The sequence below is a fragment of the Streptomyces seoulensis genome (assembly GCF_022846655.1).
GTDB lineage: Bacteria > Actinomycetota > Actinomycetes > Streptomycetales > Streptomycetaceae > Streptomyces.
In genome coordinates this window covers 1,757,984-1,815,515 of the sequence record NZ_AP025667.1, presented here as the reverse complement: position 1 = coordinate 1,815,515, position 57,532 = coordinate 1,757,984, and the positions used below count along the sequence as shown (strand labels likewise).

Sequence of the window (57,532 nt, the reverse complement as noted above, 5' to 3'; positions counted from 1 at the left end):
ACGTGTTCATCAGCGACCGGCTTCCGCTGGAGAACTACCCCCAGGCGCTGGAGCAGTTCGCGGCGGGCGTCGGCCGCAAGATCGTGGTGGTGCCCTGACCTGTGCCTTTCCCGGCGCCGTGATCCGAACGGGGGTCACGGCGCCAGGTAAGGGAACGGCAAAGTGGTGTCGTTCGTTCACCCGGCATGACCGCTATGACCCCTGGCTCAAACGTCCCGCTCCCGGCCGCCCGTGTGACGGTGGACGTGGCCGCTCCGGTGCGGCTCGACGTGTCGGGCCTGCTGCTCACCGCCGACGGCAAGGTGCGCTCCGACGACGACTTCATCTTCTACAACCAGCCGGCCGGCCCCGGCGTGACCTACCGCTCGGGCGGCGGTTCCGCGCCGGACGCGATCACGGTCGACACCGCCGCGGTGCCGCCGGACATCGAGAAGATCGTCGTCACCGCGAGCCCGGACGCGGCGGGCCAGACCTTCCAGGGCATCGAGCCGACGGCCACGATCCGGGACGCGGACGGCGGTGCGGTCGTCGCCTCCTTCACCCCGCCCGGCCTCGGCGCCGAGACGGCCCTCGTGGTCGTGGAGATCTACCGGCGCAACGGCCAGTGGAAGGCCCGCGCGGTGGGCCAGGGGTACGCGAACGGCCTGGCGGGCATCGCCACGGACTTCGGAGTGACGGTGGAGGAGCCGGCCCAGCCGGTCTCCGCCTCTCCGGTCCCCCAGACGCCCCCCGCTCCCCAGGCACCTCAGACGCCCCCGGCTCCCTCGGCACCCCAGACACCTCAGGCACCCCCGGTCCCCCAGGCTCCCCCGGCCCCCGTGCCGGGCGCGGGCAAGATCAACCTGGACAAGGGCCGGGTGAACCTCCAGAAGAACCAGACCGTCTCCCTGGTCAAGGGCGGCGCCCCCCTCCTCTCCCGCGTCCAGATGGGCCTCGGCTGGGAGCCCGCGTACCGGGGCAAGGACATCGACCTGGACGCCTCGGTCATCGCCTACGGCCCCCAGCGCAACGCCGTCGACAGTTGCTACTTCGGCAAGCTGTCCATCCTGGGCGGCGCGATCAAGCACTCCGGTGACAACCTCACGGGCGAGGGCGGCGGGGACGACGAGGTCATCACGGTCGACCTCGGCCGCATCCCCCCGGAGGTCACGGGCCTGGTCTTCACGGTGAACTCCTTCTCCGGCCAGAAGTTCACCGAGGTGGCCAAGGCGTACTGCCGCCTCATCGACCCCACCTCCGGCGAGGAACTGGCCCGCTTCGACCTGACCTCCGCCGAACCCCAGACGGGCGTCCTGATGGCCAAGCTGATCCGCCAGTACTCCGGCGAGTGGGACATGACCGCCCTGGGCGACTTCGTGAAGGCCAGGACGGTCCGCAACATGGTGAAGCCGGGCGCCCAGGCGCTGTGACAGGGATTCAGGGCCGGGTGCTCTGAGCGGAGGATGGCCGACCGGCGAGCCAACCGGTCGGCCATTTTCAAAGCTCAGGCCATCGGACGGTCTACCGAAGCCCTGTCGGTGAGCGGGTGAGCTGCCTAAAGGCAGTCACCAGATCCACCGTCGTCTCCTCGTCCGCCGCCAGCAGCGGTGCCCGTACCGGCCCCGCTGGGAGGTTCAGGGTGTTGAGGAGGGCCTTCGTCGTCACCGTGCCCGGTAGGTCGGAGGCCATCATCGCTTCGATCAACGGGGTGACGCGGGACTGGAGTTCGGCGGCTCTCGCCGTGTCCCCCGCGTCGAAGGCCGCCAGGATGGCCGCCACCTCTCCCGGCACCGCGTTGGCGATCGTGCTGACGCAGCCCGCCGCGCCGATGGCGTACAGCGGGAGGATGTGTTCGTCGCAGCCCGCGTAGTAGGCCAGGTCCGTCGCCGCCAGGACCTTCTGGGTGCCGAGGAAGTCGTAGGAGCAGTCCTTGACGGCGACGATACGGGGGTGGGCGGCGAGGCGGATCATCGTGGACGGGGCGATGCGCGTGCCCGTGCGGCCGGGGATGTCGTAGAGCATCAGGGGGAGGCCCGAGGCGTCCGCGACCTGGAGGAAGTGGGCTTCGACCGCCGCCTGTTGGGGGCGGCTGTAGTACGGCGTGACGACCAGCGCCGCGTCGGCGCCCGCCTTCTCCGCCGCGAGGGTCAGTTCGACGGTGTGCCGGGTGTCCGCCGTGCCGACGCCCGCCACCAGCGGGACGGAGTCGCCCAACGCCGAGCGGACCGCCGCGATCAGCTCCCGCTTCTCCGTGTCCGTGGTGGTGGGCGACTCGCCCGTGGTGCCGTTCAGGACCAGCCCGTCGCAGCCCTCGGCCACGAGACGGGCCGCCAGGCGGGCCGCCCCGTCCAGGTCGAGCGTGCCGGCCGACGTGAACGGGGTGACCATCGCGCAGAGCGTGCGCCCGAAGGGTGCGTTCCGATGCCTCATGGCCGTAGTCTCGACACCACGACCGTGAAGCTCCACTTAAATCTGCTACGAGATGTACGTAAGCAGACCTGAAGGGTCAGGGGCGGAAACGCAGCACCTGCGGGTCGTGGTCGCTGATCTGGTCGTGGAACTCCGAGTTGATGTGCACGCTGTCGTAGGCGAAGGAACCGCGACGGATCTCCCGGCTGATCAGGATCTGGTCGAGCACCTGCGCGTTGCCCTGGTAGTCGTAGGTGTAACGCTCCTTGCGGGGCAGCGACTTGATGGCCGACCAGAGCTGCCCGTCGCCCTCCAGGATCTTCGCGGTGTCGGAGAACTCGAAGTCGTTCATGTCCCCGAGCGCGATGACGTCCGCGTCCTTCTGGATGCGCAGCAGGTCCTTGACGAAGGTGTTCACCTCCGTCGCCTGCGCGTGCCGCTGCGTCTCGGAGCTGCGCACCGGCGGCTGGTACTGCCCGGTCAGCGGCTGGTCGCCGCCCTTGGAGTTGAGGTGGTTGGCGACCACGAAGACCGTCCGGCCACGGAAGACGAACTCACCGACCAGCGGCTTGCGGCTGTTGGCCCACGCCGTGTTCGCCGGGTCGATCCGGCCGGGCGAGACCGTCAGCCGGGCCTTGCCCCGGTCCTTGGCGACCCCGACCGCCGTGGTGGAGTCGCCGCCGGCGCGGTCGGTGAAGGACACCCGCTCGGGGTTGAACAGGAACACCTGCCGGATGTTGCCGCCGGGCTCGCCGCCGTCCTGCTTGTCGACGGGGTCGATGGAGCGCCAGTCGTAGCGCGGACCGCCCGCCGCGACGATGGCGTCGATCAGCTTGCCGACCGTCGCGCCCGCGCTCACCGTGCCGTCGTCCTTGGCGCCGTTGTCGTCCTGGATCTCCTCCAGGGACACGATGTCGGGCGAGCGCAGGTTGTTCACGATCGCGGACGCGTGGGCGTCGAAGGTGGCGTCGGACGGGTCGAGGTTCTCGACGTTGTACGTCGCCACCGCCAGCTCGCCGCGCGCCTGCGCGCGCGTCGTCTCCCGCTCCAGCCCGCCGCTCTTCAACGTGCCCAGGCTGCTCGCCACCAGGGTGTAGCCGCCGAACTGGTTGAAGTCCAGGGGGCCGGTGGTGGCGCCGGCGAGGGTGTCGCCGACGTTCGCCTTCGGGAAGTCCTCGGTCGCACCGAGCGACTGCACCTGGAGGCGGCCGGTGTTCTGCGAGTCGTAGGAGCCGTAGACGGTGCCGCCCCGGCTCGTGCGGTGCTCGTTCGGCTTCACCGTGACCCACAGCTCGCTGTACGGGTCGGTGCCGGTGACCACGCGCGCGTCGCCGACCCGGACGTTCATGCCCTCCAGCGACTCGTAGTAGTCGAGGGCGTAGGCCGCGGGCGCGAGGGGGAGGGCGTTGACCGAGTTGTTCGCGGCCGCGTCGCCGGCCGGGGCGTATCGTTCCGGCACCGAGCGCTTGCCGATCACGACCGGGGCCGGGACCGCGTTGCCGTTGGACACGGTGGCGACGGCCGGCTTGGTGATCTCGGTGACCGACTGGTTGCCCGAGGCGGTGCCGCCCGGCACGTACTCCGAGACGGTGCCGCCCACGGTGACCGCGTCGCCCACCGCGACCTTCGGCGCTGAGCTGGTGAAGACGAAGACGCCCTCGCTGGTGGCGGGGTCGGCGTCCGGGGCCGGGTCCTGGAGCCAGAAGCCCTTGGACGAGCCGTAGGTGCGTACGGCGGTGACCACGCCGGGCACGTCGGCGACCTGCTTGCCCGCGTACGGCGAGAGGCGGGTGGTGCCCTGGATGTCGTGGACGCGCACCGAGTCGGCGTGCGCGGGCGAGGTGGCGACGACGGCGGACGCGGCGCCGCACACGGCGGCGACGGTGAGCGCGGCGAGACGCGCGGAAGTCCTGCTCGGCAAGGGGATTCCTCCGGGGAACATGACGGAACGCCGGGACGGGAGTGCACGACAGCGTGTGGGGCTCGTCGCCCTCTGTGACACGCATAGAGCCGAGTGAACAGTTGTCCCCCCACCTCTACGCGCGTCAATCTCCTGCCTGGCAACTGGAGTTGTCAAGGTTTCGGCCACGTACGAGGGGTGGCGGGGGCCGGAACCGGGCTGCTTGCGGCCAAACCCGTCTACGCTGAGGGGTTGAGTGCTTTCCCGGTCCGAGGAGAACCAGCCGATGTCAGACAGCTCCCCCCTGCCGCCCGTACGGCTGCGTCCCGAAGCGGAGCTGGCGCGTGCCGCGCTGTCCACCCCGCTGCTCTCCCGCGCCGCCCGTCTCGCCCGCTGGGCGGGCCCTGAGACCCGCGTCGACGACGGCGGCAGCCTGGTCGAGGAGCAGTTGCCCGCGGCCGCCGAACTACTCGCGCTGACCGGGGACGACGCCGCCGCGTACGCCGCCGAGGCGTGGCGGATCGCGGTGGACACCGGCCTGGTCGAGATCACCGACGAGGAGGCCGGCACCGTGGCCCCCGGCGCGGACCTGGCCCTGCTGACCGGCGCCCCGCACGACGTGCTGACGCTCTGGCTCGCCGCGCTGGAGACGGTCGTCGCGGACGCCGGGGTGCCCGATCTGGACGACCTGGCCGCCGCGCTGGAGGAGGGCGGCGAGATCGATTTCTCGTCACTCGACTGGGACCCCGAGGGCGAGGCGGAGCTGCTCGACGGCGTCCTCGGCAACCTATACCTGCTGACCGTCGGTGAGGACGGCCCCGGCGAGAACCCGGTGCCGCTGCCCGCGCTGGCCGCGTCCACCATCGTCCCCGACGAGTTGGACGAGCCCAGCAACGACGTCCTGGAGCGGGTCTCCGACATCATGATGAAGCTGGACGACCAGTTCCGGATGCTGGAGCCGATCGGTCTGGTGGAGTACCGGCCGGTGGACGAGGCGCTGATGGCCGGAGCCGAGGAGGAGCCGGCCGAGCCGGCCGACGAGGAGGACATCGCCCGCTACGGCATGGTCCGGCTGACCCCCCTCGGCCTGTACGGGCTGCGCGCACGACTGCTGGAGGCCGGGTTCGAGGCTCCGGCGGTGGGCGAGCTGGCCGACAAGGGCGCGGACGCGCTCCTCGACGGCACCGCGTCCTACGGCGAGTTCGCGGCCCGCGCCGAGACCGAGCTGTGGCTCGGCACCCGCGACCCCCTGGCCGCCGCGCGGGAGCTGCTGGCGGCCGCACGGGGTGCGGACAGCGGGGCGCCGCTGCGGCGGCTCCGCTGCCAGCAGGCGCTGTCGCTGGTCGGGGCGGCGGCCGAGCCCGCGCTGCGGGAGGTGCTGGACGATCCGGAGCTGGGCGGTCTCGCCCGGGTCTGGCTGAGCGAGCGGGGCGCGCCGGACGTGCCCGCGCCCTCGCAGGACCTGGTCTTCTGGCTGACCGTCGACACGATCGCGGCGCAGCTCCAGGCGGAGGGCAACTCCGAGGAGCTGCAGGCGCTGGTCGAGGGGCTGGCCGAGCAGCACAGCGGGTTCTTCGCGGCGGCCTGGCGGGTGGAGCACCCGGCGACGGCGGACGTGCTGGAGGCGATGGGGCGGCTGCACCCGGACAAGCGGGTGGCCAAGGAGGCGCGGAAGGCGGCGTTCAAGGCGCGGTCGCAGCAGGGGAACTGACGGGACGGACTGCTGCCTCCAGGGGTGTACGGCAGCGGTGTCCTGGGCGCGGTGCGGTGTTCAACTCCCGTTCAGCGACGGGCGGGAGTGTGTCGGCCGAACGAGGCCCCGCCACCGTCGCCCTCTGCTACGGGCATCCCGACCGTCACAGGAGAGACCATGTCACTCACCCGCAGGGACTTCGCCAGATCGACCGCGGTCACCGGTGCCGGGGTGGTGCTCGCGGGCAGCGTCGGTGCCCTCGCCACCGCCCCGCAGGCCCTGGCCGCGACGGACCTCGACGGCGCGGAGGACGCGCACGGCCACCCCGGCATCGGGTACGGCCCGCTCGTCCCCGACCCGGACGGCGTCCTCGCGCTCCCGGCGGGCTTCTCGTACCGGGTGGTGACGTACAGCGGCCGGACCCGGCTGGAGTCGGGCGAGTCCACCCCGTCGAACCACGACGGCACGGCCGCCTTCGCCGGTCCGCGCGGCGCGGTGCTGCTGGTGAACAACCATGAGCTGAAGGGCCCGCGCGCCGACTGGGAGCACCCGGTGCCGCTCACCGAGGGCCTGGTGTACGACCCGGCGGCCGCGGGTGGCTGCACGGTGGTGGAGGTCAGGCGCGACCAGGTCGCCGAGTGGGTGGGCATCGCCGGTACGTCCACCAACTGCGCGGGCGGCAGCACCCCGTGGGGCACCTGGCTGACCTGCGAGGAGACCGAGGACCGGGCCGGGCAGAACGGCATGACCAAGGACCACGGCTACGTCTTCGAGGTCGACCCCGCCGACCGCCGGGCCAACCGGGCTCCCAAGCCGCTGAAGGCGCTGGGCCGTTACGCCCACGAGGCCGTGGTGGTCGACCCGAAGCGGGGCCACCTCTTCCTCACGGAGGACGCGTCCGGCCCCAACGGCCTGTTCTACCGCTGGAGCCCGCCGGAGGGCTTCCACCACGGCCGGGGCCGGCTGCGCACCCTCGCCGACGACGCCGGTGTCCTCCAGGCGTTCCGCTGCTTCGACTCCGGCGGCCGTTTCGTGGACGACCTCTCACGCGCGACGCGGACCGGCACGGTGTACGGCGTGGACTGGGTCGACGTCCCCGACCGGGACGCGCGTACGGTGCCGGTGCGCAAGCAGTTCGCGGACGGCCAGGTCACGCGGGCCCGCAAGCTGGAGGGCATGTGGTGGGGCGACGGCGGGGTCTACGTCGTCTCCTCCTACGCCCGCGAGGAGAGCCCCGTACAGCACGACGGCCAGGTGTGGTTCTACGACCCCCGGCGCCGGACGCTGACCCTGAAGGTGCTGCTCGGCACCGGGGGCACCCTCGACGGCCCCGACAACATCACCGTCTCCCCCTACGGCGGCCTGGTCATCGCCGAGGACGGCGAGGGCGCGCAGCACCTGTTCGGCGCGACCGACAGCGGCCGTACGTACCCGATCGCGCGCAACGAGCTGAACATCGGCACCGAAGCCGCCCCCGAGTACAGCGAGTTCACCGGTGTGACCTTCTCCCCCGACGGCCGCACCCTCTTCGCCAACATCCAGCAGCCGGGCATCATGCTGGCGATCACGGGGCCGTGGAAGCGGCAGCGGCGGGGCTAGACTCCGGGGGCCAGCCCCCTCCCGCCCGACAGGAAGCACCCGCATGCCCCACCCCAGGCCCATGCGGGCGGACGCCCGGCGCAACCGTGAACGCCTGCTGACCGCGGCGGCGTCGGCGTTCGCCGAACACGGTGAGAACGCCTCCCTGGACGACATCGCCAGACGCGCGGGCGTCGGCTCCGGCACGCTCTACCGCCACTTCCCCACCCGTCGGGCCCTCTTGGAGGCGGCGTACTCGGCCCGCGTCGACGCCCTGGGCGAGCGCGGCGAGGAGTTGTCCCGCGCCCTGCCCCCGGGTGAGGCGCTGACGGAGTGGCTCCACGAGGTCTGCGTGGCGACGATCCAGGTCCGGGGCCTGAAGTCCCTCCTGGGCTCGGCTGTGACCGACGCCGACGCACCCATGACGGCCTGCGGCACGGTGGTGAACGGCACGGCGGCCCGCCTGGTCCGGTCCGCCCAGGAGGAGGGCACCCTCCGCCCCGACATCACCCCGGCCGAACTCCTCCGCCTCGCCCACGGCATCGCGTCGGCGGCGGAACTGGGCGGCGGGGAGGCGCGGGAGATCGGGCGGTATCTGGGCTGGCTGCTGGACGGCGTTCGACGGCGGCCCCCACACGTCGTGCCACCCGAACGGCCCAACAGGACGGGTCACCCACCGGAACATTAAGCTGATTACGTCCCAACCGAGGCAATCCGTGAAAGGCGAACCACATGCGCATTCGACGAATCATCGCTGCCCTTTTCGCCACGGCAGCCCTCGCCGGCCTCGGCCTCACCAGCGCCGCGACCGCCACCGCAGCCAGCCTCACCCCGGGTGAGTGCGAGCAGGGCGGCGGAACGGTCGACTGGGCGACCAACACCTGCAAGGGCGGTTCGTTCGCCGGGCAGATGGTCGACTGACCCTCACCACGCGCCCCGCAGCCACGCGTCGCGGGGCGCTCCCGCGAGCGGCAGCCGGGAGAGGCACACGCACGAGCGCCCTCCCCGGCCGTCCCACGGCCTCGGAAGGGCGCTCGCCGCAAGCCACAGCCTGAGCAGGTCAGTTGTGGCTGTGCAGGATGTCGTTCAGCCCGCCCCACACCGCGTTGTTCGGCCGGGCCTCGACCGCGCCGGTGACCGAGTTGCGGCGGAAGAGGATGTTGGAGGCGCCGTTCAGGTCGCGGGCCTTGACGATCTGGCCGTCGGGCATCGTCACGCGGGTGCCCGCCGTGACGTACAGGCCGGCCTCGACCACGCACTCGTCGCCCAGCGCGATGCCGACTCCCGCCTCGGCGCCGACGAGGCAGCGCTCGCCGATGGCGATGATGACGTTGCCGCCGCCGGAGAGGGTGCCCATGGTGGAGGCGCCGCCGCCGATGTCGGAGCCGTCGCCGACGACGACACCCGCGGAGATGCGGCCCTCGACCATGGAGGTGCCCAGCGTGCCGGCGTTGAAGTTGACGAAGCCCTCGTGCATGACCGTGGTGCCCTCGGCGAGGTGCGCGCCGAGGCGGACGCGGTCGGCGTCGGCGATGCGCACGCCCTTGGGGGCGACGTAGTCCGTCATGCGGGGGAACTTGTCGATCGAGGTGACCTGGAGGTGCAGGCCGGCGGCGCGGGCGTTCAGCCGCACCTGCTCGACGTCGTCCACGGCGACCGGGCCGAGCGAGGTCCAGGCGACGTTGGCGAGGTGGCCGAAGATGCCGTCCAGGCTCTGGCCGTGCGGCTTGACCAGGCGGTGGGAGAGCAGGTGCAGGCGCAGGTAGACATCGTGCGCGTCGATCGGCTTCTCGTCCAGCGAGGCGATGACCGTACGGACCGCGACCACCTCGACGCCACGCCGGGCGTCCGGGCCGAGCGCGGAGACCGCGTTGTCGCCCAGCAGTTCGGCGGCCCGGTCGGCGGACAGCCGCTCGCTGCCGGAGGGACCGGGCTCGGCGACGAGCTCGGGAGCCGGGAACCAGGTGTCGAGAACGGTGCCGTCGGCGGCGATCGTGGCGAGACCGGCGGCGACGGCGCCGGTGGTACGGGAAGCAGTGTCGGTCATGCGGAAAACCTAACGTGGGGGTGGGGTGGCGGCCTAACCGAGGCGGCACGCGCCGGGAACGCGAAGGCGGCGGTGCCCGAAGGCACCGCCGCCCCACTCGACAGGGGAGAGCCCCGCCGTCGACGAGAAAGCCTCAGACGTTGAAGCCCAGCGCCCGCAACTGCTCGCGGCCGTCGTCGGTGATCTTGTCCGGGCCCCACGGCGGCATCCAGACCCAGTTGATGCGCAGCTCGCTGACCAGGCCGTCGGTGACGGACTTGGCCTGGTCCTCGATGACGTCCGTCAGCGGGCAGGCCGCGGAGGTCAGCGTCATGTCGAGCGTGCAGACGTTGGAGTCGTCGATGTGGATGCCGTAGATCAGGCCGAGGTTGACGACGTCGATGCCCAGCTCGGGGTCGACGACGTCCATCAGGGCCTCGCGGAGTTCCTCCTCCGAGGCCGGCTTCATCTCAGCGGTGTCGGTCATGCCGTCTTCCTTTCGACGTCGGCGTCACCCAGTGCCTGGGCCGTCGCGTCCTTCCACGCCATCCAGCTCAGGAGGGCGCACTTGACCCGCGCGGGGTACTTGGAGACGCCGGCGAACGCGACCGCGTCCTCCAGCACCTCCTCCATCGCGTCGTCGGGCTCGATCCGGCCCTTGGACTGCATCAGCTCCAGGAAGGTCTCCTGGATCTTCTGTGCCTCGGGCAGGTCCTTGCCCACCAGCAGTTCGTTCAGCACGGACGCCGAGGCCTGGCTGATGGAACAGCCCTGGCCCTCGTACGAGACGTCCGCGACCTTCGTGCCGTCGTACCTCACCCGGAGGGTGATCTCGTCGCCGCACGTCGGGTTCACGTGGTGCACCTCGGCGTCGCCGTCCCTCAGACCACGCCCGTGCGGGTTCTTGTAGTGGTCCAGGATGACTTCCTGGTACATCGAATCCAGCTTCACGGTGTCAGACCACGCCTCTCAGCCGAAGAAGTTCCGTACGTGCTCCAGCCCCTCGACCAGTGCGTCGACCTCGGCGGGCGTGGAGTACAGATAGAACGACGCCCGGGTGGTCGCCGGAATTCCGTACCGCAGGCAGACGGGCCGCGCGCAGTGGTGGCCGACGCGGACCGCGATGCCCTGCTCGTCGAGGACCTGGCCCACGTCGTGCGGGTGGATGTCGCCGAGGGTGAAGGAGATCGCCGCGCCGCGGTCCTCGGCCGTGGAGGGGCCGATGATGCGCAGGTCGGGGACCTCGCCCAGCCGCTTCACCGCGTACTCGGTGAGCGCGTGCTCGTGGGCGAGGATCTTGTCCATGCCGATCGAGTTCAGGTAGTCGATGGCGGCACCGAGACCGACCGCCTGGGCGATCGGGGGCGTGCCCGCCTCGAACTTGTGCGGCGCGGGCGCGTAGGTCGAGGAGTGCATCGACACCGTCTCGATCATCTCGCCGCCGCCGAGGAACGGAGGCAGGTCCTCCAGGAGCTCCTGGCGGCCCCAGAGCACACCGATGCCGGTCGGACCGCACATCTTGTGGCCGGTGAAGGCCACGAAGTCGGCGCCGAGCGCCTGCACGTCCAGCGGCATGTGCGGCGCGGCCTGGGAGGCGTCGATGCAGACGAGCGCGCCGACCTCCTGGGCGCGGCGCACGATCGCCTCGACCGGGTTGACCGTGCCCAGGATGTTGGAGACCAGCACGAAGGAGACGATCTTCGTCTTCTCGGTGATGATCTCGTCGATGTTGGACAGGTCGAGACGGCCGTCGTCGGTGAGACCGAACCACTTCAGCTTCGCGCCGGTGCGCTGCGCGAGGAGCTGCCACGGCACGATGTTGGAGTGGTGCTCCATCTCCGTGATGACGATCTCGGTCTCGTGGTCCACGCGGTAGGGCTCGTCGGCCCAGCCCAGCATGTTGGCCACGAGGTTGAGCGACTCGGAGGCGTTCTTGGTGAAGATCACCTCGTCGCGGCTGGGCGCGTTGATGAAGTCGGCGACCTTGTCACGCGCGCCCTCGTACAGCGCCGTGGCCTCCTCGGCGAGGACGTGCACGCCGCGGTGGACATTGGCGTTGTAGCGCTCGTAGTACTCGCTCAAGGCGTCCAGCACCTGGCGCGGCTTCTGCGAGGTCGCCGCGTTGTCCAGGTATACGAGCTTGCGCCCGTCGTGGACCTGGCGGTCCAGGATCGGGAAGTCCTTGCGCAGCGCCTCGGTGTCGAGGAGGCCCGGCAGCTGTGTCACGCGGATACGCCACCCTTCGTGTAAGCCTCGTAGCCCTCGTTCTCCAGCTTGTCGGCCAGCTCGGGACCGCCGGACTCGACGATGCGGCCACCGGAGAAGACGTGCACGAAGTCCGGCTTGATGTAGCGCAGGATGCGCGTGTAGTGCGTGATCAGCAGGGTGCCGGTCTCGCCGGTCTCGCGGACGCGGTTGACGCCCTCGGAGACGATGCGCAGGGCGTCGACGTCGAGGCCGGAGTCGGTCTCGTCCAGGATCGCGACCTGCGGCTTGAGCAGCTCGAGCTGGAGGATCTCGTGGCGCTTCTTCTCACCGCCGGAGAAGCCCTCGTTGACGTTGCGCTCGGCGAAGGAGGGGTCCATGTGGAGACGCTCCATGGCCTCCTTGACCTCCTTCACCCAGGTGCGCAGCTTGGGGGCCTCGCCGCGCGTGGCGGTGGCGGAGGTGCGCAGGAAGTTGGAGACCGAGACGCCGGGGACCTCGACCGGGTACTGCATGGCGAGGAACAGGCCGGCGCGGGCGCGCTCGTCGACCGACATGGCGAGGACGTCCTCGCCGTCGAGGGTGACGGTGCCGCCGGTGATCGTGTACTTCGGGTGACCCGCGAGCGAGTAGGCGAGGGTCGACTTGCCCGAGCCGTTGGGGCCCATGATGGCGTGCGTCTCGCCCTGCTTCACGGTGAGGTCGACGCCCTTGAGGATCTCCTTCGTGGCGTTGTCGGCCTCGACGGTGACGTGCAGGTCTCGGATTTCAAGCGTTGCCATGGGTGCCTCAGGACTCCTGGGTGAGGGAGACGAGCACGTCGTCCCCTTCGATCTTTACGGGGTATACGGGGACGGGGCGCGTCGCGGGCGGGCCGGACGGCTTGCCGGAACGGAGGTCGAAGCAGGAGCCGTGCAGCCAGCACTCGATCTGCCCGTCCTCCACTTCGCCCTCGGAGAGGGAGACGTTCGCGTGCGAGCAGATGTCGTAGATCGCGTACACCTCCCCTTCGGTCTTCACGACCGAGACCGGCGTGCCGTCGAGTTCCACCCGCTTGGGGGTGTCCTCCGACAGCTCGCTCAGTCCGCAGGCGCGCTGGAAGGTCGTCGTCATGCGACCGCGGCCTCCAGCTCCTCCTCGATCTTGGTGAGCAGGCGCTCCTCGATGTCCGGGACACCGATCTGCTGGACCAGCTCGGCGAAGAAGCCGCGGACCACCAGACGGCGGGCCTCGTGCTCCGGGATGCCGCGGGCCATCAGGTAGAAGAGCTGCTCGTCGTCGAAGCGGCCGGTGGTGGAGGCGTGGCCGGCGCCGACGATCTCGCCGGTCTCGATCTCCAGGTTGGGGACCGAGTCGACGCGGGAGCCGTCGGTGAGGACGAGGTTGCGGTTCATCTCGTAGGTGTCGGTGCCCTCGGCCTTGGCCTCGATGAGCACGTCACCGATCCAGACCGCGTGCGCGCCCTCGCCCTGGAGCGCGCCCTTGTAGACGACGTGGGACCGGCAGTGCGGGGTGTTGTGGTCGACCAGGAGGCGGTGCTCCTGGTGCTGGCCGGCGTCCGTGAAGTACAGGCCGAACAGCTCGGCCTCGCCGCCGGGGCCCGCGTAGCTGACGCGCGGGTGCAGGCGGACGACGTCGCCGCCGAAGGTGACGACCACGGACTTGAAGGAGGCGTCGCGGCCGACGAGGGCGTTGTGCTGGGCCACGTGCACGGCCTTGTCGTCCCAGTCCTGGACGGAGACGACGGTCAGCTTGGCGCCGTCGCCGAGCACGTAGTCGACGTTGGCGGCGAGCACGGCGTCACCGCTGTGGTCGATGACGACGAGGGCCTCGGCGAAGGCGCCGAGCTCGATCACCTGGTGGCCGAAGGCGGTGCCGCCCTCGCCGTGCACCGCGATGCGGATCGGCTCGGTGAGGACGGTGTCCTTGGGGACGGTGACGACCGACGCCTGCTCGAAGGCGGAGTACGCCTGGGCGGCGACGCGGTCCACCGGGGTGCCGGCCTTGCCGAGCCGGGCGTCGTCACGGCCGACGTTCTCGACGGTGACGCCCTCGGGGGCCTCGACGACGACCTTCAGGCCCTCGCTGGCGACCGCGGTGCCGTCGTGCAGGCCGCGCAGGCGCTCCAGCGGGGTGAACCGCCACTCCTCCTCACGGCCGTGCGGGACGGGGAAGTCCGCGACGTCGAAGGAGGGGGGCGCGCTCATGCGCGTGGCGACGGTCGACTCGGCGGCGACCGCGATCGAGCCCGCGGTGGTCGACCCCACGGGGATGTTCTGAGCCTCAGCCATGGCTGTCGTAGTGCTCGCTTTCCTGTGCGTATGTGGCTTGACGAGGTGCGGGACGGCGGGTCAGCCGACCGCGCCCTCCATCTGCAGCTCGATCAGCCGGTTGAGCTCCAGCGCGTACTCCATGGGCAGCTCCTTGGCGATGGGCTCGACGAAGCCGCGCACGATCATCGCCATCGCCTCGTCCTCGGAGAGGCCGCGGCTCATCAGGTAGAAGAGCTGGTCCTCGGAGACCTTGGAGACGGTCGCCTCGTGGCCCATGGAGACGTCGTCCTCGCGGACGTCGACGTAGGGGTAGGTGTCCGAGCGGGAGATCGTGTCGACGAGCAGCGCGTCGCACAGCACGTTGGACTTCGATCCGGCCGCGCCCTCGCCGATCTCGATGAGACCGCGGTAGGAGGTACGGCCGCCGCCGCGCGCCACCGACTTGGAGACGATGTTGGACGACGTGTTCGGAGCCATGTGGACCATCTTGGCGCCGGCGTCCTGGTGCTGACCCTCGCCCGCGAAGGCGATGGAGAGGGTCTCGCCCTTGGCGTGCTCGCCCATCAGGTAGACGGCCGGGTACTTCATGGTCACCTTGGAGCCGATGTTGCCGTCGACCCACTCCATGGTCGCGCCCTCGTAGGCGACGGCGCGCTTGGTGACCAGGTTGTAGACGTTGTTCGACCAGTTCTGGATGGTCGTGTAACGGCAGCGGGCGCCCTTCTTGACGATGATCTCGACGACCGCGGAGTGCAGCGAGTCCGACTTGTAGATCGGCGCGGTGCAGCCCTCGACGTAGTGGACGTAGGCGTCCTCGTCGACGATGATCAGCGTCCGCTCGAACTGGCCCATGTTCTCGGTGTTGATCCGGAAGTAGGCCTGGAGCGGGATCTCCACGTGCACGCCCTTCGGCACGTAGATGAAGGAGCCGCCGGACCACACGGCCGTGTTCAGCGACGCGAACTTGTTGTCGCCGACCGGGATGACCGTGCCGAAGTACTCCTTGAAGAGCTCGGGGTGCTCCTTCAGGGCGGTGTCGGTGTCCAGGAAGATGACGCCCTGCTCCTCCAGGTCCTCGCGGATCTGGTGGTAGACGACCTCCGACTCGTACTGGGCGGCGACACCGGCGACGAGGCGCTGCTTCTCGGCCTCGGGGATGCCCAGCTTGTCGTAGGTGTTCTTGATGTCCTCGGGCAGGTCCTCCCAGGACTCCGCCTGCTTCTCCGTGGAGCGCACGAAGTACTTGATGTTGTCGAAGTCGATGCCCGAGAGGTCGGAGCCCCAGTTGGGCATGGGCTTCTTCTCGAACAGCTTCAGGCCCTTGAGGCGGAGCTTGGTCATCCACTCCGGCTCGGACTTCTTGTCCGAGATGTCGCGGACGACGGCCTCGCTCAGACCGCGCTTGGCCGAGGCGCCGGCTACGTCGGAGTCGGCCCAGCCGTATTCGTACTTACCCAGACCCTCGAGTTCGGGGTGGGCAGTCTCCGTGGGGAGCGTCATGCGGGGTTCCTCCCGGCCGTGCTTGCGTGGTGGCTCTGATCGGACTTGGAAATCTTGGGGATGAACGTCGTGCAGACGCCGTCGCCGTGGGCGATGGTCGCCAGTCGCTGGACGTGGGTTCCCAGCAGCTCGGCGAAGAACTCGGTCTCCGCCTCGCAGAGCTGGGGGAACTGCTCGGCGACGTGTGCGACCGGACAGTGGTGCTGGCAGAGCTGCTCACCCTGTTGCGGGAGGGGGGCACTGCGTGCCGTAGCAGCGTACCCGTCCGCGGTCAAGGCCCTGGCGAGGGCTTCGGCGCGGCGGTCGGGTTCGACTCCCTCGACGGCCGCGCGGTAGGCGTCGGCCTGGGCGGCGATACGGGCGCGGGCGAAGGCCGCGACGGCCTCTCCCCCGCCCTCGCGCTCGGCGATCCAGCGCAGGGCGTCGGCGGCGAGCTGGTCGTAGGACTGGTCGAAGGCGTCCCGGCCGCAGGCGGTCAGGGCGAAGACCTTGGCGGGGCGGCCGCGGGTGCGGGCGCCGTACACCCGCTGCTCGCGGGCCTGCACGATGTCGTCGGCGGCCAGCGCGTCCAGATGCCGTCGTACGGCGGCCTGGGTGAGGCCGAGCCGGCCGGCCAGTTCGGCGACGGTCGACGGGCCGTGGTCCAGGATGGACCGCGCGACCCGGTTGCGCGTCGAATGCTCACCGGTCGCTAGCTCTTCCTGGGGCCCCGTGGGGGTCTCCCGAGCCTCGCCGACGTTTTTCACAACGCTATTGTTGCGTAATTCCTCGGGGCCTGACAAGCCGGACCGGGACCGAACGACGGTGCCCTGCGTCACTTAGGTGCACCTAACCTGACCTGCGGAAACGATCTCCCGGGCGATCAGCACGGCGCCTCTCACCAGGCAAAACCGCTGGCGCCACCGATCCCCGCCGGGCAGACTCCGCGCCATGCCGACCCCCGTCCCGAACGGCCCCCTGATCACCCGCGACACCCTCGCCCAGCAGCTACGTCACCTCGGTGTCAAGCCCGGCGACATCCTCCTCGCGCACTCCTCGCTGAGTTCCCTCGGCTGGGTGAACGGCGGTGCCGTCGCCGCCGTCCAGGGACTGCTCGACGCCCTCGGCCCGGACGGCACCCTGGTGGTCCCCACCCAGTCCGCCGACCTCTCCGACCCCGAGCTGTGGCAGGCGCCCCCGGTACCCCCGGCGTGGTGGGAGACGGTCCGGGCCACCATGCCCGCCTACGACCCGCGCACCACCCCCTCGCGCGGCGTGGGGGTGATCCCGGAGACCGTGCGCACCTGGCCCGGCGCCCTGCGCAGCGCCCACCCGCAGACCTCCTTCGCCGCGCTCGGCCCCCGCGCGGCCGAGATCACCGAGAGGCACGCCCCGGACTGCCGCCTCGGCGAGAACAGCCCGCTGGCCCGGCTGGAGCGCCTCGGCGCCCGGGTGCTGCTGCTCGGCGCGGGCTACGACGCCTGCACCAGCTTCCACCTGGCCGAATACCGGATACCCGCGCCGCTGGTGGCGGTCGGCCGGCCCGGCCCCGGCGGCTGGGAGACGGTGACCGAGGTGTCCATCACCTCCCACCGCTTCGGTGAGCTGGGCCACGACTTCGAGCGGGACCGCCCGGTCGTGCGCGGGCGGGTCGGAGCGGCCGAGGCCCGGCTGTTCCCGGTCGCGGACGCGGTGGCCTACGCCGAGCGCTGGCTGCCGCTGCACCGGCCCCGCGAGGCCGATTTCGAGCACCCCCGCGCCTGAGCGCCGCCGCGCCTCCCTAGACTCTGTCCCCATGCGAAGTGACCCCGTGGTCCAGGTCCAGGCCCTGGTGAAGCGGTACGGCCAGAAGACCGCGGTGGACGGCCTCGACCTGGAGGCCCGGCAGGGCGTGACCGCCGTGCTCGGCCCCAACGGCGCCGGCAAGACGACCACGGTCGAGACCTGCGAGGGGTACCGGAAGCCGGACTCCGGCACGGTGCGCGTCCTCGGCCTCGACCCGCTGCGGGACTCGGCCGCGCTGCGCCCCCGCGTCGGCGTGATGCTCCAGTCCGGCGGCGTCTACTCCGGCGCCCGCGCCGACGAGATGCTGCGCCATGTCGCCAAGCTGCACGCGCACCCGCTGGACGTGGACGCCCTGATCGAGCGCCTCGGGCTCGGCTCCTGCGGCCGGACCTCCTACCGGCGGCTGTCCGGCGGCCAGCAGCAGCGACTCGCGCTGGCCATGGCCGTCGTGGGCCGCCCCGAGCTGGTCTTCCTGGACGAACCGACCGCCGGGCTCGACCCGCAGGCCCGCCGCGCCACCTGGGACCTCGTCCGGGACCTGCGCACCGACGGGGTCTCGGTGATCCTCACCACGCACCACATGGACGAGGCCGAGCAGCTCGCCGACGACGTCGCGATCATCGACGGCGGCCGGGTCATCGCCCAGGGCTCGCCCGAGGAGCTGTGCCGGGACGGCGCCGAGAACACCCTGCGCTTCGGCGGACGCCCCGGCCTGGACGTCGCCTCGCTGCTCAAGGCGCTCCCGGCGGACTGCACGGCCGACGAGCTGACGCCAGGCGGCTACCGGGTGACCGGCAAGATAGACCCGCAACTGCTCGCCACCGTGACCTCCTGGTGCGCGCAGCACGGGGTGATGCCGGACCGGATCTCGGTGGAGCGGCACACCCTCGAAGACGTCTTCCTCGAACTGACCGGCAAGGAGCTGCGCTCATGACGACCGCGCCGGGCACGTACGCCCCGAGGCCCGGAGCGGCGCCGCTCCCCCGCATGATCGCCGCGCAGGCCGCGCTGGAGACGCGGATGCTGCTGCGCAACGGCGAGCAGTTGCTGCTCACCGTGGTCATCCCGACCCTGCTGCTGGTGCTCTTCAGCTCGGTGGACATCGTGGACACCGGGTCCGGCGAGGCGGTCGACTTCCTCGCCCCCGGCATCCTGGCGCTCGCCGTGATGTCGACCGCGTTCACCGGGCAGGCCATCGCCACCGGGTTCGAGCGGCGCTACGGCGTGCTGAAGCGGCTGGCCTCCTCGCCGCTGCCGCGCTGGGGGCTGATGGCCGCGAAGACGGTCGCGGTGCTGGTCACCGAGGTGCTCCAGGTGATCCTGCTGACAGTCATCGCCTTCGCGCTCGGCTGGTCCCCGCACGGCAACCCGGCCGCCGTCCTGCTCCTGCTGGTGCTGGGCACGGCCGCCTTCTCCGGGCTCGGGCTGCTGATGGCGGGCACCCTGAAGGCGGAGGCGACGCTGGCCGCGGCCAACCTGGTCTTCCTGCTGCTGCTGGTGGGCGGCGGGGTGATCGTGCCGCTGGAGAAGTTCGGCTCGGCCGGGCAGCACGTCCTCGGGCTGCTGCCGATCTCCGCGCTCTCCGACGGCCTGCGGGACGTGCTCCAGCACGGCGCCGGGATGCCCTGGGGCGACCTGGCGATCCTCGCGGTGTGGGCGGTCGTGGGGCTGGCCGCGGCGGGGAAGTTCTTCCGCTGGGAGTAGGTGCCCGGCGGCTTCCGGCGGCCCCCTCGTGAAAGCGTGCACAAGCTGGCGCCTACGATGGTGCGCGTGCCAAAGCTGACCCCCGCCGACGCTGCAGCGGCCCTCCGCAACCCGCTCGCCTTCATCGCCGACCACTGGACCCCGGACCCCCGGACCGTCCGCCGGGCCGCGCTCGCCGCACTCGTGATGTCGGTGGTCATCGTGGTCACCGGCGGCGCGGTGCGCCTGACCGGCTCCGGGCTCGGCTGCCCGACCTGGCCCACCTGCACCGACGACTCGCTGACCACCACCCGCGCCATGGGCGTGCACGGTGTCATCGAGTTCGGCAACCGCATGCTGACGTACGTGCTGTGCGCGGCCGTCGGCTGGGCGATCATCGCCGCCCGCTCGCAGAAGCCGTGGCGGCGGAGCCTGACCCGGCTGGGCTGGGCGCAGTTCTGGGTGGTCATGGGCAACGCGGTGCTCGGCGGCATCGTCGTGCTCGTCGGCCTGAACCCCTACACCGTGGCGGCGCACTTCCTGCTGTCCACGGCGCTGATCACCGTGGCCACCGTGATGTGGCAGCGCACCCGTGAGGGTGACGCGGAGCCGCGTCCGCTGGTCGGCGGGGCGGTACGACAGCTCGTGTGGTTCCTGGTGGGCGCTGCCGTGCTGCTGATCGCGGTCGGCACCGTGGTGACCGGCGCCGGTCCGCACGCGGGCGACTCCTCCGAGGTGGCGCGCATCCCGCTGGACTGGGAGATGATCGCCAAGCTGCACGCGGTGCTGGCGTGGATCGTGGTGACGCTGACCTTCGCCCTGTGGTTCGTCCTCAAGGCGGTGGACGCCCCGAAGGGCCCCCTGTCCCGCACCCGCGACCTGTTCCTGATCCTGCTGGGCCAGGGCGTCATCGGCTACGTCCAGTACTTCACCCACCTCCCCGAGGCCCTGGTGGCCCTCCACATGTTCGGCTCCTGCCTCATGTGGATCGCCACACTGCGCGTTCTTCTCGCGCTCCGCGAGCGCCCCGAGACCGTGGCATCCGTGCCCGGCCCGGCGGCCGAGGTCTCCGTGGGTACGCCCGCCTGACTCAGCGGTGCCCGGCGACCAGGGCGTCGATGGCCGGGCCGAGGTAGGCGCGGGTCAGCCGGGCCCGGCGGTCCGGGGCGGGGCCGGGCCCCTGCTCCCCGTATCGCCGGCGTGTGATGTCCTCGACGACCTCGGCCGGCGCGCCCAGCACGGGCAGCTCGGCGAGCGCCTGCCGCTTGGAGATCAGGGTCCCCTCGCGCAAGGTGACGGTGGCGCGGGCGAAGGTCAGCAGGCCGAGGTCGACCCAGATGTCCTGCTTCCAGAGCCGCTCCTTGTCCACCGCCGGGCGCCAGTTGTCCCGCTGGTCGGCCACCACGAAGTCGCGCAGCTCCCGGTCCGGCACCGGCGGCAGATACGCGGCGGGCGGCGCCCCGTGCAGCACCCGGCCGAACTCGTGCAGCTCGCTCCGGGTCACCGGCGTGACCGGGCGGCGCTTGATCCGGTCGTGTGCCCAGGTCAGATGCGACCTCGCCGGATCGGCCGCGGTGGGCGGGGTCAGGTAGGAGCAGTGCAGCTTGACGGCGAGCGGCTCGGCGCGCAGATGCCGGTGCAGCACGATCAGCCGGCGCACGGCGGCCGGGCTCAGCGGGCCGGGCAGGACCGCGATCAGGTCCAGGTCGCTGCGGCCCTCCTGGTAGTCCCCGCCGCCCAGTGAGCCGTGGGCCCAGACGGCGAGCGGGCGGAAGGGGGCGAGGTCGTCCAGGAAGCGGGCGAGGAGCGCTTCGGTCGGCATGGGTCGAGTGTCGGGGAGACGTGACCGCCCGTACAGGGCTCAGCGCAGCCCGTACACCCGGTGGGCGTTGTCCGCCGCGATGAGGTGGGCCACTCTCCGGGCGTCCGCCGGGGACCAGGCGCCCTCGGCGACCCAGGCGCCCAGCACCCGGTCGAGAGCCTCGCGGAAGAGGTGGGCGCCGACGACGTGCAGCTCGGGGAGGGACTGGGCGCCGGTGGAGAAGAGGATCTTGCCGAAGGGGGCGAGTTCCAGGATGTCCGCGAGGACCGCCGCCGCGCGGGCGCCGGTGCGGGCGAGGGCGGCGCCGGAGTCGGCGTAGACATGCGGGTGGGCGGCGGCCAGCCGGGCGGCGTGGCGGTGGTGGAAGTGGCCGGGCAGCAGGACCAGGTCGGTGCCCAGGCCCGCGGTGGCCCGTACGAAGCCGGTGAGCGGGGCGGGGTCGGTGCGGACGCCGGGCTCCTCGGGGCCGGCGTGCAACTGGAGCGGGCGGCCCGTGGCGACCGCGGTCCACACCAGGTGGCCCAGCAGTACGGGGTCGGTCAGCTCCTCCCCCACGCGCCGCCGGGCCAGCCAGCGGGCGGCGGCGCCCTGTACCGCGCCGGGCCCCGGCGGTTCGGGGGCGAGGGCCGGGCCGCCGTCGGCCGGGGAGGGCGCGGCGGCGAAGGCGACGGCGTGTGCGGCGGCCCCGTGCACCGACTCGGCCAGATTGGCGAGGAACGAGGCGACCGTCCCGGAGGTGTCGGCGACCTGCTGGGCCAGCGGCTCCAGCCGGACCACCTCGCGGGCCTCGGCGTCCCCGGCGACCGCCATCTCCTCGGGCCCGGTCAGATCGTCGGGGAGCCCGCTGGAGACCAGGTAGGTGGTGATCCCGGAGCCGCGCAGCAGCCTGCGCCCCGCCTCCAGCACCCCCAGCTCGCGGCGCCGGGCCAGATAGCGCGCGGGCGGGCAGTGCGGTTCGAGACCGAGCAGCGGCGGACACCAGCGCCGCACCGCGAACCCCGTCTGCGTGTCGAAGAGCGTGGTCCCCGGCGCGGGCGCCCCCTCCCCCCGTGCCAGCCGGGCCTCGAAGGTCGCGAGCCCCAGCTCGGTCCGGAGCACCCCATGGCAGTACTGATCCACGAGCGAAGGCGTGTCGATCATTCCGGCTCCCCATGAGGACGGTGTTTCCACACGTCCTAACGGCGGGAACCGTGTTCAGGTGGCGCGAGCCGACCTGCGGGGGTGCGGGGCCCGCACCCGGACGTCAGATCTGGATGCCGGCCATCCGCTTCCACTCGTACGCGCTCGTACGGATCTTCGCCGCGAACTCCCCGTCGAAGCTCTCCTGGAGCGCGACCCCGGCCTTCTCCACCGCCCGCCGGGCGATCTCGACACTGGGTGCCACCAGGTTCCCCCACTCCCCGTCCTCGCCCACCAGGGCGATACGGGCCCCGCGCTCCCCCATGTACGCCACGTTCCCCTCGGCGCCGCCGTGCGCCTTGGCGAACGTACCGATCTGATGGGCGAGCCGCTTCACCGTGCGCTCGCTCTTCGCGTCGACCTGCTCCGCCTCAACCTGCTCCGTGTCAGCCATGACCAGGATGCTACCGACGAGTAGAGAAAACGGCGAAGGGAGGGCGCGTGGTCTTGACCACGCGCCCTCCCTGTCGGAAGAACCGGCTATCGCAGGAAGGGGTCCACCGCGACGGCGACGAAGAGGATCGACACATAGGTGATCGACCAGTGGAACAGCCGCATCTCCTTGAGCTTGCCCCCCGTCACCTCGGCCTTGGCCCGGTTCTGCAGCCCGTGCGCCTCCCAGAGCCAGAAGCCGCCGGCCGCGAGGGCGACCGCGGTGTAGAACCAGCCGGTGTAGCCGAGCGGCTGGAGCAGCAGGGAGACGACGACCATCACCCAGCTGTAGAGGACGATCTGGCGGGCGACCACCTTGTTGGAGGCGATGACCGGGAGCATCGGGACGCCGACGCGCGCGTAGTCCTCCTTGACCTTCATGGACAGCGGCCAGTAGTGCGGCGGCGTCCAGAAGAACATGACGAGGAAGAGGATGACCGGCGCCCACGACATGGAGTTCGTGACGGACGACCAGCCGATCAGCACCGGCAGGCAGCCCGCGATGCCGCCCCACACGATGTTCTGCGACGTACGCCGCTTGAGGATCATCGTGTAGACGACGACGTAGAAGAGGAGCGCACCGAGTGACAGCCAGGCGGACAGCCAGTTGACGGTCAACCCGAACAGCAGCGTCGAGACGACCGCGAGGGTGATGCCGAAGGCGAGGCACTCGCGCGGGCTGACCATGCCGGTCACCAGCGGCCGCTGCGAGGTGCGGTCCATCAGGGCGTCGATGTCCCGGTCGATGTACATGTTGAGCGCGTTGGCGCCGCCCGCGGAGAGGTAGCCGCCGACGCAGGTGAGCAGGACGAGGCCCAGGTCGGGCACCCCCTGCTGGGCCAGGAACATCACCGGGACGGTGGTGATGAGCAGCAGCTCGATGATCCGCGGCTTGGTCAGCGCCACGAAGCCTTTGACGCGGGCCCCGAACGGCCGGTCAGCCGGGTTCCGGCTCGCACCGGGCCCACCCTCCCCCTGCGCCTTAAGGGCCTGGGAAGTGCCCCCAGGACGGGATTCGACGGCCGTCACGCACACCCCTGACAGAGACATCAAGCGAGCGTTCCCGTGTGAAAGCGGGGTAAAGGCTCGCGCGTACCACGCCACTTTAGACGTTGCCCATATCCGGTTTTTCGCCGGGGTCGGCTCGTGTTGGCGACCCCCTCGGCACCCTGCCCGTCCGAGGTCTCCCCGGGCTCGGTTGAGCACTCGGACGAGCGGCTCCGTATTCATGTGCCAAGCGGCCTCCGGGCCGGTCGGGAGGCGGATCGGGATGAGTCCCGGCAGTCTGGAATGACTCGAAAAAACGCACGTCCCCTCGGGGGTAGGCTCGACAACGGCCGGTGGACACCAGTGCACCGGCGGCCGGCGGGCGCCACGCGCCGCGAACCGGCGAACGACATGTGGAGAGGAGCCCTGACCCAGGGTGAGCACCAAGCCGACCACCACAGACCTTGAGTGGACCGAGCTGGACCAGCGGGCCGTGGACACCGCCCGTGTCCTGGCCGCCGACGCCGTACAGAAGGTCGGCAACGGCCATCCCGGCACGGCGATGAGCCTGGCCCCGGCCGCCTACACCCTCTTCCAGAAGGTGATGCGGCACGACCCGGCCGACCCGCAGTGGGTGGGCCGCGACCGCTTCGTGCTGTCCGCCGGTCACTCGTCCCTGACCCTCTACACGCAGCTCTACCTGGCCGGCTTCGGCCTGGAGCTGGACGACCTGAAGTCCTTCCGCACCTGGGGCTCGAAGACCCCGGGCCACCCGGAGTACGGACACACCAAGGGCGTCGAGACCACCACCGGCCCGCTGGGCCAGGGTGTGGCCAACGCGGTGGGCATGGCGATGGCTTCCCGCTTCGAGCGCGGCCTGTTCGACCCCGACGCGCCCGAGGGCACGTCCCCCTTCGACCACTACATCTACTGCATCGCCGGTGACGGCTGCCTGCAGGAGGGCATCTCCTCCGAGGCGTCCTCCCTCGCGGGCCACCAGCAGCTCGGCAACCTGATCCTGCTGTGGGACGACAACCACATCTCGATCGAGGGCGACACGGAGACGGCCGTCTCCGAGGACACCATGAAGCGGTACGAGGCCTACGGCTGGCACGTCCAGCGCGTGGAGCCCAAGGCCGACGGCGACCTCGACCCGGCGGCGATCTACGCGGCGATCGAGAAGGCCAAGGCGGTCACCGACCGCCCGTCCTTCATCGCGATGCGCTCGATCATCGCCTGGCCCGCTCCGAACGCCCAGGACACCGAGGCCGCGCACGGCTCGGCGCTCGGCGACGACGAGGTCGCGGCCACCAAGCGCGTCCTCGGCTTCGACGAGGCCCAGAGCTTCGCCGTCGCCGACGAGGTCCTGAAGCACACCCGCGGCGCTCTCGAGCGCGGCCGCCAGGCCAAGGCGGAGTGGGAGAAGGGCTTCCAGGTCTGGCGCGAGAACAACACGGACCGCGCCGCCGAGTTCGACCGCATCAGCGAGGGCGCCCTGCCCACCGGCTGGGAGCTGAAGATCCCCGTCTTCGAGACCGGCAAGAGCGTGGCCACCCGTGCCGCCTCCGGCAAGGTCCTCCAGGCGCTCGGCCCGGTCATCCCCGAGCTGTGGGGCGGCTCCGCCGACCTCGCCGGGTCGAACAACACGACCATCGACAAGGACAGCTCCTTCCTCCCGGCGGGCAACCCCCTGCCGGAGGCGAACCCGTACGGCCGCACGATCCACTTCGGCATCCGTGAGTTCGCGATGGCCGCGGAGATGAACGGCATCACCCTGGCCGGGAACACCCGCGTCTACGGCGGTACGTTCCTCGTCTTCTCCGACTACATGCGCAACGCCGTCCGCCTGTCGGCGCTGATGCACCTGCCGGTGACGTACGTGTGGACGCACGACTCCATCGGTCTGGGCGAGGACGGCCCGACCCACCAGCCGGTCGAGCACCTGGCCGCCCTGCGCGCGATCCCCGGTCTGAACGTCGTCCGCCCGGCGGACGCCAACGAGACCGCGATCGCCTGGCGCGAGGTGCTCAAGCGCTGGACCAAGGAGTTCGGCAAGGGCGCCCCGACCGGTCTGGTGCTGACCCGCCAGGGCGTGCCGACGTACGACCCGAACGAGGACGCCGCGCGTGGCGGCTACGTCCTGTTCGAGGCCGAGGGCGGCGAGCCCCAGGTCATCCTGATCGCCACCGGCTCCGAGGTGCACGTCGCCGTCGAGGCGCGTGAGCAGCTCCAGGCCGAGGGCGTGCCCACCCGCGTGGTCTCGATGCCGTCGGTCGAGTGGTTCGAGGAGCAGGACCAGGGGTACCGGGAAGCCGTGCTGCCGCCGTCGGTCAAGGCCCGCGTCGCCGTGGAGGCGGGCATCGGACTGACCTGGCACAAGTACGTGGGTGACACCGGCCGCATCGTTTCCCTGGAGCACTTCGGCGCCTCCGCGGACGGCAAGGTCCTGTTCCGCGAGTTCGGCTTCACTCCGGAGAACGTGGCCGACAAGGCGCGGGAATCCCTCGCCGCTACGCAGCGCTGACGCCCGTAAACGACACGTAGGAGATGCAATTTCCATGACAGACGCACTCAAGCGCCTCTCCGAGGAAGGCGTGGCGATCTGGCTGGACGACCTGTCGCGCAAGCGGATCACGTCCGGCAACCTCGCCGAGCTGATCGACCAGCAGCACGTCGTGGGCGTCACCACCAACCCCACGATCTTCCAGAAGGCGATCTCGCAGGGCGACGGCTACGACCAGCAGCTCACCGACCTCGCCGCGCGTGAGGTCACGGTCGAAGAGGCCATCCGCATGATCACGACGGCGGACGTCCGTGACGCCGCCGACATCCTGCGCCCGGTCTTCGACGCCACCGGCGGCCAGGACGGCCGGGTCTCCATCGAGGTCGACCCGCGGCTCGCGCACAACACGCGCGCCACGGTCGCCGAGGCCCGTCAGCTCGCGTGGCTGGTGGACCGCCCGAACACCCTGATCAAGATCCCGGCGACCAAGCCCGGTCTGCCGGCGATCTCGGAGACGATCGGCAACGGCATCAGCGTCAACGTCACGCTGATCTTCTCCCTGGAGCGCTACCGCGCGGTCATGGACGCGTACCTGACCGGCCTGGAGAAGGCCAAGGAGCGCGGCCTGGACCTGTCCAAGATCCACTCCGTGGCGTCCTTCTTCGTGTCCCGCGTGGACGCCGAGATCGACAAGCGGCTGAAGGCGCTGGGCACCGACGAGGCGAAGGCGCTGCTCGGCAAGGCCGCCGTCGCCAACGCGCGCCTCGCCTACCAGGCGTACGAGGAGGTCTTCTCCTCCGACCGCTGGAAGGCGCTGGAGAAGGCGGGCGCGAACAAGCAGCGTCCGCTGTGGGCGTCGACCGGCGTGAAGGACCCGGCGTACTCGGACACGATGTACGTCACCGAGCTGGTCGCGCCGAACACGGTCAACACCATGCCGGAGGCCACCCTGGAGGCCACCGAGGACCACGGTGAGATCACCGGCGACACGGTGTCCGGCACCTACGAGCAGGCCAAGGCCGACCTCGACGCGGTCGAGCGGCTGGGCATCTCCTACGACGACGTCGTCCAGGTGCTGGAGGACGAGGGCGTGGACAAGTTCGAGGGGTCCTGGAACGACCTGCTCAAGTCGACCGAGGCGGAGCTGAAGCGCCTCGCCCCCTCGGAGGGCTGATTTGTCACCCCTCAACGGTTCCGGAGCGAACCCGCTTCGTGATCCCGCCGACCGACGGCTCCCGCGCATCGCGGGGCCGTCGGGCCTGGTGATCTTCGGCGTCACGGGCGACCTGTCCCGCAAGAAGCTGATGCCCGCCGTCTACGACCTCGCCAACCGCGGCCTGCTGCCGCCGGGCTTCTCCCTGGTGGGCTTCGCCCGCCGCGACTGGGAGCACGAGGACTTCGCACAGGTCGTGCACGACGCCGTCAAGGAACACGCCCGTACGCCGTTCCGCGAGGAGGTCTGGCAGCAGCTCATCCAGGGGATGCGCTTCGTCCAGGGCACCTTCGACGACGACGAGTCCTTCGAGCGGCTGCGCACGACCATCGACGAGCTGGACAAGGCCCAGGGCACGAGCGGCAACTTCGCCTTCTACCTGTCGGTGCCGCCGAGCTCCTTCCCGGTGGTCATCCAGCAGCTCAAGAAGCACGGCCTGACCGACCAGAGCAAGGGCTCCTGGCGGCGCGCGGTCATCGAGAAGCCGTTCGGCCACGACCTGGAGTCCGCCGAGGACCTCAACAAGGTCGTGCACGAGGTGTTCGAGCCGGACCAGGTGTTCCGGATCGACCACTACCTCGGCAAGGAGACCGTCCAGAACATCCTGGCGCTCCGCTTCGCCAACCAGATGTTCGAGCCGATCTGGAACCGGTCCTACGTGGACCACGTGCAGATCACCATGGCCGAGGACATCGGCGTCGGCGGCCGTGCCGGGTACTACGACGGCATCGGCGCCGCCCGTGACGTGATCCAGAACCACCTGCTCCAGTTGCTCGCGCTCACCGCGATGGAGGAGCCCTCCTCCTTCGACGCGGACGCGCTGGCGGCGGAGAAGACCAAGGTGCTCGGTGCCGTACGGCTGCCGAAGGACCTGGGTGTGGACACCGTGCGCGGTCAGTACGCGGCGGGCTGGCAGGGCGGCGAGAAGGTCACCGGCTACCTCCAGGAGGACGGGATCGACCCCAGGTCGAAGACCGACACCTACGCGGCGCTGAAGCTGGAGATCGACAACCGCCGCTGGGCGGGCGTCCCCTTCTACCTGCGCACCGGCAAGCGTCTGGGCCGCCGGGTCACCGAGATCGCGGTGGTCTTCCAGCGTGCCCCGCACTCCCCGTTCGACCACACGGCGACCGAGGAGCTGGGCCAGAACGCGATCGTCATCCGCGTCCAGCCGGACGAGGGCATCACGGTCCGCTTCGGCTCCAAGGTGCCGGGCACCTCGATGGAGATCCGGGACGTGTCGATGGACTTCGCCTACGGCGAGTCCTTCACCGAGTCCAGCCCCGAGGCGTACGAGCGGCTCATCCTGGACGTGCTGCTGGGCGACGCGAACCTGTTCCCGCGCACGGAGGAGGTCGAGCTGTCCTGGAAGATCCTCGACCCCGTCGAGGAGTACTGGGACGAGCACGGGCGGCCCGCGCAGTACAAGTCGGGCACCTGGGGTCCGGCCGAGGCCGACGAGATGCTCGCACGAGACGGACGGAGCTGGCGCCGGCCATGAAGATAGACCTGACCGACACCACCGCCGGTGAGATCAACAAGGCGCTGATCGAGGGCCGCCGCGCCATCGGCACGCCCGCCGTGGGCATGGTGCTGACCCTCGTCATCGTCACCGACGAGGAGAACGCCTACGACGCGCTGCGTGCGGCGAGCGACGCCTCGCGGGAACACCCCTCGCGCACGCTCGTCGTCATCCGCCGCGTCTCGCGCAGCCCGCGCGACCGCACCGGCTCCCGGCTGGACGCCGAGGTGCGGGTGGGCGCGGAGGCCGGCACCGGCGAGACGGCCGTGCTGCGGCTGTACGGCGAGGTGTCCGACCACGCCGACTCGGTGGTGCTGCCGCTGCTGCTCCCGGACGCGCCGGTCGTGGTCTGGTGGCCGGTGAACGCCCCGGTGGACCCGGCCAAGGACCCGCTGGGCGCGCTCGCGCAGCGCCGGGTCACCGACACCTACGCCGCCGAGCAGCCGGTGCGTGAACTGGCCGCGCGCGCCGAGGCGTACACGCCGGGCGACACCGACCTTGCGTGGACCCGGATCACGCCGTGGCGTTCGATGCTGGCGGCGGCCCTGGACCAGGTGGACTGCGAGGTGCGGTCCGTCGAGGTCGAGGGCGAGGAGTTCAACCCGAGCTGCGAACTGCTGGCGATGTGGCTGGCGGACCGGCTGGGTGTGCCGGTGCGGCGTTCGCTGTCCTCGGGGCCGGGGCTGACGGCCGTCCGCATGGAGACCTCGTGCGGGCCGGTCGTGCTGGACCGGGCGGACGGTTCGCTGGCGAGCCTGTCCATCAAGGGCCAGCCCGCCCGCGCGGTGGCGCTCCAGCGGCGGGACACCGCCGAGCTGATCGCGGAGGAACTGCGCCGGCTCGACCCGGACGACACCTACGCGGCGGCCCTGCGCTACGGCGTGGAGCGGCTGACGACGGCCGCGGACGCGATGGCGGCACTGGGCGGCACCCCGGCCGAGTCCTCAAAGGAAGCCCCAGAGGACGAGGCGGTCACCGAGGTGGCCGTGGCAGAGTCCGAGGCCGGTACCGAGGAGGGCGAGGCCGAGCGGCCGACCCCGAACTCCCTCGCGAGGAAGGCGGCGTCGAAGTGAGCACTCCGCAACTGGTCGTGCACCGCGACAAGGAACTGATGGCCGAGGCCGCCGCGGCCCGGCTGATCACGAAGATCGTGGACGCGCAGGCGTCGCGCGGTCATGCCTCGGTGGTCCTCACCGGCGGCCGCAACGGCAACGGTCTGCTGGCCGCGCTGGCCAAGGCGTCGGCGCGGGACGCGATCGACTGGGGCCGCCTCGACCTGTGGTGGGGCGACGAGCGCTACCTCCCCGAGGGCGACCCGGACCGCAACTACACGCAGGCCCGCGAGGCCCTGCTGGACTCCGTACCGCTGGCCCCGGCGCGCGTGCACCCGATGCCCGCCTCCGACGGGCCCTACGGCGCGGACGTGGACGCGGCGGCCGGTGCGTACGCGGCCGAGCTGGCCAAGGCGGCCGGTCCCGAGGACCACGCCGAGGTGCCGGAGTTCGACGTGCTGCTGCTGGGCGTCGGCCCGGACACGCATGTGGCGTCGCTCTTCCCGGAGCTGCCCGCGGTGCGGGAGACCGAGCGCACCGTGGTGGGTGTGCACGGCGCGCCCAAGCCGCCGCCGACCCGCGTCTCCCTGACGCTGCCCGCTATCCGCGCGGCGCGTGAGGTGTGGCTGCTGGCGGCGGGCGAGGACAAGGCCGAGGCGGTGGCGATCGCGCTGTCCGGCGCGGGCGAGGTGCAGGCCCCGGCGGCCGGCGCCCAGGGCCGGGCGCGGACGCTGTGGCTGCTGGACTCGGCCGCGGCGTCCGACCTGCCGCGGGCGATGTACCCGCCGGCTTCTCCGTGAGCTGACCGCCCAAACGGCGGCGGGGACTTCGCGTCCCCGCCGCCCTTTCGTGTGTCCGCCGCCCTTTCCTGCTTTCCTGTGTCCGGGGTCAGCGGACGGCGCTCACCTGCTCCGGGCCGCCCTGGAGGCGTCCCGCGCGGCGCAGTTCGGCGATGTCGGCGGCGAGCCGGTCGCGGATGTCCTTGCCGGTGCGCCGCCAGCCGAAGAACTCGCAGGCCAGCTTGATGAGTTCGTCCTCGGTCAGGCCGGGGCACTCGGCGGCCAGTCCGTACAGGGCCACATGGCGTTCGCCGGGCGCGATGTGCACGACCTTGCGGGGTGTGTCGCCGTCGGCGGGGTGGCGGGCCTTGAGCGTGCCGGTGTCCGCGAGCGCGTAGAAGCCCTCGTCCGAGGCGAGCTTGCCGGAGCGCACCAGCGAGTCGGCGACCTCGCGGACGTTGTCCCGGATACGGCTGCCCGCCCGGCCGACGCCCCAGGCCTCCCGCGCCCGCTGGACCAACAGGTCCTCGTGGACGGGCCCTTCGGCCCCGACGATCCGGGCCAGCACCTCGCGCAGCGCGGGCCGGGCCTCGGGGGTGTGCAGTTCGTGGCGCGGGCTGACGGTGACGGCGCCGGGGGCGTACGGCGCGCTCCACTCGCGTTCGGTGCCGAGATCGACGGGGACGCGCTCGGACGGGGCTTCGGCCCGCTCCTCCGGCGCCGGCGCGGTGGGTGCCGGACCGGTCACCGCGGTCGACGGGCCGCTGGCCACGGCCTGTTCCACGGCCTCGCGCAGCCGCCGCTCGGCAGCCGCGCGGCCCCGGTACCAGTCGGTGCCCCAGATGCGGTGCAGCCGCCAGCCGAGTCCGTTCAGCACCTGCTCGCGCAGCCGGTCCCGGTCGCGGGCGGCCTTGGAGGAGTGGTACATCGCGCCGTCGCACTCGATGCCGAGGGCGTACGCGCCGGGCAGCTCGGGGTGGCGTACGCCGAGGTCGATGCGGTAACCGGCGACACCGACCTGCGGCTGGACCCGGTAGCCCCAGCCGCGCAGCACGGCGAGGACGGACTCCTCGAAGGGGCTGTCGGGTTCGGCGTCCGACTGGACGACGTCACGGGCGAGGACGGCGGGGCCGCTCTCGGCGTACTCCAGGTAGCGCTTGAGGTACTGGACGCTCTCGTTGGGGCTGTCGGCCAGGCTGGTGCCCCGGAAGGAGGAGACGACCTCCATGCGGAAGCGGGCGCGGGTGACGGCCACGTTGAGGCGCCGCCAGCCGCCGTTCTTGTTGATGGGGCCGAAGTTGAGCCCCAGGCGGCCGTGTTCGTCGGGGCCGTAGCCGATCGACATGATCATCACGTCGCGCTCGTCGCCCTGCACCGACTCCAGGTTCTTCACGAAGAACCCGTCGAGCCGGTCCTCGGTGAAGCAGTGGTCGAGGTCGGGCCGGGCGAGGCGGGCCTGCTGCACGGCCAGGTCGATGGCGGACGCCTGCGCCTGTGACAGGGCGACGACACCGAGGGTCTTGCCGGGCCGGGTGTCGAAGTGGTGCAGCACCCGCCGGGCCACGAACTCGGCCTCGGCCCGGTTGTCCCGGCGGCCACCTCGGTCGTAGACGCCGTCGGCGGCGAGGAAGGCCACGCCCACGTCGTCGCCCTCGGCCAGGGCGCCGGGGAAGGTGATCATCGAGTTGGCGTAGAACTCGCGGTTGCTGAAGGTGATCAGGTTCTCGTGGCGGCTGCGGTAGTGCCAGCGCAGGGGGAGTTCGCGCATCGCGCCCGCCTTGCAGGCGTGCAGCAGGGACTCGAAGGAGTCGGGCAGGTCCTCGGCGTACTCGTCGGAGTCGTCGTCCACCGCGGAGTCGAAGAAGGAGGTCGGCGGGAGCTGCTTGTCGTCACCGGCGACGATCAGGGTGCGCCCCCGGTAGATGCAGTTCACGGCGTCGCTGGGCCGTACCTGGGACGCCTCGTCGAACACCACCACGTCGAAGTGGAAGTCCGGGGGCAGGAACTGGCTGACGGTCAGCGGGCTCATCATGAAGCACGGCTTGACCGCCTGGACGACCTCGCGGGTGCGGCCGAGCAGCTCACGCACGGGCATGTGCCGGGTCTTCTTCTCGGCCTCGCGGACGATGACGGCGCCGCCGCCCCCGGCGAAGTTGCGCGGGCGCCGCTTGTTGCACGCCTCCGTCACCGCCCCGCCCGCCGCTGCCACCAGCCGCAGGTCGGCGGCGCGGAAGTCGGCCACGCGGGTGTCGAGGTCCTCGGAACGGGTGCTGCGCAGCCGCGGATCGGTGGCGAGGAGGTCGTCCGCCCAGGCGCGCAGTACGGCCTGTTCGGCGACCTCGGGCAGGCGCTGCGGATCGAGTCCGCGCTCTGCGGCACCGGCCACCAGGGCGTCGGCGCCGTGCCGGGCGAGCACGGCGACCCCGCCGAGGTGGGCGTGCCAGACCTCGGGGCCCTGCGGGTCGTCCAGCAGGGCGTCGACGGCCCCTTGGGCCTGGTCGAGGGGGCCGAGCAGGGCGGGCGAGAGCTGGGTGCGCCGGGCCGGGCCGAACTGGTCGAGCAGCTCGGCGACGGCCCGGTTCCAGCGTTCGGCGCGGGCGGTGGCGGCGGCGCACCAGGCGGCGAACGCGGCGCGGATCTGGTCGGCGAGCAGCGCGGGCAGCGGATCGGGGTCGGCGTCGGCGGCGAGGCGGTCGGCCAGCAGGCCGGGGCGCTCGGCCGGGGCTCCGAGCACGGCGACACGGTCGGCTGTGGCGAGGGCCCGGTCCGTGTCGGCGCAGGCCGGGAGGGTGCGCGGGGTGTAGGGACCGAGCAGGTCCTGGTGGGCGTCGGCGAGGCGGGCGGCCTCGGCTGCGGCCCGGTGCCAGGCGAGCGCCTGGTCGAGCCGGCCGAGGAGGGCCTTGTCCCAGGTGCCGGTGCGGGTGAGTCCGGTGAGCGTCTCGCGGTCGGCCTTGTACTGCGCGGAGAAGCGGGCCATCAGACCCTTGTGCTGCTCACCGAACCTCGCCACCAGTTGTGGGAGTCCGGGTTCGGTGAGCACCTTCTCGGCGAACACGTCGGCGGCGGCCGCGCGGGCCTGCTCCTCGGCGTCGAGGGCGGTACGCAGTTCGGCGGCGGCGGTGTGGGCGCGGCGCAGCGTCCCGGCGTCGAACCAGCCGCGCGGCGGGCGGTGTCCGGCGGTGGTGAGCGCGGCCAGCTCGCACAGGACGAACGCGGCCTCGGGCCGGTCCGGCTTGGGCATGCCGAAGAGGTCGGCGAGCTGGGCGGTCTGGGCGGTGATGTCGTCGGGCAGGGCGCCGTCGGCGGGCGGGGTCGTACCGGGCAGGCCGGCGGAGAGGGTACGGACGAGCTGCTGGAGTTCGCGGACCGTGCGGGGTTCGTCCACGGTGGCGGCGAAGGGGCGGCGTCCGGCGGCGGTGACCAGGGCGCCGAGGGCGTCGGCGGCCTCGGAGACTGCCTGGTGCGGGGCGGTGCCGGTGAGTCCACGCCAGGCGAAGGCGTCGCCCTCGGCGGCGGGCCGCCAGGCGCGGGCGACGGTTCCGGCGGCGGTCAGGAGTTCCTGGAGGGCGGCGGCGCTCAGCGCGCGGGCGGCCTTGGCGTTGCGGGCGCCGAGCGGGAGCTGCGGGGTTCCGGCCTGCTCCAGCAGGACGAGCCGGCCGAGTACGTCGTGCAGGGTGCGGCCGAGGGGGTCGCGGGTCTCGTTCATGGCGGCCGCGTAGGCGGACAGCTCCTCGCGCAGGGCGCGGGCGCGCTCCAGCTCGTGGGCGGCGGCGCCGGTGACGCGGGCCTCGGTGGTGAGCACCCGCGCGAGTTCGGTGGCCACGGCCTTCTTACTGGTGTCACCGCTGTGCAGGGCCATGACGAAGTCACCGAGGCCGACCCCGGTCAGCCGGTTGCGTACGACGTCCAGGGCGGCGGCCTTCTCGCTGACGAACAACACGCTGCGGCCCGCGTGCATGAGGGCGGCGATCAGGTTGGTGATGGTCTGGCTCTTGCCGGTGCCGGGCGGTCCGCTCATCACCAAGGACCGGCCGTCCAGGGCGGCGGCGACGCAACCGCGCTGGGAGGCGTCGGCGTCGAGGACGAGCGGGGTGCGCTCGGGCAACTGGACCTCGTCGATGCGGTCGAGGCCGGGCGGCTCGAAGTCGACCAGGTCGGCGGGGAGCCCGGCGTCGGGGCCGAGGGCGACGGCGCGTACCAGCGGGTGGGCGAGGATCTGCTCCTCGTTCTGCTGGAGGTCCTGGTACATCGCCTCGCGGTGGGAGGCGAACAGACCGAGGACCGCGCGGTCCGCGACCTCCCAGCCCGGCTGTCCGGCACTCGCCCTGCGGGCGGCGGCGAGGACGGCGGTCAGGTCGGCGGCGTCGGTGCCGGTGACGGCCGTCCAGTCGACGCCGAGCCGGTCCAGCTTCACGGCGAGCGCCGGGTTGTGGATGCGCTCCTGGCCTTCGGCCGGGTGGAGGCGGTAACGGCGGTTGCCGTCCCGGCGCAGCTCCACGGGGACCAGGAGCAGCGGGGCGGCGCTGCTCTCATGGGCGCCGGGCTCGCGCCAGTCGAGCATGCCGACGCCGAGCCAGAGCACCCAGAGGCCGTAGTCGTTGTACATCTGGCCGGACTTCTGGCGGAGTTGGTACAGCGAGCCGTCCAGGGCGGCCTGGGTGGTCTTCTGGGTGACCAGGCCGGGCCGGGAGCGGCGGCCGGTGCCGGCGTCGCCCGTCTTGGTCAGCTCGACCCCGGTCTCCCGTTCGGTGACGGGGGCGAAGTCCCAGCCCTTGGTCAGCTCCGCGAGGAGGGCGGCCGGATCCGGTGCGGTGATCTCCAGGGTGGCGGTCCTGGTGTGCCGGAAGTTCAGCAGCCGGTTGCGGCCGCCCATGTCCAGCAGAGAGTTCCGCCATCCGTCGAGCACGGCCTTCAACAGGGTGTGCGGCTGATGGGCCATGTGGTGGGTACCTCCTGGAGCTGCGCAGGGGTGACCACTCTCTCCGGCCCCCCTGGAGGTATCTCCCTATCAGCTACGCTCCGTCGCCACACTCAAGATCGACAAGCCGATATGGATCTGTTGTGAAAGTACGGGGAATTTCCCGCACATGAGGGCCTGCGCCTCTTGACCCCGGCCACGACCGGACTCCCCCGGCGGGCGCGGCGGCCTGAGCCGACCGCGCCCGCCGGTGGCCGGATCAGCCGCCCATCTCCCGGTACTCGGCGACCAGCGCCCGCGTCGACGGGTCGAGGCCGGGCACGTCGGCGCCTTCGGTGAGGGCGGGTTCGATGCGCTTGGCCAGGACCTTGCCCAGCTCGACGCCCCACTGGTCGAAGGAGTCGATGTTCCAGACGGCGCCCTGGACGAACACCTTCTGCTCGTAGAGCGCGATCAGTTGGCCCAGCACGGACGGGGTCAGCTCGGGCGCCAAGATGGTGGTCGTCGGCCGGTCGCCCTGGAAGGTCTTGTGCGGGACCAGTTCCTCCGGCACTCCCTCCTCGCGGACCTCCTCGGCGGTCTTGCCGAAGGCGAGGGCCTGGGTCTGGGCGAAGAAGTTGGCCATCAACAGGTCGTGCTGAGCCTTGAGTTCGTCGCTCAGTTCGTCCACGGGGCGGGCGAAGCCGATGAAGTCGGCCGGGATGAGCTTGGTGCCCTGATGGATCAACTGGTAGTAGGCGTGCTGCCCGTTGGTACCGGGCGTGCCCCACACCACCGGGCCGGTCTGCCACTCCACCGGGCTGCCGTCACGCTGCACGGACTTGCCGTTGGACTCCATGTCCAACTGCTGCAGATACGCCGTGAACTTCGACAGGTAGTGGCTGTACGGCAGGACCGCGTGGGACTGGGCGTCGAAGAAGTTGCCGTACCAGATCCCCAGCAGGCCCAGCAGCAGCGGGGCGTTGTCCTCCGCCGGAGCGGTGCGGAAGTGCTCGTCGACGGTGTGGAAACCGTCCAGCAGCTCCCGGAAGCGGTCCGGGCCGATGGCGATCATCAGCGACAGGCCGATCGCCGAGTCGAAGGAGTACCGGCCCCCGACCCAGTCCCAGAACTCGAACATGTTGTCCACGTCGATACCGAACCCGGTGACCTTCTCCGCGTTCGTCGACAGCGCCACGAAGTGCTTCGCGACCGCCTTGTCGTCACCGAGGACGTCCAGCAGCCACTTGCGGGCCGACGTGGCGTTGGTGATCGTCTCGATCGTCGTGAACGTCTTCGACGCCACGATGAACAGCGTCTCCGCCGGGTCCAGATCGCGGATCGCCTCGTGGAGGTCCGCGCCGTCCACGTTCGAGACGAACCGGACGGTCAGGTCACGGTCGGTGAAGGGACGCAGCGCCTCGAACGCCATCGCCGGACCCAGGTCGGAGCCGCCGATACCGATGTTGACGATGTTCTTGATCCGCTTGCCGGTGTGACCGGTCCACTCACCCGAGCGGACCCGCTCGGCGAAACCGGCCATCTTGTCCAGCACCGCGTGCACGGCGGGGACGACGTTCTCCCCGTCGACCTCCACCACCGCATCCCGCGGGGCACGCAGCGCGGTGTGCAGCACGGCCCGGTCCTCGGTCGAGTTGATCCGGTCACCACGGAACATCGCATCCCGCTGACCGAACACATCCGTGGCGACGGCCAGTTCACGCAGCAGTCGCAGCGCCTCGTCGTCCACGAGCTGCTTGCTGTAGTCGATGTAGAGGTCCCCGACCTGGACCGTGTACGTCCGCCCGCGCTCGGGGTCGGCGGCGAAGAGCTCCCGCAGGCTCGTTCCGCCGAATCCCTCGCGGTGCCCCTCGAGAGCGGCCCACTCGGGCGTCCGGTTGAGTGCTGTACGGCCTTCTGCGTTCATCTCCGGCTTCCGCCTTCCTCTCCTGCTGCGCCTGTCCTGCCACGTGTGCCCGCCGCGGCGGGACCAACCTAATTGATCACCCCGGACCCGGACCGGTGGTGACACCGTCCTGGGCCGCGTCCTTGGATACGTCCGCCGCGCGCGCCGGTATCAGCGAGAGCACCGCCAGTGCGAAGAGCGCGGCCGTGAGCAGGGCGGGCGCGCCGAGGCCGAGGGTGCGGGCGGCGATGCCGCCCAGCAGGGCGCCGAGCGGGGCACCGGCGGTCGAGGCGGTGCGGAAGGCGGCCGAGACGCGGCCGGTCATGGCGGCGGGGGCCCGCTGCTGCATCAGCGTCACCTGGTTGACGTTCCACACCATGCCCATCGCGCCGAGCAGCAGCATCCCGGCGACCAGCGCCGTCAACTCCCGCACGGAGCCCATCAGGAGCAGCGCGCCGGTCTGCACCGTGCCGCCCAGCAGCAGGGCCCGTACCCGGCCGAGGCGGCGCGCCGCACGCTGGGCCAGGAAGCCGCCGGCGATGCTGCCGACCGAGTAGGCGGTCATGGCCGCCGCGTATCCGGTGGTGCCCGCGTGCAGCCAGCCGGTGACGTGCAGGACGAGGGTGGCGATCAGGGCGCCCATGCCGATGTTGCACAGCAGGGTTGCCCCGCAGACGGCGCGGAGCACCCGGTCCCGCCACAGGGCGCGCAGGCCATCTCCTATGTCGGCGCGCAAGGTGGCACCGGCCGGGCGCGGTTCGCGTGACGGCGTCTCGACGCGCAGGGAGGCCACGAGGGCGGCGCCCAGGAGGTAGGTGACGGCGTCGGCCGCGTAGGGAAGGAAGGCCCCGGCCGTCAGCAGCAGCGGCACTAGGGGGCCGCCGAGCAGGCCCCCGGCGACTTGCTGACCGGTCATCAGGCGGGCGTTGGCACTGCCCAGGGACTCCGGGCGGACCACGGAGGGCAGCAGGGCGGTGGCGGCGTTGTCGAACAGGGTCTGGAGTGCGGTGAGGGAGAAGGCGAGCGCGATCAGCAGCGGGATCGAGGCATGTCCGAGGGCCACCGCGAGGGCGAAGGCGGCGACGAGCAGCCCGCGCGCCACGTCCACGGCCCACATGGCGCGCCGTTGGTCCACACGGTCGGCCAGGGCTCCGCCCAGCAGTCCGAACAGCAGCCAGGGCACATAGCCGCAGGCGGTCACCGCGGCGACGGCGAGCGGGTCATCGGTGAGCCGCACGGCGAGCAGGGGCAGCGCGGCCGTGCGCAGCGCGTCGCCGAAGCGGGAGAGGACGGCGGCCGTCCACAGCCGTCCGAACCCCCCGCGCCAGGCGGGCGTCGTCGGCACCGCCTGAGCCGCCTGAGCCGTCGTCATGTCCGTTCCCCCTGAGTCGCAGTGACCTCACCCACGGTAGGGGGCACCACTGACAACGAGGGCCGGACAGGGGACGGGACAGCTCCGGCCGGGCATCCCCTCTGGGGTCCCGGCCGGTGTCAATTCCTAGATCTCGCCCCGCAGTTTGGCGAGCGCCTCGGCGAGGATCGCCTCGCCGTCCGCGTCGCTGCGCCGCTCACGCACATAGGCGAGGTGCGTCTTGTAGGGCTCGGTGCGCGGCGGGTCCGGCGGGTTGTCCCGGTCCTGACCGGCCGGGAAGCCGCAGCGCGGGCAGTCCCAGGTGTCGGGGACCTGCGCGTCGCTGGCGAAGCTCGGCTGGGTCTCGTGCCCGTTGGAGCACCAGAAGGAGATGCGCAGACGCGGTGCGGACTCGCCGCGCTCGGCCTCGCCCATCGGCCCCGCACCGACCCGGCTTCCCCGGATCGCGTTGCCACTTGCCACGGTCGTAACTCCCTGCGTGATGGTGCCGCGAAGCAGGTCGGCCTATCGCTTCGCCGCGAGCGCCTCAGTCTACGTAAGGCCCAACGCACGTCCAGTGATGGGAGGTAACGCCCCCGACCAGACGCAAGCCCCATGATAGGCCGCGCTCGTGAGCGCGTACCGAACATGGGGCCTTACGTGTGGAATCTATGTACTTGTGGGACGTGCGGGGCACCGCGGCTGTACGCGCGCCCCGGCCTCGGTACCGGTCAGCCGCTCGACTTCATGAGCAGGCCGAGCACGATGATGGAGGCGAACCAGAGCACGGCGATCACGACCGTGATGCGGTCGAGGTTGCGCTCGGCGACCGAGGAGCCGCCCACGGAGGACTGCATGCCACCACCGAACATGTCGGAGAGGCCGCCGCCCTTCCCCTTGTGCATCAGCACCAGCAGCATCAGCAGCAGGCTGAAGACGATCAGGGCGATCGAGAACCCCAAAACCACGGCTGGACCAACTTCCTCGGATTCGGATGGACGGATTCGGAAACGGACGACGGGGGCACGACACCAGGCCATGCCCCCGCAAGAGTACGACGTATCGCCGCTACCGCCTACTCGCGGCCGTCATCACTGATCGCGGAACCGCACGATCTTGACGAACTCGTCGGTGTCCAGCGACGCGCCGCCCACCAGGGCGCCGTCGATGTCCGGCTTGGCCATGATCTCGGCGACGTTGCCGGACTTCACCGAGCCGCCGTACTGGATGCGGATCTTGTCGGCGACGTCCCCTGAGTACAGCTCCGCGAGCTTGCCCCGGATCGCGCCGCAGACCTCCTGCGCGTCCTCGGAACCGCAGACCTTGCCGGTGCCGATGGCCCACACGGGCTCGTAGGCGATCACGACGGTCTCGGCCTGCTCGGCCGGGACGTCCTTCAGACCGCCCTCGACCTGGGCGAGGGTGTGGTCGACGTGGTTCCCGGCCTCGCGGACGTCCAGCTCCTCGCCGACGCACAGGATCGGGGTGATGCCGTTCTTGAAGGCGGCCTTGACCTTGGCGTTGACCACGTCGTCGGTCTCGTGGTGGTACTGACGGCGCTCGGAGTGGCCGGCGAGCACGTAGGCGCACTTCAGCTTGGCCAGCATCGGGCCGGAGATCTCGCCGGTGTAGGCACCGGAGTCGTGCTGGGAGATGTCCTGGGCGCCGTACTTGATCTTGAGCTTGTCGCCGTCGACCAGGGTCTGCACGGACCGCAGGTCGGTGAAGGGCGGCAGGACGGCGACCTCGACGGCGTCGTAGTCCTTGTCGGCCAGGGCGAAGGCGAGCTTCTGGACGTGCGCGATGGCCTCGAGGTGGTTGAGGTTCATCTTCCAGTTGCCCGCCATGATCGGCGTGCGAGTGGTCATGCGGGGTCAGTCCTCCAGTGCGGCGAGGCCGGGGAGCGTCTTGCCCTCGAGATATTCGAGGGAGGCGCCGCCGCCGGTCGAGATGTGGCCGAATGCGTTCTCGTCGAAACCGAGCGTACGCACCGCGGCGGCGGAGTCGCCGCCGCCGACGACGGTGAAGCCGTCGGAGTCGACCAGGGCCTGGGCGACCGCCTTGGTGCCCTCGGCGTAGTCGGGGTGCTCGAAGACGCCCATCGGACCGTTCCAGAAGACGGTCTCGGCGTCGGCGAGCTTCGAGGCGTACAGCTCGCGGGTCTTCGGGCCGATGTCGAGACCCTCCTGGTCGGCGGGGATCTTGTCCGCGTCGACCACGGTGTGCCGGGAGGGGGCCTTGGTCTTCAGGTCCGGGAACTCCGGGGAGACCAGGACGTCGACGGGCAGGACCAGCTCCACGCCGCTCTTCTCGGCGCGCTCCATGTACTCCTTGACGACCGGGATCTGGTCCTCCTGGAGGAGGGAGATGCCGACCTCGTGGCCCTGCGCCTTGAGGAAGGTGTAGGCCATGCCGCCGCCGATGAGCAGGCGGTCGGCCTTGCCGAGCAGCTCGTCGATGACGGCGAGCTTGTCGGAGACCTTGGCACCGCCGAGCACGACGACGTAGGGGCGCTTGACGTCGTCGGTGAGCTTCTTCAGGACGCCGACCTCGCGCGCGATCAGGTAGCCGGCGTAGTGCGGCAGCCGGGCCGGGAGGTCGTAGACGGAGGCGTGCCCCCGGTGCACGGCGCCGAAGCCGTCACCCACGTACACGTCGGCGAGGGCGGCCAGCCGGTCGGCGAACTCGCCGCGCTCGGTGTCGTCCTTGGAGGTCTCGCCGGGGTTGAAGCGCAGGTTCTCGATGACCGCGACCTGGCCGGGCTCCAGGCCGTCGACGGCCGCGTGGGCGGCGGGGCCGACGGTGTCCTCGGCGAAGGCGACCGGCGTACCGAGGAGTTCGGCGAGGCGCTCGGCGACGGGCAGCAGCGAGAAGGCCGGGTCCGGGGCGCCCTTGGGACGGCCCAGGTGGGAGGCGACGACCACCTCGGCGCCCGCGTCCGCGAGGGCCTTGATGGTGGGCACGACGGCACGGATGCGGCCGTCGTCGGTGATGGTCCCGTCGGCCAGCGGCACGTTGAGGTCGGCGCGGACGAAGACCCGCCTGCCGCTCACGCCGTCGGCGAGAAGTTCGTCGATCGTCTTCATTGAGTGGACTCCTGGAGAGGGCTCGTGGTGCCCCTGATCGTAAGAGGGCGTGGTCCGTGCGTGAGACAGGGCCCGGACAGCGCGGCCGTGCGCTGCCCGAGCCCTGCTCTCACTTCAAGGTCCTGCTGTGTCCGATCCGGTGGATCAGAGCTGCTCGCCGACGAAGACCGTCAGGTCCACGAGGCGGTTGGAGTAGCCCCACTCGTTGTCGTACCAGCCGAGGATCTTCACCGTGTTGCCGTCCTGGACCATGGTCAGGGACGAGTCGAAGGTGCAGGAGGCCGGGTCGCCGACGATGTCGGAGGACACGATCTCGTCCTCGGTGTAGGACAGGAAGCCCTTCAGGGAGCCGTCCTCGGAGGCCTTCTTGAACGCGGCGTTGACCTCGTCCTTGGTGACCTCGCGCTGCAGCTCCACGACCAGGTCGGTGGCCGAGCCGGTCGGGACCGGGACGCGCATGGCGATGCCGTCCAGCTTGCCCTTGAGCTGCGGCAGGACCAGCGCGGTGGCCTTGGCGGCACCGGTCGTGGTCGGGATGATGTTCTCGGCGGCGGCGCGGGCACGACGCAGGTCCTTGTGCGGGAAGTCAAGGATGCGCTGGTCGTTGGTGTACGCGTGCACCGTGGTCATCAGACCGCTGACGATGCCGAAGTTCTCGTCCAGGACCTTCGCCATCGGCGCCACACAGTTGGTGGTGCACGAGGCGTTGGAGATGACGTGGTCCTTCGCCGGGTCGTACTTGTCCTGGTTGACGCCCATCACGATGGTGATGTCCTCATCCTTGGCCGGAGCCGAGATGAGGACCTTCTTGGCGCCGCCGGCCAGGTGCTTGGCGGCGTCGTCACGCTTGGTGAAGATGCCGGTCGACTCGATGACGATGTCGACGCCCAGCTCGCCCCACGGGATGTCGGCGGGGTTGCGCTCGGAGAGCACCTTGATGGTGTGGCCGTCGACCGTGATGGTGTCGGCGGTGTGGGTGACCTCGGCCTTGAGGCGGCCCAGGATCGTGTCGTACTTGAGCAGGTGCGCCGTGGTCGCGGTGTCACCCAGGTCGTTGACAGCCACAACCTCGATGTCCGCACCCTGCTCCAGCAGAGCGCGGAAGTAGTTACGCCCGATGCGGCCGAAGCCGTTGATGCCTACGCGGATCGTCACGAACCGATCTCCTCGTTGGTACGCCGGCTATGCGGTGCCGGCGAGCTGTATTTGGGATGTCCCCGACCACCCACGACCCTACCCCTCCGCAGCCCCTGGGGTGACATCGAGATGGCGCATACACGGGCAGGCGTTCCGTACCCGTCAGTAGGGTACGGACCGCCCCGGAACGGCGGTGGATTCACTCCTATTTGTCATGGAATGACGGGCACCGCCGACGCGCTTTTCACTCGTTCGTGAGCGGGTTGGCTCACCTGATGCGGGGCCGCCGCGCGCACCGTTGAGAGGGGGTCTCGCTCACCTGTCGAGCGCGGCCAGCGCCTTGCGGACGAGGGCGGTCCGCTCGGACCCCGACACCACCTGATCCAGGCCGAATCCGAGCAGCACGGTGTCGTCGGTGGTGACGGCTCCGTAGGTCTGGAAGAGGGCCCCGGTCCGGGTCCAGTCCTTCAGCACCGCGGGGCTGCCGGCCGGGGGTCCGGCGGCGCGCCAGGGGCCGAGGGAGGTCTCGAACCCTTCCGTCTCCTTCGCGGTGCCGCCGGTGACGAGCGAGGCGTCGTCGGCGAGTACGCCGTGGCCGCCGGTTCCGGGGTCGGTGATGTAGGAGAGGGACACCTCGACCGTCCTGCCCGCGTAGGCGCTCAGGTCGAAGTCCACCCGCTGCCAGCCCGCCGACCGGCCGGTGAGGCTGTGCCAGCGGCCCGTGGTGCCGGTGGCCGCGCAGGAGTTGCCCGACAGCGTCAGGTAGTGCCGGAGCCAGGGGTGCTCCTCGACCAGGAACCCGGCCCCGCACTCGGCGGGCACGGCGTCGGTGGTGGCACCGCCCGCCTCCGGCAGGGTCGTCCAGTCCTCGGCGCCCACGGTGTGGACCTCCACCACCGCGTGGTCGTAGCCGCGCTCGGTGTCCCACAGCAGCCGGGTGCCGAACGCGGGCCGGTCGGCGGCGGTGACACCGGTGAGGTCGACGGTGCGGGTGAGGCGCTTGTAGGAGTCGTCGGTGTGCACGGCGGCGGCCATGTACGAGCCCGCGTACGGCCCGTACGGGTTGACGGCACCGGCGAAGCGGCCCGCGCCCGCGCTGCGGAACCGCGGGTACCGGTCGGCGGGCAGCTCGTCCGAGGTGACCCCGTAGGCACCGGCCGCGTCGAGCGGGTCGCCGGGCGCGTCCCCGAGCGCGGCCGTGGCGCCGTTCAGCGCGCCGGTGCCGGTGACGCCGGTGACGCCCGTGGTGGAGGTCCGGCTGTAGGCGCCCAGGTAGTACTGGCTGAAGTCGTCGGAGAGGTTGCCGCCGCCGAGGTCCACGTCGCCTCCGGCCTGCTCGCCGGCCTCGATCAGCCTGCCGCCCTCGTTGAGGTACGCGCGGAGCTGGAGCTGGGTGGCGTTGCCGGGGCCGTCGGGGCCGGAGTAGTGCACGACGGTGCGGAAGTGGCCGAGTACGCCGAGGGCGTCGGGGGCGCCGCGCCGGGCGGTGTCCCACACCAGGGGCCTTCGTCCGGCAGCCTTCAGGGCGTCGGCGTAGGCGCGGGCCCGGGTCGCGGGCGCGCCCTCCTCGGCGACGACGAGGGTGTCGGCGGCGGCACGGTCGGCGACGGTGTAGGTGAAGTGCGGGCCGGCCGTCCCGCGTCCGTCGCGGCCGGTTCCGGTGGACCACACCTCGACCCGGTCGCCGGGCCTGCCGCCGGGCACCTCGGCGCGGTACTGGTCGAAGTGGAGGTTGTCGTCGCCGCCGTAGTTCTCGCCGCCCTTCCAGGGGCGCAGGGTCCGCTCGTGCGGGCGTCCGCCGTTGACGCGGTACACCAGCCGCTTGTCCCGGACCGCCTTGCGGGCGACGACGGAGACCTGCTGCCCGGTACCCCGCGCGTAGGAGGTGGTGAAGGCGGCCGGGGTGAAGTCGGGGGCGCTCAGACCGACCGAGGAGACGGGCCGGTCGGGGTGGGCGGCGGTCTCGGCCACGGACAGCGCGAACGGCACGTTCTTCTCGAACTCCCGCTGGATCAGCTTCTCGTCGTCCGGGAAGGTGAAGACCGAGCGGCAGTCGTCGGGGTTCCAGGAGTCGTCCGGGTCGGACTCCGCGGCGCTCTCGCAGGTGGACATCTCGGGGGTGAACATCGCCATGCCGTTGACGTTGGCGGCCTGTCCGTCGGCCTCGCCGTTGGTGGTGTACAGCTCCGAGGAGACCTGGGAACGGTAACCGGGGATCGCCGGATTGTCGGGCGTTCCGGCCAGCGCCTTGTAGAGGACGTCGTCGGGGGTGTCGGTGGCGACCTGCCAGCCCACGCCGTAGAGGAGGAGCTCGGCGGCGGAGTGGTAGTTGATGCCGTACGCGAACCCGACGCGCTTCTCCAGCGCGTCCAGCGCCCGCGTCTCGGGCTCGGAGCCCGCGCTCGGGCCGCGGTAGGTCTCGCTCGCGGGGTTGGGGGACGAACCCTCGTCGTCGTAGCCCCACTTGTAGCCGAAGTTGCGGTTGAGGTCGACGCCGTCGCCGGTGCCGATGACGCCGTCGCCGTTGACGTCGCGCAGGTTCTTCCGCCACAGCCGGGTGCCGGAGTCCTTGAAGGTGTAGTCGTAGCCGTCGGGGTTGGCGGACAGCACGAACCACAGCTCGGTCGTGTCGACGAGCTTCCTGATCCGTCTGTCCGAGCGGTAGTTGTCCAGGTAGTGGTGCATCAGGCGCCGGGTCATCTCCGGGGTGATCCACTCGCGCGCGTGCTGGTTGGACATGTACAGCACGGCGGGCCGGGAGCCGTCCTTCGAGGTCCGGGCGTTCCTGGTGACCTTGAGCGCGAGGATGTCCTGGCCGCCCACCGTGCGGCCGATGGACTCGACCTTGGCGAGGCCGGGGTTCTCCCGCGCGGTGCGCACCAGCTCCTCCCTGAGCCCGCCGCTGCCGCTGTACGGGCGGAACACGCCCTGGGCCGCGGCCCTGACGCGCTTCTCGGCGCCGGTCGGCAGGGTGCTCTCGGTGAGGCGGACACCCTGCTCACCCAGGCGGCGGGCCTGCCGGTCGGTGAGGTAGACCTCGACGGCGGTCCGGCCGCGTGCGGCCACCCGCTCGCCCAGCTCGTGGGCGTCCTGCCCGGCCCTAAGGAGCAGGGGCACCTGGGCGCGGGTCACCTCGGCCCGGAAGACCTTGACCTCGTCACCGCCGGCGGCGGGCGTCGCGTCCCGCGCCTGGGCGACGGGCGTGAGGCAGGCCGCTCCGGCCAGCAGCGCCCCGACGGCGAGGACCGCCCTGGCCCCGGGTCTCGCTCCGTGTCTCATGAACCCCCCTCGCGGTGGTCCGCCACAGCGGCGAACAGGTTGCCAGGCTCATGTCACTGCATGATCGAGTCAAGAGCGCCCCAAGGACACGCGAAACGCCGGTGCCGACCACCCGAACGGGCGGCGGCACCGGCGTCTGCGCGGTCCTTCTCATGGCCGAGCCGGGCCTGCGGCTCAGCCGACGAGGTTGTCCGCCAGCTCCTCCGAGAGGTTGGCCTCGGTGCTGGGGATGCCCAGGTCGGAGGCGCGCTTGTCGGCCATCGCCAGCAGCCGGCGGATGCGCCCGGCGACCGCGTCCTTGGTCAGCGGCGGGTCGGCGAGCGCGCCCAGCTCCTCCAGGGACGCCTGCTTGTGCTCCATGCGCAGCCGCCCGGCGGCGGCGAGGTGCTCGGGCACCTCCTCGCCCAGGATCTCCAGCGCCCGCTGCACCCGCGCCCCGGCGGCCACGGCGGCCCGCGCCGAGCGGCGCAGGTTGGCGTCGTCGAAGTTGGCGAGCCGGTTGGCGGTCGCGCGGACCTCGCGCCGCATCCGGCGCTCCTCCCAGGCGAGCACCGACTCGTGCGCGCCGAGCCGGGTGAGCAGGGCGCCGATGGCGTCACCGTCACGGACGACGACCCGGTCCACGCCCCGCACCTCGCGGGCCTTGGCGGCGATCGAGAGCCTGCGGGCGGCGCCGACCAGCGCGAGCGCGGCCTCGGGGCCGGGGCAGGTCACCTCCAGCGAGGAGGACCGGCCGGGCTCGGTGAGCGAACCGTGCGCCAGGAAGGCTCCGCGCCAGGCCGCCTCGGCGTCACAGGTGGCGCCGGACACCACCTGCGGGGGCAGACCCCGGATCGGGCGTCCCCGGCCGTCCACGAGCCCGGTCTGGCGGGCCAACTGGTCGCCGCCCGCCACGACCCGCACCACGTAGCGCGAGCCGCGCCGCAGCCCGCCGGGCGCCATCACGATCAGCTCGGAGCTGTGGCCGAAGATCTCCAGGATGTCCCGCTTGAGGCGCCGGGCCGCCATCGCGGTGTCCAGCTCCGCCTCGATCACAATGCGCCCGCTCACCAGGTGGAGGCCGCCGGCGAACCGCAGAATGGCGGAGACCTCCGCCTTTCTGCAGCAGGTCCGGGTGACGGGGAGCCGGGAGATCTCGTCCTTCACCGCTGCCGTCATCGCCATGGGCCGATCCTTCCATGCATCCGAAAAATACGGTCGTACGCGGCGGCCAGCAGCTCCGGATCGTGCCGGGGAGTTCCGTCGGTCCGGGCCACCGGCGCCAGCTCGACCGCGGCTCCCAGCCGCTTGGCGGCCTCGGTGAGCGAATCGCGGTCGGGCACGGCCGCCTCGTCGGCCAGCACCACGTCCAGGGCGAGTTTAGGGGCGTGTCGCCCCAAAACCTCCAAATGACGCTGCGGGGAGAAGCCCTCTGTTTCGCCGGGCTGCGGAGCGAGGTTCAGGGAGAGCACCCTGCGCGCCTTGGTCTGGGTGAGCGCGTCGAGCAGTTCGGGCACCAGCAGATGCGGGATGACCGAGGAGAACCAGGAGCCCGGCCCGAGCACCACCCAGTCCGCGTCCAGCACCGCTTCGACCGCCTCCGGCACGGCGGGCGGGTCGGACGGCACCAGGTGCACCGACTGCACCTCGCCCGGTGTCAGAGCGACCGTCGCCTGCCCGCGGACGGTGTCCACGTCCTCCGGCCGCTCCGGGTCGTGCCCCTTGACCAGGGCCTGCAGCTCCAGCGGAACCGCCGACATGGGCAGCACCCGGCCGTGCGCGCCGAGCAGTCTGCCGACCAGGTCCAGCGCCTGCACATGGTCGCCGAGCTGCTCCCACAGGGCGACGATCAGCACATTGCCGACCGCGTGGTCGTGCAGGTCGCCCTGGGACTGGAAGCGGTGCTGGATGACCCGGGCCCAGGTCTGGCCCCAGTCGTCGTCCCCGCACAGCGCGGCCAGCGCCTTGCGGAGATCGCCGGGCGGCAGCACGCCCAGCTCGTCGCGCAGGCGCCCGCTGGAGCCGCCGTCGTCGGCGACCGTGACGACGGCGGTGAGGTCACCGGTGATCCGGCGCAGCGCGGCGAGGGAGGCGGACAGGCCCATGCCGCCGCCTAGGGCGACCACCTTGGGCTGGGCCCCGCGCCTGCGGGGCCGCGCGCCCCGGACCTCCACGGGGCGGGACGCGCGGGCCTCGACGCCGGCACGGCTCAGACGCCCCTCGGGAACCACGCGGCGCAGGCCGCGCAGCCGCCGTGTACGTTCCGTCATTCGCGTCCCATGTCCCGGTGCACGACCACCGTCTCCACGCCCTCCGCCGCGAGGCGCGCGGCGAGCTTCTCCGACATGGCGACCGAGCGGTGCTTGCCGCCCGTACAGCCGATGGCGATGGTCACGTACCGCTTGCCCTCGCGGCGGTAACCGGCCGCGATCAGCCGGAGCAGCTCGGCGTACCGGTCGAGGAACTCCTTGGCGCCAGGCTGGTTGAAGACGTAGGAGGCGACCTCCTCGTTGACCCCGGTGAAGGGGCGCAGCTCCGGGACCCAGTGCGGGTTGGGCAGGAACCGCATGTCCGCGACGAGGTCGGCGTCGACCGGGAGGCCGTACTTGAAGCCGAAGGACATCACGGTGGCCCGCAGCTTGGGCTCCTCCTCGCCGGCGAACTGGGCGTCCATCTTGGCGCGCAGCTCGTGCACGTTGAGGCTGGAGGTGTCGATGACCAGGTCGGCGTCGCCGCGCAGCTCGCGCAGCAGCTCGCGCTCGGCGGCGATGCCGTCCACGATGCGGCCGTCACCCTGGAGGGGGTGCGGGCGGCGCACCGACTCGAAGCGGCGCACCAGGGCGTCGTCGGAGGACTCCAGGAAGACGATCCGCCGGGTGACGCCCCGGCTGTCGAGGTCGGCGAGGGATTCGCGGAGGTTGTCGAAGAAGCGGCGGCCGCGCACGTCCACGACGACCGCGATCCGCGCCACGTTGCCCTGGGAGCGGGCGCCCAGCTCCACCATGGTGGGGATGAGGGCGGGCGGGAGGTTGTCGACGACGAACCAGCCGAGGTCCTCCAGGCACTTCGCCGCCGTCGAGCGGCCCGCTCCGGACATGCCGGAGATGATCACCAGCTCGGGGATGGGCGCTTCGTTGGCCGCTGCCGGCGTGACGTCCGTACTCACCTGTGCTCCGTTGTCCTGTTCCGCTGCCCGTGGGTGACTGTCGTCCGTCGCCGCCTGGGTGCCTGCCCGCTGGGCCGTGGGCCGTGCCTGGTGCTCGGTCATGTCTCCTGCCCCCGTCGGTCGTCCGGGAGGCCCGCGCTCACGGACTCTCCGGAGGAACCGCCCGTCGTGTCGGGTTCCTCTTCCTCAATGATCTCTCCGGTCGCCGTGTTCACGGCGGGCGCGGCCGGGGCCGAACGGGCGAGAGCCACGGCGATGGTCTCGGCCGTCTTCCGGCCTATGCCGGGTACTTCCTGGATCTGTTCGAGCGTGGCGGCGCGCAGCCGCTTGACCGAACCGAAGTGCTTGATGAGGGCCTGCTTGCGCGTCTCGCCGAGGCCGGGCACCTCGTCCAGGGGGCCGCTGCGCAGCCGCTTGGCGCGTTTGGCGCGCTGGTAGGTGATGGCGAAGCGGTGGGCCTCGTCGCGCACGCGCTGGAGGAGGTAGAGGCCCTCGCTGCTGCGGGGCAGCACCACGGGGTCCTCCTCGCCGGGCACCCAGACCTCTTCCAGGCGCTTGGCGAGGCCGCACACGGCGATGTCGTCGATGCCCAGCTCGTCCAGGGCCCGCCGGGCGGCGGCGACCTGCGGGCGTCCGCCGTCGACCACCACGAGCTGGGGCGGGTAGGCGAACTTCCTGGGGCGGCCGTCGTCGTCCTTGGGTCCGGCGAAGCCGTCGTCCTCACCGGTGGCAGGGGCGCCGTCGACCGGGTGGGGCGTGCCGTTCACCGGGGTGTCCTCGGCGCCCGCCCACTCGCCGGAGCGCTCCTTCTCCGCCAGATAGCGGCGGAAGCGGCGGGTGATCACCTCGTGCATGGAGCGGACGTCGTCCTGACCGGCGAAGCCCTTGATCTGGAAGCGGCGGTACTCGTTCTTGCGCTGGAGGCCGTCCTCGAAGACGACCATGGAGGCCACCACGTCGTCGCCCTGGAGGTGGGAGATGTCGTAGCACTCGATCCGCAGGGGGGCGCTGTCGAGATCGAGGGCCCCGGCGATCTCCTCCAGCGCGCGCGAGCGGGTGGTGAGGTCGGAGGCGCGCTTGGTCTTGTGGAGCACGAGGGCCTGCTGGGCGTTGCGCTGGACGGTCTCCATCAGCGCCTTCTTGTCGCCGCGCTGCGGGATGCGCAGCGAGACGTTGGCCCCGCGCCGGACCGTCAGCCACTCCTGGACCGGCTCGACGGGGTCGGGCAGCGCCGGGACCAGCACCTCCTTGGGCACTGAGTCCCCGGTCTCCTCGCCGTAGAGCTGCTGGAGGGCGTGCTCGACGAGGGCGCCGGTGGTGATCTCCTCGACCTTGTCGGTGACCCAGCCGCGCTGGCCGCGCACCCGGCCACCGCGCACGTGGAAGATCTGGACGGCGGCCTCCAGCTCGTCCTCGGCGACGGCGATGAGGTCGGCGTCGGTCGCGTCGGCGAGCACGACCGCGTTCTTCTCCATGGCCTTCTTCAGCGCGCCGACGTCGTCGCGCAGGCGGGCGGCCCGCTCGTACTCCATCTCGTCGGACGCCTCGGCCATCTGCCGCTCCAGACGGCGGAGGTAGGTGCCGGTGCGGCCGGCCATGAAGTCGCAGAACTCCTCGGCCAGCTCGTAGTGGTCCTCCGGCGAGATCCGGCCGACGCAGGGCGCGGAGCACTTGCCGATGTACCCGAGCAGGCAGGGGCGGCCGGTGCGCTCGGCGTTCTTGAAGACACCGGCCGAGCAGGTGCGCACGGGGAAGACGCGCAGCAGCAGGTCGACGGTGTCCCGGATCGCCCACGCGTGGGCGTACGGGCCGAAGTACCGCACGCCCTTCCTCTTCTGACCGCGCATCACCTGCACGCGCGGGAACTCCTCGTTCATCGTCACCGCGAGGTACGGGTAGCTCTTGTCGTCGCGGTACTTGACGTTGAACCGGGGGTCGTACTCCTTGATCCAGGAGTACTCCAGCTGAAGCGCCTCGACCTCCGTGGACACCACGGTCCACTCCACGGACGCGGCGGTGGTGACCATGGAGCGGGTGCGCGGGTGCAGGTTCGCCAGGTCCTGGAAGTAGTTCGCCAGGCGCTGGCGCAGGCTCTTCGCCTTTCCGACGTAGATCACCCGGCGGTGCTCGTCTCGGAACCTGTACACCCCCGGGGAGTCCGGGATCTCGCCCGGCCTGGGGCGGTAGCTGGAGGGGTCGGCCATGACTCACACCCTACTGGCGAGCGCCGACACCGCGCCGGGCCTGTGGACAAGGGTGACGACGCCGGCGGGGGCGCCCGACCAGCCTGTGGACAACGGTGGCGGCCGGGGTCCCGAGGCGTCACGATCCAGGCCATGGCGTCGCCCGGGGTGTTGTCGGGGTCTGGTCAACACGCTTCAATGCGGGGGAACTCGGGGCCGCGCACTCGGCGCACGCGAACGGCGTGCCCGCACGCGAGCGCGCCCCCGGAGCCCCACGGGGTGGCACACGACCCCGCACCGCGGTCTGACCAGCCGTGGTGACACCTCACAGAAAGGCTTCTGTGCATGCCGCATGTCACAGAGCACCCGGACCTCGCCCCAGCCGAGCTGGAGACGGCCCTGCGGGGCGGTCCCTTCCATGTGGCGCTGCGTGCCGCGATAGCCGCTCGCGGGCTGCCGCTCCAGCGCGTGCAGCACCATCTCTCACGCCACGGGGTGAAAGTCGGCGTGACCAGCCTCAGCTACTGGCAGCAGGGCGCCCGCCGCCCCCAGCGCCCCGAGTCGCTGCGCGCCGTGCGCGCGCTGGAGGAGATCCTCCGGCTGCCGGAGGAGTCCCTGATCAGGCTGCTGGCCGAGGCGCCCGAGCCGGCCGACGGGGACCGGCCGGCGCCCCGCTCCTACCGCTCCCTGATCGAGGCGTCCGACACGCTGGACCGGCTCCGGGCGGAGCTGGACTGGTCCGCGGACGGCGGCATGCACACCCTCGGCCACAGCGAGCGGGTCCGCATCGGGGGGCGGCGCGAGCTGGCGAGCCGCGAGTCCGAGCACATCGTGCGGGCCCACCGCGACGGCGTGGACCGCTTCGTCGCCGTGCACCACGGCGACCCCGGCTGCCGTCCGGACGACATGGCCGTCCAGGCGCTGGAGAACTGCCGCACCGGCCGCGTCCGGCTGGACCGGGACACCGGCGTCCTGGTGGCCGAGCTGCTCTTCGGCACCCGGCTGCGCACCGGCGACACCTTCCTGTTCCGGTACGGCATCACCGACGGCACCGCCGACGCCTCGCACGAGTACGTCCACCGCTTCGGCTCACCGGGCGGTCAGTACGCGCTGCAGGTGCGCTTCGACGCGTCCGCGCTGCCGGCCCGCTGCCACCGGTTCACCCAGTTCTCCCCCGCGGCACCCCGCGCGGGACGGCAGGAGCTCGCGGTCAGCGAGCCGCACCGCAGCGTCCACGTGGTCGAGCCGCGGGTGCGGCCGGGGACGGTGGGGATCGCCTGGGAGTGGGAGTGATCCCCACCCGCTCCGAGCGGGGGGGTGAGCAAAGCCGTCAGGCGGCCGGGCCGGCGACGATCCGGCCGTCCGAGACCTTCACCGGCAGCTCGGCCAGCGGCTCGGTCGCCGGCGCCTGGACGACCTTGCCGGTGACGGCGTCGAACTCGCTGCCGTGGCAGGGGCAGACCAAGGTCGTGCCCCGCAGCTTGTTGATCACGCACCCCGCGTGCGTGCAGACCAGGCTGTACGCCTTCAGGCCGCCCGCGGCGTCCCGGCTGACCACCACGCCGTGATCGCGGTAGAGCTTCGCCGCACCCTTGGCCACCTCACCCTCGGCCCCCAGGTCGACGGAGGACGTGGCCGCCGAAGCGGCCTGCTCCCCGGGCGCCGAGCAGGCGGCCAGACCGAGTCCGGCGACCGGCGCCACGGCGGCTCCTCGAAGGACGGTACGACGGCTCGCGGACGATCGGGCGGGCATCGGTGTCTCCACAGGTCAGGGGGTGTGCAGGGCGACCTTATCGGGGCGCAGGGGGCGCATCCGGGGCGGGGCGGGCGCGGGGAAAGCCCGGGCGTGGGGGTGTCTCCGGGCACGGGAGTACGCGTAAGCGCTTGCGCAAGCGTTTACGCGCGAGTGGCCGATGGGATACTTTCCCGCCCGGAGGACCGCGGCGAGCGCCGGGGTCCGCCTCCCCGGCCGTTATCGGACGGGGACGGTCAACTTCACACCTCGGAGGGGAAGCGCGATGCCCACCATGGCCGACGTGGCCCGGAGCGCCGGTGTCTCCGTGGCGACCGTCTCCCACGTGCTCAACGGCACGCGCCCGGTGCTCCCCCACACCCGGCAGGCCGTGCTGGACGCCGTCGACGCCCTCGGCTACACGCCCAACTCGCTCGCCCGGTCCCTGGTGACCTCACGGACCCGCTCCATCGGGCTCGCGGTGTCGGCGATCAGCAACCCGTACTTCACGGAGATCCTCCAGGGCGTGGAGGCGGCCGCGCTCGAAGCGGGCTACAGCCTGCTGATCGCGGACCCGCACGACGACCCCGAGCACGAGCTGAAGGTCGTCCAACTGCTGCACGAGCGGCGGGTGGACGGCATGATCGTCGCTCCCTCGGCCGAGCCCGGCGATCTCGTGGCCTACCTCCGCCGCCAGTCCGTGCCCACGGTGCTGCTGGACCGGGTGCTCGGACCCACCGGCCCCGAGGGCGACCTCCTCGGCCAAGAGCCCTTCGACCAGGTCTGCGCCGAGAACTCGGGCCCCATGGCCGAACTGGTCAGCCACCTCGCCACGCTGGGACACCGGCGGATCGGCCTGGTCGCCGGGCTGCCGGGGCTCAGCACCACCAGTGAGCGGATCGCGGGCTACCGGCAGGGCCTCGCCGCCGCGGGGCTGGCCCTCGACGAGGAACTCGTGGTGTCCGGCAGCTCCGAGTCCACCGGTGCCGAGCGGGCCACGGCCGCGCTGCTCTCCCTGCCCGCTGCGCCCACGGCACTGGTCACGGCCAACAACGCGATGACGATCGGCGCCCTGCGCGCTCTGCGCGGGCGCGGCCTGAGCGTGCCCGGTGACATCGCCCTGTGCTGCTTCGACGACTTCGCCTGGGCCGATCTTTTCGCGCCCCGGCTCACCGCGATCGCCCAGCCCAGCCGGGAGATGGGCGCCCGGGCCGTCCGGGTCCTGCTGGACCGCCTGGCGGAGCCGGACCGGGCGACCGGGACCGTACGGCTGCCCTGCGCCTTCGTCCACCGCGCCTCCTGCGGGTGCCCGGAGCCCCGGCCGGGCGACGCCGAAGCCCCTCCCCCGGCTGATGCCGGGAGGAGGACAGAACCAACCTCGCAGTCCGAGAAGGGAACCACCTCGTGATCGTCGTCGCCGGTGAGGCACTGATCGACCTGGTACCGCAGGGCCGTGGCGCCCTGGCCGGCCTCCGACCGGCGCTCGGCGGCGGCCCGTTCAACACCGCCGTGGCCCTCGGCCGGCTGGGTTCGCCGACCGCCTTCGCCTCGCGCGCCTCGCACGACGCCTTCGGCGAGGCCCTGCTCGACGGACTCCGGCAGGCGGGGGTGGACGTGTCCCGGGTGCAGCGCGGTCCCGAGCCGACCACGCTCGCGGTGGCCACCATCGACTCCGGCGGCTCGGCGGCGTACTCCTTCTACGTCGAAGGCACCGCCGACCGTCTCTACACCGCACCGGCCGCCCTGCCCGAGGGCACCCGCGCGGTGTCCTTCGGCACCTGCTCACTCGTCCTGGAGCCGGGGGCGAGCGCCTACGAGGAGCTGATGCGGTCGGCCGCCGCGCAGGGCCTGTTCACCGCGCTCGACCCCAACATCCGGGCGGGGCTGATCCCGGACGCGGATGCCTACCGCGAGCGTTTCCGGGGCTGGCTGCCCTCGGTGACGCTGCTGAAGCTGTCCGAGGAGGACGCCGAGTGGCTGGGCGGCACCCCGCGCGAGTGGCTGGCCGCAGGACCCTCGGCCGTGGTGGTCACGCGGGGCGGCGACGGCCTCACGGTCTTCACCGCCGACGGCTCGGAGCACCGAGTACCCGGTGAGAAGGTCGAGGTCGTGGACACCATCGGTGCCGGGGACACGGTGAACGCGGCCCTGCTGCACGGGCTTTCCGCCCTGGACGCGCTCTCCGCGCGAGCGCTCGCCGCGCTGGGCCCGGACGCCTGGCAGCGGCTGCTCGGCTTCGCCGCGCGCGCGGCGGCGATCACCTGCTCGCGTGCGGGTGCCGAGCCTCCGTACGCGGCCGAGCTGGGCGAGCTGTGACCGGATGAACGACGAGCGGCGCCTCACGAGAACGTCCCGCGAGGCGCCGTCGACGCGAAGGGCCGGCCGGCGGACCGGCGTCAGGCCTTGGGGGCCCGCGTCGCCTTCTTGGCGGCCGTCTTCTTGGCCGTAGGGGCCTTGGCGGTGGCGGTGCTGTTGGCCTTCGCCGTCACCGTCTTCGCCGCCGCCTTCTTGGCGGTCGCCTTGGTCGCGGCGGACTTGGCAGTCTTCCGCGCACGCGGGGAATTCACCGGACCCGAGTCGCTGACGCGGTCGGCGCCGAGGATCTCGCGCAGGAACTTGCCGGTGTGGCTGGCCGGGACCGCCGCGATCTCCTCGGGCGTGCCCTCGGCGACCACGAAACCGCCGCCGGCGCCGCCCTCCGGGCCCATGTCGATGACCCAGTCGGCGGTCTTGACGACATCGAGGTTGTGCTCGATGACGACGACCGTGTTGCCCTTGTCCACCAGGCCGGAGAGGACCTTCAGCAGCTTGCTGATGTCCTCGAAGTGCAGACCGGTGGTCGGCTCGTCCAGGACGTAGACCGTGCGGCCGGTGGAGCGCTTCTGGAGCTCGCTCGCCAGCTTGACGCGCTGCGCCTCGCCGCCGGACAGGGTGGTGGCGGACTGGCCGAGCCGGACGTAGCCGAGGCCGACGTCCTTCAGGGTGCGCAGGTGCCGGGAGATGGCGGGCACCGCCTCGAAGAAGTCGGTGGCCTCCTCGATCGGCATGTTCAGCACGTCGGCGATGGACTTGCCCTTGTAGTGGACCTCCAGGGTCTCCCGGTTGTACCGGGCGCCGTGGCAGACCTCGCACGGGACGTACACGTCCGGGAGGAAGTTCATCTCGATCTTGATCGTGCCGTCGCCCGAGCAGTTCTCGCAGCGGCCGCCCTTGACGTTGAAGGAGAAGCGGCCGGGCTGGTAGCCCCGCACCTTCGCCTCGGTGGTCTCGGCGAACAGCCTGCGGACGTGGTCGAAGACACCGGTGTACGTCGCCGGGTTGGAGCGCGGGGTGCGGCCGATGGGCGACTGGTCGACGTGCACGACCTTGTCCACCAGGTCGTCGCCGTCCACGCGCGTGTGGCGGCCGGGGACGTTGCGCGCGCCGTTCAGCTCGCGGGCCAGGTGGGTGTAGAGGATGTCGTTGACCAGGGTCGACTTGCCCGAGCCGGAGACACCCGTGACGGCCGTGAAGACACCCAGCGGGAAGGACACGTCGATGTCCTGGAGGTTGTTCTCACGGGCACCGCGCACGACGAGCTGCCGGGACGGGTCGAGCGGCCGGCGCACGTCCGGGAGCGGGATGGCCTTGCGGCCGGAGAGGTACTGGCCGGTCTGCGACTCGGTGTTGGCGAGCAGTTCCTTGAGGTGACCGCTGTGGACGACCTTGCCGCCGTGCTCACCGGCGCCCGGACCGATGTCCACGATCCAGTCCGCGACCTTGATGGTGTCCTCGTCGTGCTCGACCACGATGAGGGTGTTGCCCATGTCCCGCAGCCGGACCAGGGTCTCGATCAGCCGGTGGTTGTCGCGCTGGTGCAGGCCGATGGACGGCTCGTCCAGGACGTAGAGGACGCCGACCAGGCCGGAGCCGATCTGGGTGGCGAGCCGGATGCGCTGGGCCTCGCCGCCGGAGAGGGTGCCCGCCGCGCGGTTGAGGGAGAGGTAGTCCAGGCCGACGTCGACCAGGAACCGCAGCCGCTCGTTGACCTCCTTCAGCACGCGCTCGGCGATCTTCTTGTCGCGGGCGTTCAGCTTGAGCTCGCCCAGGAAGTCCGCGCAGTCGCTGATCGACATCGCGGAGACCTCGGCGATGGACTTCCCCATGACGGAGACCGCGAGGACGATCGGCTTCAGACGCGTGCCCTCGCAGGAGGGGCAGGGCACCTCGCGCATGTAGCCCTCGAAGCGCTCGCGGCTGGCGTCGCTCTCGGCCTCGCTGTGCCGCCGCTTGACGAAGGGCACCGCGCCCTCGAACGGGGTGGTGTACACCCGCTCC

At 71.6% G+C, this 57,532-nt stretch carries 48 protein-coding genes (2 of these 48 cut by a window edge); 18 read left to right on the top strand and 30 right to left on the bottom strand.

The window, feature by feature from the left end; genetic code table 11:
• Positions 1-98, top strand: the end of a protein-coding gene (locus tag HEK131_RS08305; protein WP_217461583.1) for a zinc-dependent alcohol dehydrogenase family protein. 892 nt of this gene lie to the left of the window's left edge; only the last 98 of its 990 coding nucleotides appear in the window; its start codon lies off the left edge, out of view; it ends in the stop codon at positions 96-98.
• A gap of 96 nt (positions 99-194) precedes the next feature.
• Positions 195-1,409, top strand: coding sequence for a TerD family protein (locus tag HEK131_RS08300; protein WP_244334244.1), 1,215 nt, complete (start codon positions 195-197; stop codon positions 1,407-1,409).
• A gap of 91 nt (positions 1,410-1,500) precedes the next feature.
• On the opposite strand, the gene dapA is transcribed toward HEK131_RS08300, so the two are convergent.
• Both dapA and HEK131_RS08290 read right to left on the bottom strand, forming a co-directional pair.
• Positions 1,501-2,409, bottom strand: a complete 909-nt coding sequence (gene dapA, locus HEK131_RS08295; RefSeq protein WP_244334243.1) for a 4-hydroxy-tetrahydrodipicolinate synthase — start codon at positions 2,407-2,409, stop codon at positions 1,501-1,503.
• A 76-nt stretch (positions 2,410-2,485) separates the two neighbouring features.
• A complete protein-coding gene (locus HEK131_RS08290; RefSeq protein WP_244334242.1) occupies positions 2,486-4,309 on the bottom strand; it encodes an endonuclease/exonuclease/phosphatase family protein in 1,824 nt (607 codons plus the stop codon).
• A 265-nt stretch (positions 4,310-4,574) separates the two neighbouring features.
• On the opposite strand from HEK131_RS08290, the gene HEK131_RS08285 reads away from it, so the two are divergent.
• The 4 genes from HEK131_RS08285 to HEK131_RS08270 all read left to right on the top strand — a co-directional run bounded on the left by HEK131_RS08285 (position 4,575) and on the right by HEK131_RS08270 (position 8,480).
• Positions 4,575-5,999 (top strand): hypothetical protein, encoded by a 1,425-nt coding sequence (locus HEK131_RS08285; protein ID WP_244334241.1) that lies wholly within the window; start codon positions 4,575-4,577, stop codon positions 5,997-5,999.
• 159 nt (positions 6,000-6,158) lie between these two features.
• Positions 6,159-7,580 (top strand): alkaline phosphatase PhoX, encoded by a 1,422-nt coding sequence (locus HEK131_RS08280; protein ID WP_244334240.1) that lies wholly within the window; start codon positions 6,159-6,161, stop codon positions 7,578-7,580.
• 43 nt (positions 7,581-7,623) lie between these two features.
• Positions 7,624-8,247, top strand: a complete 624-nt coding sequence (locus tag HEK131_RS08275; RefSeq protein WP_244334239.1) for a TetR/AcrR family transcriptional regulator — start codon at positions 7,624-7,626, stop codon at positions 8,245-8,247.
• 44 nt (positions 8,248-8,291) lie between these two features.
• The gene (locus HEK131_RS08270; RefSeq protein ID WP_217461590.1) at positions 8,292-8,480 is read left to right on the top strand and encodes a hypothetical protein; all 189 of its coding nucleotides are present in this window, start codon (positions 8,292-8,294) and stop codon (positions 8,478-8,480) included.
• A 139-nt stretch (positions 8,481-8,619) separates the two neighbouring features.
• Here the strand turns inward: HEK131_RS08270 and dapD are convergent, their stop codons facing one another.
• From dapD to HEK131_RS08225, 9 genes are all read right to left on the bottom strand, one after another.
• Positions 8,620-9,606 carry a 2,3,4,5-tetrahydropyridine-2,6-dicarboxylate N-succinyltransferase gene (dapD, locus tag HEK131_RS08265; RefSeq protein WP_244334238.1) on the bottom strand — a complete coding sequence of 329 codons (987 nt, stop codon included), beginning with the start codon at positions 9,604-9,606 and terminating at the stop codon, positions 8,620-8,622.
• Between the two features lie 133 nt (positions 9,607-9,739).
• Positions 9,740-10,072, bottom strand: a complete 333-nt coding sequence (locus tag HEK131_RS08260) for a metal-sulfur cluster assembly factor (protein WP_030815359.1) — start codon at positions 10,070-10,072, stop codon at positions 9,740-9,742.
• Complete coding sequence (gene sufU, locus HEK131_RS08255) at positions 10,069-10,536, bottom strand: Fe-S cluster assembly sulfur transfer protein SufU (RefSeq protein WP_217461592.1); 468 nt, start codon at positions 10,534-10,536, stop codon at positions 10,069-10,071. The genes HEK131_RS08260 and sufU overlap by 4 nt, the downstream gene beginning before the upstream one ends.
• Positions 10,537-10,554: 18 nt before the next feature.
• The gene (locus HEK131_RS08250; RefSeq protein ID WP_217461593.1) at positions 10,555-11,811 is read right to left on the bottom strand and encodes a cysteine desulfurase; all 1,257 of its coding nucleotides are present in this window, start codon (positions 11,809-11,811) and stop codon (positions 10,555-10,557) included.
• A complete protein-coding gene (gene sufC / locus HEK131_RS08245; protein WP_161146791.1) occupies positions 11,808-12,572 on the bottom strand; it encodes a Fe-S cluster assembly ATPase SufC in 765 nt (254 codons plus the stop codon). Before sufC ends, HEK131_RS08250 begins: the two co-directional genes overlap by 4 nt.
• A 7-nt stretch (positions 12,573-12,579) precedes the next feature.
• The gene (locus tag HEK131_RS08240; RefSeq protein WP_030815347.1) at positions 12,580-12,903 is read right to left on the bottom strand and encodes a non-heme iron oxygenase ferredoxin subunit; all 324 of its coding nucleotides are present in this window, start codon (positions 12,901-12,903) and stop codon (positions 12,580-12,582) included.
• Positions 12,900-14,081, bottom strand: a complete 1,182-nt coding sequence (sufD, locus tag HEK131_RS08235; RefSeq protein WP_217461594.1) for a Fe-S cluster assembly protein SufD — start codon at positions 14,079-14,081, stop codon at positions 12,900-12,902. Before sufD ends, HEK131_RS08240 begins: the two co-directional genes overlap by 4 nt.
• Before the next feature lie 60 nt (positions 14,082-14,141).
• Positions 14,142-15,563, bottom strand: coding sequence for a Fe-S cluster assembly protein SufB (gene sufB / locus HEK131_RS08230; protein ID WP_161146789.1), 1,422 nt, complete (start codon positions 15,561-15,563; stop codon positions 14,142-14,144).
• Positions 15,560-16,309 (bottom strand): helix-turn-helix transcriptional regulator, encoded by a 750-nt coding sequence (locus HEK131_RS08225; protein ID WP_244334237.1) that lies wholly within the window; start codon positions 16,307-16,309, stop codon positions 15,560-15,562. Before HEK131_RS08225 ends, sufB begins: the two co-directional genes overlap by 4 nt.
• A gap of 184 nt (positions 16,310-16,493) precedes the next feature.
• Here HEK131_RS08225 and HEK131_RS08220 point away from each other — a divergent pair, with 184 nt between their 5' ends.
• Genes HEK131_RS08220 through HEK131_RS08205 form a run of 4 tightly spaced genes read left to right on the top strand, consistent with a single transcriptional unit; the run spans position 16,494 to position 20,099 of the window.
• Complete coding sequence (locus HEK131_RS08220; protein ID WP_244334236.1) at positions 16,494-17,306, top strand: aminoglycoside N(3)-acetyltransferase; 813 nt, start codon at positions 16,494-16,496, stop codon at positions 17,304-17,306.
• A 31-nt stretch (positions 17,307-17,337) separates the two neighbouring features.
• Positions 17,338-18,261 (top strand): ABC transporter ATP-binding protein, encoded by a 924-nt coding sequence (locus HEK131_RS08215; RefSeq protein ID WP_244334235.1) that lies wholly within the window; start codon positions 17,338-17,340, stop codon positions 18,259-18,261.
• Entirely contained in the window at positions 18,258-19,031 is a 774-nt protein-coding gene (locus tag HEK131_RS08210; protein WP_244334234.1) for an ABC transporter permease, read from the top strand. The genes HEK131_RS08215 and HEK131_RS08210 overlap by 4 nt, the downstream gene beginning before the upstream one ends.
• Positions 19,032-19,088: 57 nt before the next feature.
• Complete coding sequence (locus tag HEK131_RS08205) at positions 19,089-20,099, top strand: COX15/CtaA family protein (RefSeq protein ID WP_217461599.1); 1,011 nt, start codon at positions 19,089-19,091, stop codon at positions 20,097-20,099.
• Between the two features lies 1 nt (position 20,100).
• On the opposite strand, the gene HEK131_RS08200 is transcribed toward HEK131_RS08205, so the two are convergent.
• From HEK131_RS08200 to HEK131_RS08185, 4 genes are all read right to left on the bottom strand, one after another.
• Complete coding sequence (locus HEK131_RS08200; RefSeq protein ID WP_244334233.1) at positions 20,101-20,832, bottom strand: nucleotidyltransferase; 732 nt, start codon at positions 20,830-20,832, stop codon at positions 20,101-20,103.
• Between the two features lie 39 nt (positions 20,833-20,871).
• Positions 20,872-21,972, bottom strand: a complete 1,101-nt coding sequence (locus HEK131_RS08195; RefSeq protein ID WP_244334232.1) for an amidohydrolase — start codon at positions 21,970-21,972, stop codon at positions 20,872-20,874.
• A gap of 103 nt (positions 21,973-22,075) precedes the next feature.
• Entirely contained in the window at positions 22,076-22,405 is a 330-nt protein-coding gene (locus HEK131_RS08190; protein WP_217461602.1) for a hypothetical protein, read from the bottom strand.
• Between the two features lie 86 nt (positions 22,406-22,491).
• Positions 22,492-23,478, bottom strand: a complete 987-nt coding sequence (locus HEK131_RS08185; RefSeq protein WP_374201425.1) for a heme o synthase — start codon at positions 23,476-23,478, stop codon at positions 22,492-22,494.
• 388 nt (positions 23,479-23,866) lie between these two features.
• Here HEK131_RS08185 and tkt point away from each other — a divergent pair, with 388 nt between their 5' ends.
• From tkt to pgl, 5 genes are read left to right on the top strand one after another with little or no spacing between them, the layout of a single operon-like run.
• A complete protein-coding gene (gene tkt / locus HEK131_RS08180) occupies positions 23,867-25,954 on the top strand; it encodes a transketolase (RefSeq protein WP_244334231.1) in 2,088 nt (695 codons plus the stop codon).
• A gap of 34 nt (positions 25,955-25,988) precedes the next feature.
• On the top strand, positions 25,989-27,107 hold the full coding sequence (gene tal, locus HEK131_RS08175) for a transaldolase (RefSeq protein ID WP_217461605.1): 1,119 nt from the start codon (positions 25,989-25,991) through the stop codon (positions 27,105-27,107).
• Position 27,108: 1 nt separating this feature from the next.
• Entirely contained in the window at positions 27,109-28,647 is a 1,539-nt protein-coding gene (gene zwf / locus HEK131_RS08170) for a glucose-6-phosphate dehydrogenase (protein ID WP_244334230.1), read from the top strand.
• On the top strand, positions 28,644-29,741 hold the full coding sequence (gene opcA / locus HEK131_RS08165; RefSeq protein ID WP_217465180.1) for a glucose-6-phosphate dehydrogenase assembly protein OpcA: 1,098 nt from the start codon (positions 28,644-28,646) through the stop codon (positions 29,739-29,741). The genes zwf and opcA overlap by 4 nt, the downstream gene beginning before the upstream one ends.
• Positions 29,738-30,520, top strand: a complete 783-nt coding sequence (pgl, locus tag HEK131_RS08160) for a 6-phosphogluconolactonase (RefSeq protein WP_244334229.1) — start codon at positions 29,738-29,740, stop codon at positions 30,518-30,520. Before opcA ends, pgl begins: the two co-directional genes overlap by 4 nt.
• 88 nt (positions 30,521-30,608) lie before the next feature.
• On the opposite strand, the gene HEK131_RS08155 is transcribed toward pgl, so the two are convergent.
• The 13 genes from HEK131_RS08155 to uvrC all read right to left on the bottom strand — a co-directional run bounded on the left by HEK131_RS08155 (position 30,609) and on the right by uvrC (position 51,504).
• Positions 30,609-35,438, bottom strand: coding sequence for a DUF3320 domain-containing protein (locus HEK131_RS08155; RefSeq protein ID WP_244334228.1), 4,830 nt, complete (start codon positions 35,436-35,438; stop codon positions 30,609-30,611).
• 238 nt (positions 35,439-35,676) lie between these two features.
• Positions 35,677-37,323, bottom strand: a complete 1,647-nt coding sequence (pgi, locus tag HEK131_RS08150; RefSeq protein ID WP_244334227.1) for a glucose-6-phosphate isomerase — start codon at positions 37,321-37,323, stop codon at positions 35,677-35,679.
• A 76-nt stretch (positions 37,324-37,399) separates the two neighbouring features.
• Positions 37,400-38,674 (bottom strand): MFS transporter, encoded by a 1,275-nt coding sequence (locus tag HEK131_RS08145; protein ID WP_244334226.1) that lies wholly within the window; start codon positions 38,672-38,674, stop codon positions 37,400-37,402.
• Between the two features lie 126 nt (positions 38,675-38,800).
• Entirely contained in the window at positions 38,801-39,136 is a 336-nt protein-coding gene (locus HEK131_RS08140) for an RNA polymerase-binding protein RbpA (RefSeq protein ID WP_003957010.1), read from the bottom strand.
• A 248-nt stretch (positions 39,137-39,384) separates the two neighbouring features.
• On the bottom strand, positions 39,385-39,621 hold the full coding sequence (secG, locus tag HEK131_RS08135) for a preprotein translocase subunit SecG (RefSeq protein WP_030809737.1): 237 nt from the start codon (positions 39,619-39,621) through the stop codon (positions 39,385-39,387).
• Between the two features lie 123 nt (positions 39,622-39,744).
• On the bottom strand, positions 39,745-40,521 hold the full coding sequence (gene tpiA / locus HEK131_RS08130; protein WP_217463811.1) for a triose-phosphate isomerase: 777 nt from the start codon (positions 40,519-40,521) through the stop codon (positions 39,745-39,747).
• 6 nt (positions 40,522-40,527) lie between these two features.
• The gene (locus HEK131_RS08125; RefSeq protein ID WP_217463810.1) at positions 40,528-41,739 is read right to left on the bottom strand and encodes a phosphoglycerate kinase; all 1,212 of its coding nucleotides are present in this window, start codon (positions 41,737-41,739) and stop codon (positions 40,528-40,530) included.
• 144 nt (positions 41,740-41,883) lie between these two features.
• The gene (gene gap / locus HEK131_RS08120; protein ID WP_217463809.1) at positions 41,884-42,894 is read right to left on the bottom strand and encodes a type I glyceraldehyde-3-phosphate dehydrogenase; all 1,011 of its coding nucleotides are present in this window, start codon (positions 42,892-42,894) and stop codon (positions 41,884-41,886) included.
• A gap of 297 nt (positions 42,895-43,191) precedes the next feature.
• Complete coding sequence (locus HEK131_RS08115) at positions 43,192-46,155, bottom strand: M14 family metallopeptidase (protein WP_244334225.1); 2,964 nt, start codon at positions 46,153-46,155, stop codon at positions 43,192-43,194.
• Between the two features lie 174 nt (positions 46,156-46,329).
• The gene (whiA, locus tag HEK131_RS08110) at positions 46,330-47,319 is read right to left on the bottom strand and encodes a DNA-binding protein WhiA (protein ID WP_130437364.1); all 990 of its coding nucleotides are present in this window, start codon (positions 47,317-47,319) and stop codon (positions 46,330-46,332) included.
• Entirely contained in the window at positions 47,310-48,404 is a 1,095-nt protein-coding gene (locus tag HEK131_RS08105) for a gluconeogenesis factor YvcK family protein (protein ID WP_217463807.1), read from the bottom strand. Before HEK131_RS08105 ends, whiA begins: the two co-directional genes overlap by 10 nt.
• Positions 48,401-49,402 carry an RNase adapter RapZ gene (rapZ, locus tag HEK131_RS08100; RefSeq protein ID WP_244334224.1) on the bottom strand — a complete coding sequence of 334 codons (1,002 nt, stop codon included), beginning with the start codon at positions 49,400-49,402 and terminating at the stop codon, positions 48,401-48,403. Before rapZ ends, HEK131_RS08105 begins: the two co-directional genes overlap by 4 nt.
• On the bottom strand, positions 49,399-51,504 hold the full coding sequence (gene uvrC / locus HEK131_RS08095; RefSeq protein ID WP_244334223.1) for an excinuclease ABC subunit UvrC: 2,106 nt from the start codon (positions 51,502-51,504) through the stop codon (positions 49,399-49,401). The genes rapZ and uvrC overlap by 4 nt, the downstream gene beginning before the upstream one ends.
• Positions 51,505-51,828: 324 nt before the next feature.
• Here uvrC and HEK131_RS08090 point away from each other — a divergent pair, with 324 nt between their 5' ends.
• A complete protein-coding gene (locus HEK131_RS08090; RefSeq protein ID WP_244334222.1) occupies positions 51,829-52,776 on the top strand; it encodes a hypothetical protein in 948 nt (315 codons plus the stop codon).
• Positions 52,777-52,813: 37 nt separating this feature from the next.
• Here HEK131_RS08090 and HEK131_RS08085 read toward each other — a convergent pair whose 3' ends face one another.
• Positions 52,814-53,236: a Rieske (2Fe-2S) protein gene (locus HEK131_RS08085; RefSeq protein ID WP_244334221.1), complete on the bottom strand. Its 423-nt coding sequence runs from the start codon at positions 53,234-53,236 to the stop codon at positions 52,814-52,816.
• A 265-nt stretch (positions 53,237-53,501) separates the two neighbouring features.
• Between HEK131_RS08085 and HEK131_RS08080 the strand changes: the two genes are divergently transcribed.
• Positions 53,502-54,623 (top strand): LacI family DNA-binding transcriptional regulator, encoded by a 1,122-nt coding sequence (locus HEK131_RS08080; protein ID WP_244334220.1) that lies wholly within the window; start codon positions 53,502-53,504, stop codon positions 54,621-54,623.
• Complete coding sequence (locus HEK131_RS08075) at positions 54,620-55,531, top strand: carbohydrate kinase family protein (RefSeq protein WP_244334219.1); 912 nt, start codon at positions 54,620-54,622, stop codon at positions 55,529-55,531. The genes HEK131_RS08080 and HEK131_RS08075 overlap by 4 nt, the downstream gene beginning before the upstream one ends.
• Positions 55,532-55,611: 80 nt before the next feature.
• Here HEK131_RS08075 and uvrA read toward each other — a convergent pair whose 3' ends face one another.
• On the bottom strand, positions 55,612-57,532 hold the 3' portion of the coding sequence (gene uvrA / locus HEK131_RS08070) for an excinuclease ABC subunit UvrA (protein WP_217463800.1). The gene runs 1,112 nt beyond the window's last position; the window shows 1,921 of its 3,033 coding nt (coding positions 1,113-3,033); its start codon lies off the right edge, out of view; it ends in the stop codon at positions 55,612-55,614.

Bases quoted from the DNA above. Each gene is read 5' to 3' on its own strand.
- HEK131_RS08300 (WP_244334244.1), top strand. From the start codon at position 195: ATGACCCCTGGCTCAAACGTCCCGCTCCCGGCCGCCCGTGTGACGGTG.
- dapA (WP_244334243.1), bottom strand. From the start codon at position 2,409: ATGAGGCATCGGAACGCACCCTTCGGGCGCACGCTCTGCGCGATGGTC.
- HEK131_RS08285 (WP_244334241.1), top strand. From the start codon at position 4,575: ATGTCAGACAGCTCCCCCCTGCCGCCCGTACGGCTGCGTCCCGAAGCG.
- HEK131_RS08280 (WP_244334240.1), top strand. From the start codon at position 6,159: ATGTCACTCACCCGCAGGGACTTCGCCAGATCGACCGCGGTCACCGGT.
- HEK131_RS08275 (WP_244334239.1), top strand. From the start codon at position 7,624: ATGCCCCACCCCAGGCCCATGCGGGCGGACGCCCGGCGCAACCGTGAA.
- HEK131_RS08270 (WP_217461590.1), top strand. From the start codon at position 8,292: ATGCGCATTCGACGAATCATCGCTGCCCTTTTCGCCACGGCAGCCCTC.
- dapD (WP_244334238.1), bottom strand. From the start codon at position 9,606: ATGACCGACACTGCTTCCCGTACCACCGGCGCCGTCGCCGCCGGTCTC.
- HEK131_RS08260 (WP_030815359.1), bottom strand. From the start codon at position 10,072: ATGACCGACACCGCTGAGATGAAGCCGGCCTCGGAGGAGGAACTCCGC.
- sufC (WP_161146791.1), bottom strand. From the start codon at position 12,572: ATGGCAACGCTTGAAATCCGAGACCTGCACGTCACCGTCGAGGCCGAC.
- HEK131_RS08240 (WP_030815347.1), bottom strand. From the start codon at position 12,903: ATGACGACGACCTTCCAGCGCGCCTGCGGACTGAGCGAGCTGTCGGAG.
- sufD (WP_217461594.1), bottom strand. From the start codon at position 14,081: ATGGCTGAGGCTCAGAACATCCCCGTGGGGTCGACCACCGCGGGCTCG.
- sufB (WP_161146789.1), bottom strand. From the start codon at position 15,563: ATGACGCTCCCCACGGAGACTGCCCACCCCGAACTCGAGGGTCTGGGT.
- HEK131_RS08220 (WP_244334236.1), top strand. From the start codon at position 16,494: ATGCCGACCCCCGTCCCGAACGGCCCCCTGATCACCCGCGACACCCTC.
- HEK131_RS08215 (WP_244334235.1), top strand. From the start codon at position 17,338: ATGCGAAGTGACCCCGTGGTCCAGGTCCAGGCCCTGGTGAAGCGGTAC.
- HEK131_RS08210 (WP_244334234.1), top strand. From the start codon at position 18,258: ATGACGACCGCGCCGGGCACGTACGCCCCGAGGCCCGGAGCGGCGCCG.
- HEK131_RS08205 (WP_217461599.1), top strand. From the start codon at position 19,089: ATGGTGCGCGTGCCAAAGCTGACCCCCGCCGACGCTGCAGCGGCCCTC.
- HEK131_RS08200 (WP_244334233.1), bottom strand. From the start codon at position 20,832: ATGCCGACCGAAGCGCTCCTCGCCCGCTTCCTGGACGACCTCGCCCCC.
- HEK131_RS08195 (WP_244334232.1), bottom strand. From the start codon at position 21,972: ATGATCGACACGCCTTCGCTCGTGGATCAGTACTGCCATGGGGTGCTC.
- HEK131_RS08190 (WP_217461602.1), bottom strand. From the start codon at position 22,405: ATGGCTGACACGGAGCAGGTTGAGGCGGAGCAGGTCGACGCGAAGAGC.
- tal (WP_217461605.1), top strand. From the start codon at position 25,989: ATGACAGACGCACTCAAGCGCCTCTCCGAGGAAGGCGTGGCGATCTGG.
- opcA (WP_217465180.1), top strand. From the start codon at position 28,644: ATGAAGATAGACCTGACCGACACCACCGCCGGTGAGATCAACAAGGCG.
- HEK131_RS08155 (WP_244334228.1), bottom strand. From the start codon at position 35,438: ATGGCCCATCAGCCGCACACCCTGTTGAAGGCCGTGCTCGACGGATGG.
- pgi (WP_244334227.1), bottom strand. From the start codon at position 37,323: ATGAACGCAGAAGGCCGTACAGCACTCAACCGGACGCCCGAGTGGGCC.
- HEK131_RS08145 (WP_244334226.1), bottom strand. From the start codon at position 38,674: ATGACGACGGCTCAGGCGGCTCAGGCGGTGCCGACGACGCCCGCCTGG.
- tpiA (WP_217463811.1), bottom strand. From the start codon at position 40,521: ATGACCACTCGCACGCCGATCATGGCGGGCAACTGGAAGATGAACCTC.
- HEK131_RS08125 (WP_217463810.1), bottom strand. From the start codon at position 41,739: ATGAAGACGATCGACGAACTTCTCGCCGACGGCGTGAGCGGCAGGCGG.
- HEK131_RS08115 (WP_244334225.1), bottom strand. From the start codon at position 46,155: ATGAGACACGGAGCGAGACCCGGGGCCAGGGCGGTCCTCGCCGTCGGG.
- whiA (WP_130437364.1), bottom strand. From the start codon at position 47,319: ATGGCGATGACGGCAGCGGTGAAGGACGAGATCTCCCGGCTCCCCGTC.
- HEK131_RS08105 (WP_217463807.1), bottom strand. From the start codon at position 48,404: ATGACGGAACGTACACGGCGGCTGCGCGGCCTGCGCCGCGTGGTTCCC.
- rapZ (WP_244334224.1), bottom strand. From the start codon at position 49,402: ATGACCGAGCACCAGGCACGGCCCACGGCCCAGCGGGCAGGCACCCAG.
- uvrC (WP_244334223.1), bottom strand. From the start codon at position 51,504: ATGGCCGACCCCTCCAGCTACCGCCCCAGGCCGGGCGAGATCCCGGAC.
- HEK131_RS08090 (WP_244334222.1), top strand. From the start codon at position 51,829: ATGCCGCATGTCACAGAGCACCCGGACCTCGCCCCAGCCGAGCTGGAG.
- HEK131_RS08085 (WP_244334221.1), bottom strand. From the start codon at position 53,236: ATGCCCGCCCGATCGTCCGCGAGCCGTCGTACCGTCCTTCGAGGAGCC.
- HEK131_RS08080 (WP_244334220.1), top strand. From the start codon at position 53,502: ATGCCCACCATGGCCGACGTGGCCCGGAGCGCCGGTGTCTCCGTGGCG.